45 protein-coding genes and 3 pseudogenes (2 of these 48 running past the window's edge) are annotated in these 57,671 nt (G+C 69.3%); 26 read left to right on the forward strand and 22 right to left on the reverse strand.

Going from position 1 to position 57,671, the window contains the following annotated elements; translation table 11 throughout:
• From ULB03_RS20590 to ULB03_RS20610, 5 genes are all read left to right on the forward strand, one after another.
• Nucleotides 1–690 carry the end of a sensor histidine kinase gene (locus tag ULB03_RS20590; protein ID WP_322484946.1) on the forward strand. 693 nt of this gene lie to the left of the window's left edge, so 690 of the gene's 1,383 nt are visible here — the last part of the coding sequence; the start codon falls outside the window, past its left edge; the stop codon is at nt 688–690.
• A gap of 282 nt (nt 691–972) precedes the next feature.
• A complete protein-coding gene (locus ULB03_RS20595; protein WP_322484947.1) occupies nt 973–2,922 on the forward strand; it encodes a methyl-accepting chemotaxis protein in 1,950 nt (649 codons plus the stop codon).
• A 136-nt stretch (nt 2,923–3,058) separates the two neighbouring features.
• Entirely contained in the window at nt 3,059–5,170 is a 2,112-nt protein-coding gene (locus tag ULB03_RS20600) for a methyl-accepting chemotaxis protein (RefSeq protein ID WP_322484948.1), read from the forward strand.
• Between the two features lie 111 nt (nt 5,171–5,281).
• The gene (locus ULB03_RS20605) at nt 5,282–6,550 is read left to right on the forward strand and encodes a TolB family protein (protein WP_322484949.1); all 1,269 of its coding nucleotides are present in this window, start codon (nt 5,282–5,284) and stop codon (nt 6,548–6,550) included.
• Nucleotides 6,551–6,609: 59 nt separating this feature from the next.
• Nucleotides 6,610–7,383, forward strand: coding sequence for an alpha/beta hydrolase family protein (locus ULB03_RS20610; protein ID WP_322484950.1), 774 nt, complete (start codon nt 6,610–6,612; stop codon nt 7,381–7,383).
• 66 nt (nt 7,384–7,449) lie between these two features.
• Here ULB03_RS20610 and ULB03_RS20615 read toward each other — a convergent pair whose 3' ends face one another.
• The 3 genes from ULB03_RS20615 to ULB03_RS20625 form a co-directional block, all read right to left on the reverse strand.
• Entirely contained in the window at nt 7,450–10,557 is a 3,108-nt protein-coding gene (locus ULB03_RS20615) for an efflux RND transporter permease subunit (RefSeq protein ID WP_322484951.1), read from the reverse strand.
• Nucleotides 10,554–11,690 carry an efflux RND transporter periplasmic adaptor subunit gene (locus tag ULB03_RS20620; protein ID WP_322484952.1) on the reverse strand — a complete coding sequence of 379 codons (1,137 nt, stop codon included), beginning with the start codon at nt 11,688–11,690 and terminating at the stop codon, nt 10,554–10,556. Before ULB03_RS20620 ends, ULB03_RS20615 begins: the two co-directional genes overlap by 4 nt.
• Nucleotides 11,691–11,787: 97 nt before the next feature.
• On the reverse strand, nt 11,788–12,417 hold the full coding sequence (locus ULB03_RS20625) for a TetR/AcrR family transcriptional regulator (protein WP_322484953.1): 630 nt from the start codon (nt 12,415–12,417) through the stop codon (nt 11,788–11,790).
• A 293-nt stretch (nt 12,418–12,710) separates the two neighbouring features.
• Between ULB03_RS20625 and ULB03_RS20630 the strand changes: the two genes are divergently transcribed.
• Complete coding sequence (locus tag ULB03_RS20630) at nt 12,711–13,094, forward strand: VOC family protein (RefSeq protein ID WP_322484954.1); 384 nt, start codon at nt 12,711–12,713, stop codon at nt 13,092–13,094.
• Nucleotides 13,095–13,197: 103 nt separating this feature from the next.
• On the opposite strand, the gene pyk is transcribed toward ULB03_RS20630, so the two are convergent.
• The 10 genes and pseudogenes from pyk to ULB03_RS20685 all read right to left on the reverse strand — a co-directional run bounded on the left by pyk (nt 13,198) and on the right by ULB03_RS20685 (nt 26,884).
• Nucleotides 13,198–14,616, reverse strand: coding sequence for a pyruvate kinase (gene pyk, locus ULB03_RS20635; protein ID WP_322484955.1), 1,419 nt, complete (start codon nt 14,614–14,616; stop codon nt 13,198–13,200).
• Nucleotides 14,617–14,821: 205 nt separating this feature from the next.
• A complete protein-coding gene (fabI, locus tag ULB03_RS20640; RefSeq protein ID WP_322484956.1) occupies nt 14,822–15,616 on the reverse strand; it encodes an enoyl-ACP reductase FabI in 795 nt (264 codons plus the stop codon).
• Entirely contained in the window at nt 15,613–16,830 is a 1,218-nt protein-coding gene (locus ULB03_RS20645; protein ID WP_322484957.1) for an acetate/propionate family kinase, read from the reverse strand. Before ULB03_RS20645 ends, fabI begins: the two co-directional genes overlap by 4 nt.
• Before the next feature lie 4 nt (nt 16,831–16,834).
• Entirely contained in the window at nt 16,835–17,818 is a 984-nt protein-coding gene (locus ULB03_RS20650) for a phosphate acetyltransferase (protein WP_416211165.1), read from the reverse strand.
• Nucleotides 17,819–17,850: 32 nt separating this feature from the next.
• Nucleotides 17,851–20,090 (reverse strand): annotated as a pseudogene (locus ULB03_RS20655) (DUF3141 domain-containing protein).
• Nucleotides 20,091–20,418: 328 nt separating this feature from the next.
• Complete coding sequence (locus ULB03_RS20665; RefSeq protein WP_322484960.1) at nt 20,419–21,789, reverse strand: efflux transporter outer membrane subunit; 1,371 nt, start codon at nt 21,787–21,789, stop codon at nt 20,419–20,421.
• A complete protein-coding gene (locus ULB03_RS20670; RefSeq protein WP_322484961.1) occupies nt 21,786–22,880 on the reverse strand; it encodes an HlyD family secretion protein in 1,095 nt (364 codons plus the stop codon). The genes ULB03_RS20665 and ULB03_RS20670 overlap by 4 nt, the downstream gene beginning before the upstream one ends.
• Nucleotides 22,877–24,493 (reverse strand): MFS transporter, encoded by a 1,617-nt coding sequence (locus tag ULB03_RS20675; RefSeq protein ID WP_322484962.1) that lies wholly within the window; start codon nt 24,491–24,493, stop codon nt 22,877–22,879. Before ULB03_RS20675 ends, ULB03_RS20670 begins: the two co-directional genes overlap by 4 nt.
• Nucleotides 24,490–24,984, reverse strand: a complete 495-nt coding sequence (locus ULB03_RS20680) for an ester cyclase (RefSeq protein ID WP_322484963.1) — start codon at nt 24,982–24,984, stop codon at nt 24,490–24,492. Before ULB03_RS20680 ends, ULB03_RS20675 begins: the two co-directional genes overlap by 4 nt.
• Nucleotides 24,985–25,090: 106 nt before the next feature.
• Complete coding sequence (locus tag ULB03_RS20685) at nt 25,091–26,884, reverse strand: hypothetical protein (RefSeq protein ID WP_322484964.1); 1,794 nt, start codon at nt 26,882–26,884, stop codon at nt 25,091–25,093.
• Nucleotides 26,885–27,092: 208 nt separating this feature from the next.
• On the opposite strand from ULB03_RS20685, the gene ULB03_RS20690 reads away from it, so the two are divergent.
• The 15 genes and pseudogenes from ULB03_RS20690 to ULB03_RS20760 all read left to right on the forward strand — a co-directional run bounded on the left by ULB03_RS20690 (nt 27,093) and on the right by ULB03_RS20760 (nt 40,282).
• Nucleotides 27,093–27,608: a hypothetical protein gene (locus ULB03_RS20690; RefSeq protein ID WP_322484965.1), complete on the forward strand. Its 516-nt coding sequence runs from the start codon at nt 27,093–27,095 to the stop codon at nt 27,606–27,608.
• Nucleotides 27,609–28,123: 515 nt separating this feature from the next.
• The gene (locus ULB03_RS20695) at nt 28,124–29,833 is read left to right on the forward strand and encodes a GspE/PulE family protein (protein WP_322484966.1); all 1,710 of its coding nucleotides are present in this window, start codon (nt 28,124–28,126) and stop codon (nt 29,831–29,833) included.
• Nucleotides 29,834–29,847: 14 nt separating this feature from the next.
• Entirely contained in the window at nt 29,848–30,258 is a 411-nt protein-coding gene (locus ULB03_RS20700; RefSeq protein WP_322484967.1) for a type II secretion system F family protein, read from the forward strand.
• Nucleotides 30,213–31,069 (forward strand): annotated as a pseudogene (locus ULB03_RS20705) (type II secretion system F family protein). Before ULB03_RS20700 ends, ULB03_RS20705 begins: the two are co-directional and overlap by 46 nt.
• Nucleotides 31,053–31,514: a type II secretion system major pseudopilin GspG gene (gene gspG / locus ULB03_RS20710; protein WP_322484968.1), complete on the forward strand. Its 462-nt coding sequence runs from the start codon at nt 31,053–31,055 to the stop codon at nt 31,512–31,514. The pseudogene ULB03_RS20705 and the gene gspG overlap by 17 nt, the downstream one beginning before the upstream one ends.
• A 3-nt stretch (nt 31,515–31,517) precedes the next feature.
• A complete protein-coding gene (locus tag ULB03_RS20715; protein WP_322484969.1) occupies nt 31,518–31,961 on the forward strand; it encodes a prepilin-type N-terminal cleavage/methylation domain-containing protein in 444 nt (147 codons plus the stop codon).
• A gap of 13 nt (nt 31,962–31,974) precedes the next feature.
• The gene (locus ULB03_RS20720; protein WP_322484970.1) at nt 31,975–32,409 is read left to right on the forward strand and encodes a type II secretion system protein; all 435 of its coding nucleotides are present in this window, start codon (nt 31,975–31,977) and stop codon (nt 32,407–32,409) included.
• On the forward strand, nt 32,406–33,110 hold the full coding sequence (locus ULB03_RS20725; RefSeq protein WP_322484971.1) for a prepilin-type N-terminal cleavage/methylation domain-containing protein: 705 nt from the start codon (nt 32,406–32,408) through the stop codon (nt 33,108–33,110). The genes ULB03_RS20720 and ULB03_RS20725 overlap by 4 nt, the downstream gene beginning before the upstream one ends.
• Entirely contained in the window at nt 33,110–34,135 is a 1,026-nt protein-coding gene (locus tag ULB03_RS20730) for a PilN domain-containing protein (protein ID WP_322484972.1), read from the forward strand. Before ULB03_RS20725 ends, ULB03_RS20730 begins: the two co-directional genes overlap by 1 nt.
• Nucleotide 34,136: 1 nt before the next feature.
• Nucleotides 34,137–34,772, forward strand: coding sequence for a type II secretion system protein GspM (gene gspM / locus ULB03_RS20735; protein WP_322484973.1), 636 nt, complete (start codon nt 34,137–34,139; stop codon nt 34,770–34,772).
• Nucleotides 34,750–35,436, forward strand: coding sequence for a hypothetical protein (locus ULB03_RS20740; protein ID WP_322484974.1), 687 nt, complete (start codon nt 34,750–34,752; stop codon nt 35,434–35,436). Before gspM ends, ULB03_RS20740 begins: the two co-directional genes overlap by 23 nt.
• Nucleotides 35,433–37,733: a type II secretion system secretin GspD gene (gspD, locus tag ULB03_RS20745; protein WP_322484975.1), complete on the forward strand. Its 2,301-nt coding sequence runs from the start codon at nt 35,433–35,435 to the stop codon at nt 37,731–37,733. The genes ULB03_RS20740 and gspD overlap by 4 nt, the downstream gene beginning before the upstream one ends.
• The gene (locus ULB03_RS20750; protein ID WP_322484976.1) at nt 37,733–38,581 is read left to right on the forward strand and encodes a type II secretion system protein GspK; all 849 of its coding nucleotides are present in this window, start codon (nt 37,733–37,735) and stop codon (nt 38,579–38,581) included. The genes gspD and ULB03_RS20750 overlap by 1 nt, the downstream gene beginning before the upstream one ends.
• Complete coding sequence (locus ULB03_RS20755; RefSeq protein ID WP_322484977.1) at nt 38,578–39,348, forward strand: prepilin peptidase; 771 nt, start codon at nt 38,578–38,580, stop codon at nt 39,346–39,348. The genes ULB03_RS20750 and ULB03_RS20755 overlap by 4 nt, the downstream gene beginning before the upstream one ends.
• 169 nt (nt 39,349–39,517) lie before the next feature.
• The gene (locus ULB03_RS20760) at nt 39,518–40,282 is read left to right on the forward strand and encodes a DUF4253 domain-containing protein (RefSeq protein WP_322484978.1); all 765 of its coding nucleotides are present in this window, start codon (nt 39,518–39,520) and stop codon (nt 40,280–40,282) included.
• A 19-nt stretch (nt 40,283–40,301) separates the two neighbouring features.
• Here ULB03_RS20760 and ULB03_RS20765 read toward each other — a convergent pair whose 3' ends face one another.
• From ULB03_RS20765 to ULB03_RS20780, 4 genes are all read right to left on the reverse strand, one after another.
• A complete protein-coding gene (locus tag ULB03_RS20765; protein WP_322484979.1) occupies nt 40,302–40,625 on the reverse strand; it encodes a hypothetical protein in 324 nt (107 codons plus the stop codon).
• Between the two features lie 75 nt (nt 40,626–40,700).
• Nucleotides 40,701–41,462: a permease prefix domain 1-containing protein gene (locus ULB03_RS20770; RefSeq protein ID WP_322484980.1), complete on the reverse strand. Its 762-nt coding sequence runs from the start codon at nt 41,460–41,462 to the stop codon at nt 40,701–40,703.
• Nucleotides 41,455–41,808, reverse strand: a complete 354-nt coding sequence (locus tag ULB03_RS20775) for a PadR family transcriptional regulator (protein ID WP_322484981.1) — start codon at nt 41,806–41,808, stop codon at nt 41,455–41,457. Before ULB03_RS20775 ends, ULB03_RS20770 begins: the two co-directional genes overlap by 8 nt.
• 22 nt (nt 41,809–41,830) lie before the next feature.
• Nucleotides 41,831–42,634, reverse strand: a complete 804-nt coding sequence (locus ULB03_RS20780) for a hypothetical protein (protein WP_322484982.1) — start codon at nt 42,632–42,634, stop codon at nt 41,831–41,833.
• 286 nt (nt 42,635–42,920) lie between these two features.
• On the opposite strand from ULB03_RS20780, the gene ULB03_RS20785 reads away from it, so the two are divergent.
• The 5 genes and pseudogenes from ULB03_RS20785 (at nt 42,921) to ULB03_RS20805 (ending at nt 52,438) form a co-directional block, all read left to right on the forward strand.
• Nucleotides 42,921–44,498: an aldehyde dehydrogenase (NADP(+)) gene (locus ULB03_RS20785; protein WP_322484983.1), complete on the forward strand. Its 1,578-nt coding sequence runs from the start codon at nt 42,921–42,923 to the stop codon at nt 44,496–44,498.
• Nucleotides 44,499–44,582: 84 nt separating this feature from the next.
• Nucleotides 44,583–45,509 carry a Gfo/Idh/MocA family protein gene (locus tag ULB03_RS20790; protein WP_322484984.1) on the forward strand — a complete coding sequence of 309 codons (927 nt, stop codon included), beginning with the start codon at nt 44,583–44,585 and terminating at the stop codon, nt 45,507–45,509.
• A 466-nt stretch (nt 45,510–45,975) separates the two neighbouring features.
• The gene (locus tag ULB03_RS20795) at nt 45,976–49,275 is read left to right on the forward strand and encodes a TonB-dependent receptor (RefSeq protein WP_322484985.1); all 3,300 of its coding nucleotides are present in this window, start codon (nt 45,976–45,978) and stop codon (nt 49,273–49,275) included.
• 135 nt (nt 49,276–49,410) lie between these two features.
• On the forward strand, nt 49,411–50,931 hold the full coding sequence (locus tag ULB03_RS20800; RefSeq protein WP_322484986.1) for a tryptophan halogenase family protein: 1,521 nt from the start codon (nt 49,411–49,413) through the stop codon (nt 50,929–50,931).
• Between the two features lie 62 nt (nt 50,932–50,993).
• Nucleotides 50,994–52,438: pseudogene (locus tag ULB03_RS20805) on the forward strand (tryptophan halogenase family protein).
• Between the two features lie 62 nt (nt 52,439–52,500).
• Here ULB03_RS20805 and ULB03_RS20810 read toward each other — a convergent pair.
• The 5 genes in view from ULB03_RS20810 to ULB03_RS20830 are tightly spaced (at most 59 nt apart) and all read right to left on the reverse strand, a layout consistent with a single transcriptional unit that may run on beyond the window.
• Nucleotides 52,501–54,309, reverse strand: coding sequence for an IlvD/Edd family dehydratase (locus ULB03_RS20810; protein ID WP_322484987.1), 1,809 nt, complete (start codon nt 54,307–54,309; stop codon nt 52,501–52,503).
• Nucleotides 54,310–54,368: 59 nt separating this feature from the next.
• Complete coding sequence (locus ULB03_RS20815; protein ID WP_322484988.1) at nt 54,369–55,103, reverse strand: FadR/GntR family transcriptional regulator; 735 nt, start codon at nt 55,101–55,103, stop codon at nt 54,369–54,371.
• Nucleotides 55,104–55,114: 11 nt separating this feature from the next.
• Entirely contained in the window at nt 55,115–56,170 is a 1,056-nt protein-coding gene (gene yjfF, locus ULB03_RS20820; protein WP_322484989.1) for a galactofuranose ABC transporter, permease protein YjfF, read from the reverse strand.
• Nucleotides 56,167–57,177, reverse strand: a complete 1,011-nt coding sequence (locus ULB03_RS20825) for an ABC transporter permease (RefSeq protein ID WP_322484990.1) — start codon at nt 57,175–57,177, stop codon at nt 56,167–56,169. The genes yjfF and ULB03_RS20825 overlap by 4 nt, the downstream gene beginning before the upstream one ends.
• Nucleotides 57,174–57,671: the end of a sugar ABC transporter ATP-binding protein gene (locus ULB03_RS20830; RefSeq protein ID WP_322484991.1), read on the reverse strand. The gene runs 1,035 nt beyond the window's last position; only the last 498 of its 1,533 coding nucleotides appear in the window; its start codon lies beyond the right edge, outside the window; it ends in the stop codon at nt 57,174–57,176. The genes ULB03_RS20825 and ULB03_RS20830 overlap by 4 nt, the downstream gene beginning before the upstream one ends.

The raw sequence follows: 57,671 nt of genomic DNA on the forward strand, positions 1-57,671 counted from the left end.
CATCTGGTGCACGGCGTGCGCAACGTCTCCAACGCCATCGCCCACGATTTGCGCACCCCCTTGGCGGAGTTGCGCTCGCGGTTGGAGGAGGTGAGCGTCACCCGCCCCTCCGTGACCGAGACCTATGCCGAGGTGGACGGGGCGGTGGCCGACGTCGACCGCGTCATCGGCATCTTCAACGCCCTGCTGCGCCTGGCGGAGATCGACACCGGCGCCCGCCGCTCCGGCTTCGCCGAGGTCAACGTGGCGGAGGTGGCGGCCGGGGCCGTGGAGTTCTACCTGCCGGCGGCGGAGCTGAAGGGCGTTTCCCTGGCCTTCCAAGGGGACCTGGGCCAAGGGGACACGGGCATGGCGACCATCCCGGGCGACCCCGTGCTGCTGGCCCAGGCGGTGGGCAACCTGATCGACAACGCCTTGAAGTTCACGCCCGAGGGCGGCGCGATCGTGGTGCAGGTCGCCAGCGGCGCCGACGGCAAGGTTGAGATGTCGGTCAGCGACAACGGCCCCGGCATCCCCGATGAGGAAAAGCCCCGGGTGACGGAGCGCTTCTATCGCGGTGACGCCGGCCGCGGCACCCCCGGCGTGGGCCTGGGCCTCAGCCTTGTCAGCGCCGTCGCCAAGCTGCACGGCGGCGCCTTAGACCTGACGGACAACCGTCCGGGGCTCACGGCGCGGATGCGGCTGGCCTAGGGCCCCATGCGTCGGGTGTAGTCCTCCACCTCGGCCACGCGCCGCCGCAATCCATCCGCAGGTCGGCCTAGGTCCGCTCGAAGCCAAGATGTCTCCTGCTCCGGGCGAAGGCGATTGCTCTTTAAAGGTGCAGACGCGGAAAACTTCTCGCAGATGCAAAAATTTGGCGTTTAACAACCCTGGAATCTGATCTAGTCTGTTGCTTAATGGGGCTGGCCTTGACCGCCCCTATAACAGACATGACAGTGCGAGGGGGCAATGAACTCCACACAGTATGCTGGCATGCGCGCAATTGAGCAGTCGGGCAAACGAACGAAGTTTGTCTATAGGATTGTTGCTTTCACCGCAATATTTGTGGCCTTGGCGTTCAGTGTACTGGGATACGTGATTTATTCTGTATCCGGCGATACTCTAACCACACAAATCAATACACAGATCAAATCAACCGGCGAGTCGGCAGCCGATGGCATCCAGAAATGGCTGATGGGCCGCGTTTCGCTGGTGCGGAACCTGGCCGACGACGTGGCGGCCGGTGACGGCGCCCCGGTCATGAGCCTGCTGCGGGGGCCGACGCTGAGCGGCACCTTCAGCCCCGTCTATTACGGCGACGCCGCCGGCGTCTTCACCATGGTCCCGGCGCTGGATTTGCCGCCCGGCTATGATCCGCGCCAGCGCGGCTGGTACAAGGCGGCCGATGGCGCGCGGCAGACCATCATGACGCAGCCTTATGTCAGCGCGTCGGGTGGCAACCTGGTGCTGACCATCGCCAGCCCGGTCATGAAGAATGGCGCCTTGGCGGGCGTGGCCGCCGGCGACCTTGACCTGGACATGGTCAAGACCTTCCTCAAGTCCTTCGACCTGGGCGGCAACGGCCAGGTGTTCCTGATCGACGGCGACGGCACGGTGCTGGTCCACCCCGACAAGGACCGGGTGATGAAGAAGCTGGCCGACGGCTTCGACATCCAGAAGCACCTGGGCCGCACGCCGGAGCAAGAGGGCGACACCCTGATCTCCTTCTACCCCATCAAGGACCTGCCCTCGGCCCGTTGGTACGTGGGCGTGACCATGGACGCGGCCAAGGCCTTCGGGCCCCTGCGCTCCCTGGGCATGCTGATCCTGGTGGCCACGGGCGGCACGGTGGCGGTGCTGGTGTTGCTGCTGGGCTTCGTGACTTATCGCCTGGTGGCGCGGCCCATCGATGAGATCACCGGCACCATGATCGCGCTCAGCGAGGGCGCCATCGACGTGCCCACGCCGGCGGTGGAGCGGCGGGACGAGATCGGTGCCATGGCCCGCGCGCTGGAGGTGTTCAAGCGCAACGCGACCGAGGTGGCCAAGCTGCACCAGGAACGAACCCAGATGCAGGAGGAGGCGGAGCGCAAGCGCCGCGCCCTGGCGGAACGGCTGGCCAGCGATTTCGAGGCCAACGTCTCCTCCGTCCTGAAGCTGGTGTCCCAGGCCAGCGGCCAGGTCGATGCGCAGAGCAATCACCTGGCGGCGGGACTGGCCGACGCGCGGCGCAGCAGCGACGCCGTGCGTGCGGCCACGGATGAGACGTCCACCAGCGTGGAGACGGTGGCGGTGGCGGCGGAGCAGCTGTCCGCCTCCATCGGGGAAATCGCCACGCGCGTGACCCAAAGCGCCGAGATCGCCACCGACACAGCCACCCGCGCCGAAACCGCCCGCCGCACCATCGAGCATCTGGCTGGCCAGATGGAAAAGATCACGGAGATCGTGAACCTGATCACCCAGATCGCCAGCCAGACCAACCTGCTGGCCCTCAACGCCACCATCGAGGCGGCGCGGGCCGGGGAGGCGGGCAAGGGCTTCGCGGTCGTGGCCTCGGAGGTCAAGAGCCTGGCCAACCAGACGGCCAAGGCGACGGAGGACATCACGGCCCAGATCGAGGCGACGCAGCAGGCCAGCAGCCGGGCGGTGGCCGAGGTCCGTTCCATCGCCGAGGTGTCGGCCCGCGCGCAGGAAGTGGCGGCCAACATCGCCTCCGCCGTGGAGCAGCAGGGGGCGGCGACGCGGGAAATCTCCCAGAACGCCAGTATCGTCGCCCGCGGCACCCGGGCCGTCACCACCAACATCCATGCCGTCAGCGATGTGGTGGTGGACAGCGCCGACCGCGCCAGCCACGTGCTGGGCACCGCCGGCGAACTGGCGCAGCAGTTGAAGGCCCTGGACGAACAGGTCAGCCGCTTCGTCACCGCGGTGCGGGCGGCGTGATGCCGCGGGCGCCATATGACGGGGATGTGACAAGCGCTTGTTTTTAAAAAGTTAACTTGGGTACGGCTGGCGATAGGGCACACTTTCTCCCCACCATTGGGACCACCGTCGGGTCAGGATGTAGGGGGCGCCAGCCGTGCCGGTCTTCAAGAACCTTTCCCTGCGGCTGCGCATCATGCTGCCGCTGCTGGCCGTCACAGCGCTGGGGATCGCCAGCCTGATCGCCTATGCCGTGCAGGTGCAGGTCGGCGCCAGTGAAGAGGCCGCCCGCCGCCTGATGACGGAGATGGCGGCCAGCCAGTCCCGCCAGATCGTGGGCGTGATCGACGACGCCCTGGCCGCCGCCCGCACCGATGCCGCCTGGACGGCCTCCCTCATCCAGGACGGGGGCCTGGACCGGGCCGCCTATGGCCGCGCGTTGAACCGGGTGCTGGATGCCAACCCCGACATCACCGGCATCTATGCCGGGCTGGAACCCAACGCCGATGGCGGCGATGGCCGCTACAGGGGCACGCCCCAGGGGGACGCCGACGGGCGGCTGATGCTGTACGCTTACCGCCACGCCGATGGCGGCACGGGGGTGGAAACCACACCCATGACCGGCGATCCGGCGGAGGAAAACTGGTACCACCGCCCCCTGCGGGAGCGGCGGGAGGCGGTGACGCCGCCCTATTTTTATGAGGTGGGCCAGACCCGGGTGCTGATGACCACGGTGGTGGCGCCCATCCTGGTGGATGGCAAGGCGCTGGGCGTGGCCACCGCCGATCTCAGCCTGAAGCGCATCCAGGCCGACGTCGGGGCCCTGCGTCCCTGGGGGGACGGCTACGCCCTGCTGGTGTCCAGCGCGCCCGCCCGGAAGGATGGGACGCAGGATAGCGGCCAATGGGTCGCCAACCCGGATGCCGCCCGGCTGGGCCAGCCCGTCCAGGAGGCATGGGCGCGCGACCTGCTGGCCGCCGTGGCGGATGGCAGGCCGCATGAGGGCGTCTTCCGCGATCCGAAGACCCAGGCGGAGATGGCGGTGGTCATGGTGCCGGTGCGCTTCGGCCGGGCCGGGGAGGTGTGGGGCTTCGCCGTCGCCGCGCCGCGCGCCACCCTGCTGGCCGGCGTCTGGGCCACGCGGGACCGGCTGATGGGTGTGGGCGGGTTGGTTCTGGCCATCGTCTGCGGCCTAGCGGCCGTGATCGGCACCAACCTGTCGCGGCCCTTGCAGGTCATGACGGCCGTCATGGGGCGGCTGGCCGGCGGTGACACCGACGTGGCCGTGCCCGCCCGCGAGCGGGGGGACGAGATCGGCGCCATGTCGCGGGCGGTGCAGGTGTTCAAGGAACAGGCCCTGCACGTGGCGGAGCTGCGGGCGCGGCAGCAGGCGCTGGAGGACCAGGCGGCGGCGGAACGGCACCAGGCCCTGATGGGCGTGGCCACTGACTTCGAGAGCGAGGTCGCCACCCTGGTCAGGGCCTTGGGCCAGGCGGTGGACACCATGACCGGCGTGGCCGACGGTCTGAACCACACGGCGGCCCGCGTGGTGCGCGAAGCCGATGAGATGCAGGGCGAGGCGCGGCAGGCGTTGGCCAACGTGCAGACCATCGCGGCCGCGACGGAGCAGCTTTCCGCCGCCAGCGACGAGATCGCCGCGCAAGCGGTGCGGGCGGCGCAAATCGCGGCCGACGCCGTGGGCCAAGCCGAGCGCAACGGCGACCGCATGCGCCAGTTGGACCAAGCGGCCCAGCGCATCGGTGAAATCGTGGACCTGATCAGCGCCGTGGCCGGCCAAACCAACCTGCTGGCCCTCAACGCCACCATCGAGGCCGCCCGCGCCGGTGCGGCGGGCAAGGGTTTCGCCGTCGTGGCCGGTGAGGTCAAGGCGCTGGCCACCCAGACATCCCGGGCCACCGTCGACATCGCGGAACAGGTGGGTGGGGTGCAGACCGCGACGCTGGAGGCCGTGGCCGCCATCGACGCCGTCATCGCCACTGTCCGCACCATCGCCGAGATCGCCGGCCGCATCGCCGGGGCGGTACAGCAGCAGGGCGCCGCCACGCTGGAGATCAGCCGCAACATCCAACAGGTGTCCATGGGCACGGCGGCGGTCAGCCAGCGCATCACCACCGTCAGTGGTGCCATGGCCGAGGCGGGCGACGGCGCCGGACAGGTGTTGCGCGCCGCCCAGGATCTGTCGCGCGACGCGCGGGGCCTGGACCGCCAGGTCGACCGCTTCCTGGCCGTCCTGCGCGCCAACGGCTAGCGTCCTGTCGCTTAAGCTCCTTGCTGGCGGCGGGGCGGCAAACGTGACAGGCTGGCGCCTGTTCCGGGAGCGGGGCCCGGACGTCAGAAAAACCAGGCACATGGGACCCATATGACCTCACGTTTGCACCGGGCGGCGTTCGCGCTGGCCCTGACGCTCGGCGTCGCACCTTGCGCCCTGGCGCACGCCGCTTCCCCCGCCTCGACAACGCCGGAGGCCGTGGCCCCGGCCCATACCCTGACGCCGCGCGACGCCTTCGCCCTGTCGCAGGCCAAGGACGTGCAGATCAGCCCGGATGGCAAGCGCATCGCCTACACCCGCTCGTCCGAGGATATCCTGACCGACAACGCCCGCAGCGAGGTCTGGCTGGTGGATGTGGCCAGCGGCCAGCAGGTGCCGCTGGGCGTGCCGGGCAGCAGCCGGGCACGCTGGTCGCCGGACGGCACCCGCCTGGCCTATGTCGCCAAGGGGCCGGGTGACAAGCCGCAGATCTGGGTGCGTTGGCTGTCCGGCGGAGGTAGCGGTACCGGTGCCGCCATCACCGCCCTGCCCGAAGGCCCGTCGGACATCGCCTGGTCGCCGGATGGCAAGCAGATCGGCTTCACCATGTTCGTGCCGGAGGAGGGGACCAGCTTAGGCTCCCCCCTCGCGGCGCCGGAGGGGGCGAAGTGGGCCGACCCCATCAAGGTCATCACCCAGATCAACTATCGTGAGGATGGCGAGGGCTATGTCCGCCCCGGCTTCAACCACATTTTCGTGGTGCCGGCCGATGGCGGCGCGCCGCGCCAACTGACCAGCGGCGCGTATGACGATGGCGGCGCCCTGTCGTGGATGCCGGACGGCCGCCACATCGTGTTCAGCACCAACCACGACAAGGATTGGGAACGCGATCCCCTGAATTCCGATATCTTTTCCGTCGACACCACCACCGGCGGCCTGACCCAGCTGACCACCCGCCATGGGCCGGACCAGGAGCCCGTGGTGTCGCCGGACGGCAAGCGCATCGCCTTCGTCGGCTTCGATGACAAGGAACTGGGCTACCAGAACAGCGTGCTGTCGGTCATGAACGCCGACGGCACCGACGTGCGCGCGCTCACCGCCGGCTTTGATCGCGACCTGGGCAGCCCGCGCTGGGCGGCGGATGGCCGCAGCCTTTACGCCACCTACACCGACCAGGGCGTCACCAAGGTCGCCCGCGTCACCCTGGACGGCAAGATCACGACGGTGGCCGAGGGCCTGGCGGGCAGCGAGCTGGACCGCCCCTATTCCGGCGGCGGCTTCAGCGTGTCCAAGGACGGCGCGGTCGCCTTCCCCTGGGGTGATCCCACCCACCCGGCCGATGTCGGCCTCAGCACCGGCCCGGGGAGCAGAAGCGCCTGACCACCCTGAACGCCAGCCTGTTCGCCGGCAAGACCCTGGCCCAGGTGCGGCCGCTGCCCGTGACCTCCAGCGCTGGCGGCCTGCCCATCGGCGCCTGGATGGTGACGCCGCCGGACTTCAACCCGGCCAAGAAGTACCCGCTGATCCTGGAAATCCACGGCGGCCCCTTCGCCAGCTATGGCCCCGTCTGGTCGACGCAGGATCAGCTCTACGCCGCCGCCGGCTACGTCGTCGTCTACGCCAACCCGCGTGGCTCGACGTCCTACGGCGAAAGCTTCGCCAACCAGATCCACCACAACTATCCGTCCCAGGATTATGACGACCTGATGAGCGTGGTGGATGCCGCCATCGCCAAGGGCTCGGTCGATCCCAACAACCTGTTCGTCACCGGCGGGTCCGGCGGCGGCGTGCTGACAGCCTGGATCGTGGGCAAGACCGACCGCTTCAAGGCGGCGGTGACGCAAAAGCCGGTGATCAACTGGGCCAGCGAGGTGCTGACCGTGGACGGCTTCACCTTCATGGCCAAGTACTGGTTCGGCAAGATGCCGTGGGAGGATCCGGAGCAGTACTGGCGCCGCTCACCGCTGAGTTTGGTGGGCAACGTCAAGACACCCACCGCCGTCATGGTGGGCGAGGAAGACCACCGCACGCCCCCCAGCGAGGCGGAGCAGTACTACGCCGCCCTGCAACTGCGCAGCATCCCCACCGCCCTGATCCGCGTGCCCGGCGCCAGCCACGGCGGCCTGGCCGAACGCCCGTCGCAACTGGTGGGCGAAACCAACGCCATCCTGGCCTGGTTCAAGAAGTACCGGACGGACGGTGAGGCCAAGTAGGCGACGTCTGTTAACAAAAGCCCCGGCCGGGTCACCCTGGCCGGGGCTTTTTTCACGCCGCCATCGTCACTCCGCCGGCACCGCCCTGGGATAGTGAGGCACGTCCGCGTGCGTCGCCGCCGCCCCGTCCGCCTTCACCTTGAACCACAGGGCGTAGAGGGCGGGCAGGAAGACCAGGATCAGCACCGTGCCCACGGCCGTGCCGCCGATCAGCACATAGGCCATGGACCCCCAGAACACCGACTGGGTCAGGGGGATGAAGGCCAACACGGCGGCCAGCGCCGTCAGGATGACGGGGCGGGCGCGCTGCACCGTGGCCTCGATCACCGCGTGATAGGGCGACAGCCCTTCCTCCTGGTTGGTGTGGATCTGGCCGATCAGGATCAGGGTGTTGCGCATCAGGATGCCTGACAGGCCGATCAAGCCCAGGATGGCGTTGAAGCCGAAGGGCTGGTGGAAGATCAGCAGCACCGGCACGGCGCCCACCAGGCCCAGGGGGCCCGTCAGGAACACCATGGCCATGGCCGACAGGGACCTGGTCTGCAGCACCAGCACCAGCAGGATCAGCGCCGCCATCACGGGGAAGATGGGGGCCAGCGCCGCGTTGGCCTTGCCCGCTTCCTCGATATTGCCGCCCATCTCGATACGATAGCCGGCGGGCAGCGTGGTGATGATGGGCGCCAGGGCCTTTTCGATGGCCATGGACACCTGGGGCGGCTGCAACGCGTCGTCGATGTCGGCCTGCACGGTGATGGTGGGCACCCGGTCGCGGCGGCGCAGGATGGGCTCCTCCGCCCGCACCTCGACATGGCCGATCTGGCTCAGCGGCACCAGCCGGCCGTCGGCGCTGGTCAGGGTCATGTCGCCCAGGCGGGCGGGGTCCAGGCGGTCGGGCCCGGCGCTGCGCGCCGTCACCTGCACCACGCGGATGTCCTCGCGCACCTCGGTCACCGGGGCGCCGGTCAGCAGGAACTGCAACTGCTGTGCTGCGTCGCTGGGGTTCAGGCCGATCAGGCGCAGGCGGTCCTGGTCCAGGACGAAGTGCAGGGTGGGCGTGCGCTCGCCCCAGTCCTGGTTCACCAGACGGGTGTCCGGGTTGGCCCGCATGACGGCCTGCACCTGATCCGCGATGCCGCGCAGCACGCCCAAGTCCGGGCCGGAAACCCGGAACATGACGGGGAAGCGCGAGGGCGGGCCGAACACCAGCTGCGTCACCCGCACCCGGGCCTCCGGCGCCAGGCCATCGGCGATGGCCTGGCGCAGCTTTTCCTTCAGCCGGTCGCGCGCCTTGTCGTCCGGGGTCAGGACGATCATCTTGGCGAAGGACGGGTCGGGCAGCTCGGGATTGTAGGACAGGAAGAAGCGCGGGGCGCCCTGGCCGACATAGCTGGAGACGATCTTGGCCTCGGGCTGCCGGCGCAGCCAATCCTCCACCTTCCTCGCCGCCGCCGCCGTGGCCTCGATGCTGGTGCCCTCGGGCATCTGCACCTCCGCCATGATCTCCGGCCGGTCGGAGGTGGGAAAGAACTGCTGCTTGACGAAGCCCATGCCCGCGCCGGCCAGCAGGAAGGCGCCGACCACGGCCAGGGCCACCCGGCCGCGATGGTCCACCGCCCAAGTGATCAGGCGGCGCAGCCGCTGATAGCGGGGGGTGGCATAGATGGCGGCATGCCCGCCGGGTATGGGCCGGATGTTGGGCAGCAGCTTCACGCCCAGATAGGGGGTGAACACCACCGCCACCACCCAGGAGGTGATCAGGGCGAAACCCACGATCCAGAAGATGTTGCCGGCGTATTCCCCCGCCGTCGAATGGGCGAAGCCCACGGGCGTGAAGCCGATGATGGTGACCAGGGTGCCGGACAGCATGGGGGCGGCCGTGTGGCTCCAGGCGTAGGCGGCGGCCTTGATGCGGTCGTACCCTTCCTCCAGCTTCACCACCATGATCTCGATGGCGATGATGGCGTCATCCACCAGCAGGCCCAGGGAGATGATCAGGGCGCCCAGGGTGATGCGGTCGAAGGCGCGGCCGGTCAGCTGCATGATGACGAAGACGGCGGCCAGGGTCAGGGGCACGGCGGCGGCCACGACAATGCCCACGCGCCACCCCAGGCTGGCCAGGCTGACGAACATCACCACCGCCAGGGCCACGAAGAACTTCAGCATGAACTCACCCACCGCCTCGTGGATGTTCACCGCCTGGTCGCTGACCTTGGACAGCGTCAGGCCCACCGGCAGCTCGGCGGCGATCTTCCTCTCTTCCGCGTCCAGCGCCTTGCCCAGTTCCAGCCCGTTCCAGCCATCCTGCATGACCACACCCAGGGCCAGGGCCGGGTCGCCGTCATGGCGGATCAGGTAGGTGGGCGGGTCCTCATACCCGCGCTTCACCTCAGCCACGTCGGCCAGGCGGAAGGTGCGGCCGCCGGCGACGATGGGGGTGTCGCGAATTTTCTCCAGGTCGTCATAGGCGCCGTCCAGGCGGATGAAGACCTGGGGGCCATCGGTGTCGATGGACCCGGCGGGCGTCACCGTGTTCTGCCGCGCCAGCGCGTCGAAGATGTCGCGGGCGCTGATGCCCAGGGTGGCCAGGCGGGCGTAGGTGAAGTCGACGAAGATGCGCTCCGGCCGTTCGCCCAGGATGTCCACCTTCTTCACGCCCGGCACATGCAGCAGCCGCTGGCGCAGGGTTTCCGCCTCGCGGGCCAGTTGGCGGGCGGGCATGCCCGGCGCCTTCACGGCGTAGACGGCGAAGTCGGTGTCGGCATACTCATCGTTCACGAAGGGGCCCAGGGCGCCCGACGGCAGGGTGCGGGCCTGGTCCCCCAGCTTCTTGCGCGCCTGGTAGAACTGCTCGGGCACGGCCGACGGCGGGGTCTTGTCCTGCAGGGACAGGGTCATCAGCACCATGCCCGGCCGGGTGAAGGTTTCCACCCGGTCGTACCAGCGCAGCTCCTGCAGGCGCTTCTCCAACGGTTCCGCCACCAGGTCCTGCATCTCCTGCGCCGTGGCGCCGGGCCAGACGGCGCTGACCGTCAGGACCTTGATGGTGAAGGGTGGATCCTCGGCACGGCCCAGCTTCAGGAAGGCGTAGACGCCGGACAGGGTGATGGCCACCAGCAGGAACAGGGTTATGGCCCGCTCGCGCACCGCCAGGGCGGACAGGTTGAAGCCGCTCATTTGCCGCTCTCCTTCGCCACGGCCACCGCCTGGGCGATGCGCACACGCTCGCCCGCGTGCAGGAAATGGCCGCCCAGGGCCACCACCCGCTCGCCGGCCGCCAGCCCGCCCAGCAGGATGGCATCCTCGGCGCCCAACTGCCCGACCTTGACCGGGCGGAAGGCGATGGTGGCCCGATCGCCATTGATGGGGTCGCCGGCGGCTTCCGCCGTCAGTACCCAGACGCCGGGGCCCTTGCCCTCGTCGACCAGGGCGCCCAGCGGGATGGAGACGGGCGGCGCGTCGTCGTTCCCCTGGGCCAGCCGCACCGTCACCGTGGCCCCCAGGGGCGCCTGCGCGGCGGGACCGTCCAGGACGTAGCGGGCCTCATAGGTCCGGGTCTGGGCGTCGGCCGCGTCCGACAGCTGGCGCAGGGTCGCCGTGACCCGCGCCGTGCCACCGTACAGAGTGGCGCTGGCGGTGGAGCCCACGGCTGGGCGCATGGTTTCCGGCAGGTTCACCGCCGCCTCGCGCGGGCCGGCATGGGCCAGCCGCACCACGATCTGGCCGGCGGTGACCACCTGCCCGGGCTCGGCCGCCGTGTCCATGACCGTGCCGTCGGCATCCGCCACCAGGGTGGTGTAGGCGCTGTCGTCCTGCGCCACGCGCAACTGCGCCTGGGCGGCGTCCAGTTGGGCCTGGGCGCTGTCGGCGGCGGCCTTCTTCTGGTCGTAGGCGGAGGGGGAGACGGCGCCGCTGCCCACCAGGGCGCGATAGCGCACCTCGTCCGCGCGGGCCTGGGTCAGCGTGGCCTTGGCCATGGCCACCTGGCCCTGCTGGGTGGTGATGGCGTGCAGGTAATCGGTGTTGTCCATCCGCATCAGCGGCTGGCCGGCCTTCACCGTCTGGCCCGGGTCCACCAGGCGCTGCGTGACCTTGCCGGCCACGCGGAAGCCCAGGCCGCTCTGCACCTTGGCGGTGATGACGCCGACGAAGGCCCGCTCCTCACGGGCGGCCGGCTGGGCCGTGGCCACACGCACCAGACGCTCCGCCGTGCGCGGGTCGGGGGCAGGCTTGTCACAGGCGGAAAGCGAGGTGCCGGCCAGGGCCAGGGCGGCCAGGGTCAGCAGACGGGCAGATACGGACAAGCGCATGGCGAAGCTCCAACCCTGAGGAAGCCTCGACCATACTTACGAGTGACGATTTAGTCAATCCGTCACTCGTAGAACATCATCCGTTGATTATCACATGTCAGGGCCGCAGGCCGCGCAGCACCAACCCGGCCAGCGCCGCCGTGGCGGCTTCCATTTTGTCCAGCTTGTCTTCCAGCATCAGGGGGTGCGCGAACGGCCATAGCGTCTCCTCGATCGCCAGGCAGACCTCGTCCAGCGGGGTTTCACGCTCGAACTCCCCGGCCTCGCGCCCCTCGACCACCAGGGTGCGCACCATCTCGCGCAATTCCTCCTCATACGTCGTGCCGGCGTGCCAGTTCTCGGTCACGGCGGTGACGACGATGTCGTGCAGCCGGCGTTCCTCAAAGAACAGGGCGGCGCCAGCGCGTGCCAGGGTGGGGTGGAAACGGCGCAGCCGGTCGGCGGCGGGGACGGGCTCCCTCACGATGGCGCGCAACTGGGCGGTGATCTCGCTCAGGCAGCGGGCGCAGATGGCCTCGCCGATGGCTTGCTTGCTGTTGAAGAACTTGTAGATATAGGCCGTCGACAGGCCGATGGCCTTTGCCAGGTCCGCCACCGTCGTCTTGTGATAACCGTAATGACGGAAATGCTGGTCGGCGGCCTCGACGATCTGCGCGCGCCGTTCGTGGTCGATGGGGCCGCGTTGCCCTGCGGCGGCGGCGGTGGCGCGGGCGGACGGGGTGGTCATCAGGAGGCTGCCTTTATGGAAAGATGTCGAACGGCCCCTCGTTGGGCGTCCGGTGGGAAGCCATCGCGCGGGCGCATGCCGTCTCTATGTAAGTGACAAATAACGATTTTGCAATGTCGTCACTCCTTCCGGCCCGGCACCCCCTGCCTCTCGTTCTTAAGGACAACGCGGCGTAAGCCCTTGAATTGATTTCAAAGGCAAAAAGTCAATCCTCACATGGCATCATTGTTGGGGCTGGCCGCCTGTCTATAGTCATCCTACCCATTCCGCGAAGAATTAAGGGGAGGAAGACTATGGCAATCTACACCCACGTTTCCGTCGGGACCAATGACCTGGCCAAGGCCCGAGGCTTCTATGACTCCGTCCTGGCCAAGCTGGGCCTGAAGCGCGTGGCCGATCTCGGCGACAACGGCTCCATCTGGGGTGAGGACAAGCCGTCCTTCTTCGTCCTGAAGCCGGCCAACGGCCAGCCCGCCACCGTCGGCAACGGCGTGACCGTGAGCTTTGAGGCGCCGAACCGCGCCGCCGTCGACGCCTTCCATGCCGAGGCCCTGGCCCAGGGCGGCGTGTGCGAGGGCAAGCCGGGCCCGCGCGGCTGGGCCCCCAACGCCTACGCGGCCTATGCCCGCGACCTGGACGGCAACAAGCTGGCCGCCTATTGCTTCAAGCCCGAATAACCGTCTTCCCGCACACATGAAAACGGCGCCGCAGCGATGCGGCGCCGTTTGTCTTTGGGCGCATGCCGCCGGACGCGATGGCGTCCGGCACCCCAGGAAGCGCTTACCCCCCGATCTGCAGCATGCGCAGGTTGTTGGTGGTGCCGGCCTGGGCGAAGGGGATGCCGGCCACGACGATGATCTGGTCGTGCAACTTGGCGAACTCGGCACTCTGTGACACGGCGGTGGCGACATCCACCATCTGTTCGTAGGAATGGATGTCCTCCGACAGGGCGCTGTGCGTGCCCCAGAGCAGGCACAGGCGGCGCGACACGGCCTGGTCGGCGGTGATGGCCAGGATGGCCACTTCCGGACGCTTGCGGGCGATACGGGCGGCGGTGGTGCCGCTGGAGGTGAAGGCAACGATGACCGGGGCGCGCACGGCCTCCGCCAGGTCGGCGGCAGCGGAGGCGACGGCGTGCGGCGGGGTCTGCTCCACCCCCGGCTCCGACGCGCGGATGAGGGAGTGGTACAGCTTGTGCCGCTCGGTGGTGGCGATGATGCGGTCCATCATGGACACCGCTTCCAGCGGATAGGAGCCGCTGGCCGATTCCGCCGACAGCATGACGGCGTCGGCGCCGTCATAGATGGCGGTGGCCACGTCCGACGCCTCGGCGCGGGTGGGGGTGGGGGCGGCCACCATGCTGTCCAGCATCTGGGTGGCGACGATCACCGGCTTCACCGCCAGGCGGCAGGCGCGCACCAGTTCCTTCTGACGGCCGGGCACCTCTTCCTGCGGGATTTCCACGCCCAGGTCGCCACGGGCCACCATGATGGCGTCCGACAGGCGGATGATGTCGTCGATCTGCTCCAGCGCCTGCGGCTTCTCGATCTTGGCCATCAGGCCGGCGCGGTCGCCGATCAGGCCGCGCGCCTCGATCATGTCGCTGGGCTTCTGCACGAAGGACAGGGCCACCCAGTCCACGCCCAGGTTCAGGCCGAATTCCAGGTCGGCGCGGTCCTTGGCGGTCAGGGGCGACAGGTTCAGCAGGGTGCCGGGCAGGTTGACGCCCTTGCGGTTGGAGATGACGCCGCCCACCACGACCTCGGCGGTCATGGTGTCGTCGCCCAGGCTGGTCACCTTCACCCGCACGCGGCCGTCGTCGATCAGCAGGTGGTGGCCCGGCAGGACGGCGGCGAAAATCTCGGGGTGCGGCAGGGGGATGGCGTCACGGTCGCCATCCTGGCCCTTCAGCACGAAGCGGATGGTGTCGCCCTTGGCCACCGTGATCTTGCCGTCCTTGATGGTGCCGACGCGGATCTTGGGGCCCTGCAGATCCTGCAGGATGCCGATGGGCCGGCCCACTTCCTTCTCCAGCGCGCGGATATGGGCGTGGACCTTGGCGTGGTCCTCATGGGTGCCGTGGCTGAAGTTCAGGCGGAAGGTGTCCACGCCCGCCAGGAACAGCGCCTTCAGCATCTCGGGTGAGTTGCTGGCGGGTCCGACGGTGGCGACGATCTTGGCACGGCGGTGGCGACGCATTGTTGTTTTCGGCCCTGGCGGGCCGCCCCAGAAGTGAATGCCGGTTGGAAACGGTTTCCGGGCGCACCATCGGCATGGCTAACGGTTGCCCGGTCCGGTTGGCGGCGATGGTACCCGCTTCGCCCGCCGACAACAACATGGGGATATGCGAAATTCCGGTTAAAGGCGGTAATTTTACTACATGACACGCCCCGGCGGGCGCGTCTCAGATCACGATGTTCGCGCCGCCGTCGATATAAAGGGTGCTGCCCGTCAGCCGTCGCGCGAAGGGGCTGGCCAGGTAGGCGCAGGTGTAGCCCACGTCCATGATGTCTACCAATTCCCCAACCGGCGCGCGGCTTATGGCGTCGTTCAGCAGGCGGTCGAAGTCCTTCAGGCCCGACGCCGCCCGGGTCATCAGTGGGCCGGGCGACAGGGCGTGCACCCGGATGTGCTGCGGTCCCAACTCATGCGCCAGGTAGCGGCAGGACGCCTCCAGCGCCGCCTTGACCGGGCCCATGACGTTGTAATTGGGCACCACGCGGTCGGCGCCCAGGTAGCTCATGGCGAACATGGCGCCGCCCTGCGTCATCAAGGGCGCCGCCAGCTTGGCCATGCGGATGAAGGAGTGGCAGGAGATGTCCATGGCGCGGGCGAAGCCCTCGGCGGAGCAGTCCAGGAGACCGCCCTTCAGGTCCTCCTTGGGGGCGTAGGCGATGGAATGGACCAGGATGTCCAGCCCGCCCCAGGTATCGCGCACCGCGTCGAACACCGCCTCCAACTGGCCGGGCGCCGTCACGTCTAGCGGCAGGAACAGGCGGGCGCCCAGTTCCTGCGCCAAGGGTTCCACATGCGGCTTGGCCTTGTCGTTCAGGTAGGTCAGCGCCAGTTCCGCCCCCACCTCATGAAAGGCCTTGGCGCAGCCATAGGCGATGGATTGGTCGTTGGCGATGCCCACCACCAGGGCGCGCTTGCCGGCCAGGATGCGGTGGGGCGTGGGCAGGTGGATGTCCGTGGTCATGGGGTCCCGTCCGTCAGCAGGCGCCGCGTGTGGCGGGCGATCATCAATTCCTCATCCGTCGGCACGATCCAGGCGGCCACGCGGCTGCCGGGCGCGCTGATGCGGGCGGTGTCGCCTTCGGGCCGGGCGTTGGCCGCGGCATCCAGGGTCACGCCCAACCAGGCGGCGTGTTGGCAGACGGCGGCCCGAACGCCGGCGCTGTGCTCCCCGATGCCGGCGGTGAAGACCAGGGCGTCCAGGCCGCCCAGCGCTGCTGCCAGCGACCCGATCTCCCGCCCGATGCGATAGGTGAACAGGTCCACCGCCAGCTTGGCCCGGGGCTCGGGCGAGGTTTCCAGTGTGCGCATGTCGCTGGAAAGGCCGGACACCCCCAGCAGGCCGGATTGCTGGTACAGCAGCTTTTCCAGGTCGCGCGGCCCCATGCGCATCTCGTCCATCAGGTACAGCAACACGCCGGGGTCCAGCGTGCCGCAGCGGGTGCCCATGGGCAGGCCCTCCACCGCCGTGAAGCCCATGGTGCTGGCGACGCTGCGGCCGTCGTCCATGGCGCACAGGCTGGCGCCGTTGCCCAGGTGGGCCACGATGACCTTGGCGCCGCCCAAGCCCAGCTCGCCCAGGTGGGAGGCGATGTACTCGTAGGACAGGCCGTGGAAGCCATAGCGGCGCACGCCCCGGTCCGTGATCGCCGCCGGCAGGGCGAAGGCCTGGGCCAAGGGCGGCTGGGCGGCGTGGAAGGCGGTGTCGAAGCAGCCCACCTGGAACAGGCCGGGCGTGCTGGCCAGGATGCTGCGCGCCGGCGCCAGGTTGTGCCGTTGATGCAGCGGGGCCAGGGGCACCAGGGTCGCCAGCCGGTCCAGCACGGCGGTGTTCAGCGCCGCGGGGGCGGTGAAGTCACTGCCGCCGTGGACGATGCGATGGCCCACAGCCTCCACCTTGTGGCCTTCCAGATGGGTGTTGATGAACCCCATCAGGAAGCGCGTGGCGGCGTCATGGTCGAAGGCGCCGGCCTCCGCGCCGGTCCAGCGCTGCTCCCCCACCACGTCGCCGGCGGGGTGCCGGGCGATGAAGTGGGCGTTGTCGGTGTGCAACCCCTCGATCTGCCCCTTCAGGAACAGTTCCAGGTGCCGCGTCTCATCCGCGAACAGCGAGAACTTGATGCTGGAGGAGCCGGCGTTGATGACGATGATGGCGTTGCTGATCTTCCTGCGGCGCATGGGCTCACCCCACCGCCAGGGCCGAGACGGTGCGGCGGTGCCGGGCGATCAGGGCCGCCACGGCGCAGGAGGCGAGGCGGGCCGGCACACTGTCGGCCCGGCTGGTCAGGATGATGGGCACGCGGGCGCCCAGCACGATGCCGGCGGCGTCCGCCCCCGCCAGGAAGGTCAGGCTCTTGGCCAGCATGTTGCCGGCCTCCAGGTCCGGCACCAGGATGACGTTGGCGTGCCCGGCGACGGGGGAGGTCAGGTGCTTGATGGTGGCGGCTTCGGGGCTGATGGCGTTGTCCAGGGCCAGGGGGCCGTCCAGGATGGCGCCGGTGATCTGCCCACGCTCCGCCATCTTGCACAGGGCGGCCGCCTCGATGGTGGAGGGGATCTTGGGGTTCACCGTCTCCACCGCCGACAGGATGGCCACGCGCACCTCGCCGAAGCCCAGGATCAGGGCCAGGTCGATGGCGTTCTGCACGATGTCCACCTTCTCCGCCAGGGTGGGGGCGATGTTGACGGCCGCGTCGGTGATGATCAGCGGATCGTCATGGCCGGGAATGTCCATGACGAAGCAGTGGCTGAGCCGCCGCGCGGTGCGCAGGCCGGTCTCCGTCCGGACCACGGCGCCCATCAGCTCATCGGTGTGCAGGCTGCCTTTCATCAGCGCCTCGGCCTTGCCCTCGCGCACCAGTTCCACCGCCCGCTGGGCGGAGGCCACGCTGTGCGGCGTGTCGATGATGGGCAGGGACGCGATGTCCAGGCCCGCCTGTTCGGCCACGGCCCGGATGCGCGCCTCCGGCCCCACCAGGATGGGGGCGATCAGGCCCAGGCGGGCGCCGTCCACCGCGCCCTCCAGCGCGCTCTGGTCGCAGGGATGGGCCACGGCCGTGGGCGGCGGGCCGGCCTGGTGCGCGGCGGCGATCAGGCGCTGGTACTTCTTGTGGCGGGCGATGTCGGCCTGCACCCGGGGGGTGGTCGCGGCGGTGGGGCTGTCCATGGCGGTCTCCAATACGGGCGGGTCGAAAGCGGTCAGGCGGCGGTGCTGGCGTTCCCGCGCCTCGGTTTGGCGGGCGCTGCGCTGGGCGCAGGTGTGTCGGCGGATTGGAACAGGGCGATCACCTGCTCCAGCCGCGCCGCCACGGCGGCGCCGGGCGGATCGCCGGCCTCCACCAGGCGGCGCAGGGCCGTGGCGGCGGTGGCCCGCGCGTCCGCGTCGGGTGGCAGCAGGGTGGGTAGGGCCGCGATGGCCGCCGCCTCGTCCCGGTGCAGCAGCGCCGACTGCTCCCGCACCAGGGCCTTGAACTGGGCCAGGCTCAGCCGCTGGTCCGCCGGAGTCTGGTGGCGCAAGGCCCGCAGCACGGCGAAGCGCCGCTCATCGGCGCCGGGGTGAGCGTCCGCCTGCATGACGTACAACAGGGCTCGGGTGACGGCGGTCGCCAGGCCATCGTGGTTGGTATCCGTCGCCGTATCCGCGTCCGCTGGCGGTGGGATATCCATCGGCTGCCGCGGCGGGGGCTCCACCCCGATGGCGGTTTGCAGCAAGGCGGAGCCGTAAACCGTCATGAAAAAGGTTTCCGTGGCCCGGTCGCGCAGTTCGCGCCAGGTGTCCAGCGCCTGGACGACGCTGTCCGACACGGCCTCCTGCACCTTCAGGAAGGGATTGTCGGGCGCCACGGGCCGACGGTGGGCGCGGGCGGTTTCCGCCAGGGCGGCGATGGGCCGCATCAGGGGGTTCTTGTCTGAGAACACCTCGAACCGCAGCCGGTTGGGATGCAGGCGGCGCAACAGCTCCGCGCTTTCATCCGTCGCCAACTGCCGCACCACCGGGCGCAGGGTATGGGCGTACAGGTCGCCGTTGAGGGCGGAGACGCGGGCCACGGTGGCGAACCGGCGGTCGTCACGCACATCGTTGCCGCCCAGCGCCCGGATGTCGTCCAGGCCGCGCCGCTCGAACCGGGTCAGATACCGGCCGGACACCAGTTCGGCGTGCGCCACGCCGGTCTTTTCCGTGAACACGGCCTGGTAAAGGCCTGGCGGCAACATGTCGATCAGGTCCATGGTCCGGGCGAATTCGTCATGTTCCTTGGTCGCCACGGTGGCGGAGACGAAGATGCCCAGGTGGCCGATGCTGGGGTGCAGGGAATAGATGATGGTCTGGCCGCCGGCCTCCAGCTCCGCGTCGCTGTCGTACAGGTCCAGAATCCAGTCCAGCGCCTGCTGCGGCGGGGTGATGTCGTCACCCCAGGAGCAGAAGACGATGATGGGCGACTTGATGGCCCGCAGGTCGACCTTGCTGCCGTCCGACAGGGCGATGCCGCCCCGGGTCAGGCGGTTGCCCAGGAACAACTCATCGGCGATGTACTGCATCTCCCCGGCGTTCAGCAGGATGGGGCTGCCCCACCAGCGTTCGAACTCCAGGAAGCGCGGCCCTTCGGTGTCCACCTTGGAATAGACGGCGTAGTTCTTTTTCCACAGGGTGTTGGCCGGGTTCATGTTCTCGAAGTTGGCGATCAGCGCCGCGCCGTCGAAGATGCCGTGCCCCAGGTCGCCGCTCAGCGTCGTCAGCCAGGTGCCGCCCAGCAGGCCGCCCAGGTAGCGCAGCGGATTCTTCTCATGCACCCCCGCCCAGTAGGAGAGGGGGAGCCCGCGAGCACGATGGGGCCCGTCAGATCCGGCCGCGTCGCCGCCATCATCATGACCTGCCAGCCGGCTTGGCAATTGCCGATCAGGCAGGGCTTGCCATCCGCCTGCGGATGCAGGGCGGCTACCTTTTCCACGAAGGCGGCCTCCGCCCGGCAGACATCCTCCACCGTCTGGCTCGGCACCGGCTTGGGCAGGAAACCGACGAAATAACAGGGATGCCGCTCGGCGAGGGCCACGCCGATCTCGCTGTCATGCTTCATGCCGCCGATGCCGGGGCCGTGGCCGGCCCGGGGGTCGAAGACGACGAAGGGCCGCAGGCTGGGGTTCGTCGGCTTGTCCGGCAGTGGCAGGATGCGCACCAGGCAATAGTTCACGGGCCGGTCCAGCGTCCGGCCGTCCATGACCAGTTCGTAAGGGAAGCTCAGGACGTTGGGCCAGGCATCGTCCATATGCTGGAAATGGTCGTTGCCCCGCTGGCGCAGCACATCCAGGAACAGCAGGGAGCGTTGGCCCGCGTCCACCCAATAATCCACGGCCTGCTGGGCAAGGCTGGCCCAGGGCGCCGCAAAAGGGGACGGTTCCGTTCGCGTGGGGGTCATCGTGCTCGCCATCCGTGCCGTGTCCATGAAGTTCCTCGTTCGGAAAGAATGCTGCACTGCGGCAATTGTAAGCGAGAAATATGAAGGATGGGAGAAACTATCCCGTAGATTTATGTTAGTTCGGAGTCGGAACTAATAGGAGCTGTTAGCTCTATGATTCTAGTGATTATGTTTCATTTATTAATGAATGTTAGCTGGATTGTTCACCAATAATACTCAAAGCCATCTCACATGCCGTCACGCTCCAGGATAAAGCTTTCGGTTGGTGTATATTTATGATCCATGTCAACGGTCTGTCGGGAAAATGGACGGTATGGGTGGGCATAGCGCCGCACCGCCCGCCCCGCCGGCATGGTCAGGGCGCGGTGGCTGGCGGCCGCCAGCCACCGCCCAGCGCCTGCGCCAGGGTGATGGCGGCGGCCAGGCGGTCGGCCCGCGATTGCACCAGGGCCAGCTCCGCCGACAGCAGGCCGCGCTCGGCATCCAGCTGTTCCAGATAAGGGGAATAGCCGGCGCGATAGCGGCCGGTGGCGATGGCCAGGGTGCGGGCCAGGGCGTCGCGCTGGCGCAGCAGCGCCGCCTCCTGCTCGGCGGTGCGCTGCACCATGGCCAGCCCATCCTCCACCTCGCGGAAGGCCGTCAGGGCGGCCTTGCGATAGCCGAAGGCCGCCGCGTCCCGCCGGGCGGCGGCGCCGTCGGCCTGGGCTTTCAGGCGCCCGCTGTCGAACAGGGGGGCCAGGATGCTGCCGCCCAGGGTGAAGACGTTGACCGGATCGATCAGGCTGCTGGCCACGGTGCCGCCCGCGGCACTCAGCTGCACATCGGGCAGGAAGGCCGCGCGCGCGGCGTCCAGCCCATGGTCGGCGGCCACCAATTGCTGTTCCGCCTGCGCGATGTCCGGCCGGCGGCGCAACAGGTCCGAGGGCAGGCCCGCCGGCACCGTCGGTGTGGTCAGACCCTCCAGGCTCTCGCCCCGCTCGATGCCGCTGGGGCTTTCGCCCATCAGCAGGCTCAGGCCGTCCTCCTGCCGGGTGATGGCCAGATCGATCCCCGGGAGCAGTTGCGCCGTGGCCTCGTATTCGGCCTGGGCCTGCGCCAGATCCAACTGGGCGGCGTAGCCCGCCTCCGCCCGCCGGCGGGCCAGGTGCAGCGAGGCCTCGCGGGCCGCCAGGGTGCGTTTGACCACATCCCGCCGGGCGTCCAGGGCCCTCAGGCCGACATAGCCGGTGGCGGCCGAGGCCGCGACCGCCAGGCGCACGGCGTCGCGGGCCGCTTCGGTCGCCAGCAGGGTGGCGCGGGCGGCCTCGCTGGCGTCCGCCAACCGGCCGAACAGGTCCAGGTCATAGGAGGCGGTGGCCTGCCATTGCCCGGCCGTCTGCTGGCGCGGCTGACCGAAGGGGCTGACATCGCGTTGCCGGCCCCCGCCGGCGGCCAGGACGACATTGGGCAGGCGCTGATCTTCCGCCAGGCGGTATTGGGCGCGGGCCTCGGCCACGCGGGCGGCGGCCACCATCACGTCGGTGTTGTTGGCCAGGGCCCGGTCGACGACGCGGGTCAGCACCGGATCGCCAAAGGACCGCCACCAGGCGGCCTCGACCGTGCCGTCGGCGACCCGGTCGGACCGCCAGGCGGGCGGCGGCTCCACGGCGGCGGTCAGCGGCGCCTCCGGCCGGGGGCCGGCGCAGGCGGCCACCAGCAGGGCGAGGGGATAGGCCAGGCGCCTCATGGCTTGGCCCCTTTGGGCGCTCCCGCGGCGGCCGTATCCACCCGCGTTTCCACCGACATACCGGGACGCAGGCGGTCGACCAGGGGCTGGCCGGGGGTGATGGCGATGCGCACGCCGATGCGCTGCGGCACCTTGATGAAGTTGCCGGTGGCGTTGTCGGGCTTCAGCACGGCGAATTCAGAGCCGGCGGCCGGCGACAGCGTTTCCACCGTGCCCGTCAGTTCCGCCCCGTCCAGGGCGTCGACGGTGAAGCGTGCCGGCTGGCCCGCGGCCATGTGGGCGGTCTGCGCCTCCTTGTAATTGGCGATGATCCAGCGGTCGTCCGGCACCAGGGACAGGAACTGGGTGCCGTTGGTGACGTACTGGCCCAGGCGCACGCCCACCTCGCCCACCTGGCCATCCTCGGGGGCGTAGATGACCGTATGCTCCAAGTCGATCTCGGCCAGGGCCAGCTGGGCCAGCGCCGCTTCCACCTGGGCCTGCAACCCGTCACGGCCCACGTCCACCGTGCGCACGTCCTGGCGCGCGATCTCCCCACCCGCCTCCGCCTGGCGCACCTGCGCCTCGGCCTGGGCCAGTGCGGCCTGGGTCTGGTCGCGCTCGCGGATGGAGACGGAGCCGTCGCGCACCAGGTCGGTCACGCGGGCCATGTCGGCGTGCGCGCGGGCCAGCTGGGCGCGGGCGTTGGCCAGGTTGGCCACCTGGCCCGCCAGGGCGGCGTCGCGGGCGGCGTGGGCCTGTTCGCTGTTGGCCAGGGCGGCGCGCTGGGCGGCCAGCGTTGCCCGGGCCTGGTCCACCCGGGCGCGGTAGATGCGATCATCGATGCGGGCCAGCACCTGGCCGGCCTTGACGTGGGCGTAATCGCCCACGGCGACATCCACGACATAACCGCTGACCTGGGGCGCGATCACCGTGGTGCGGCCGCGGATATAGGCGTTTTCCGTCGCCTCCACCGTGCCGGCGAAGGGCGGCAGGCGCCAGGCGGCCAGCAGGGCCAGGATGGCGAGGGCGGCCACCGCCAGGATGGCCACGGCGGCCAGCCAGCCGCGCCGGGGCGGATGCCAATAATGGGGGGTATCGGGGGCGCTCATGATCCGCGTCTCCGGCGCAGGGTGTTGAACAGGATGAGGTAGCCGACATACAGGGCGTTCAGCAGCGCCAGGCCGGCCACGAACAGGAAGACATCGTTGAAGGCCAGCACGGCGGCCTCACGGCCCATGGCTTGGCCCAACAGGCCCCCGCCCTGGGCGGCCCGCAGCGCCGCGTCCGGCAGCGCGCCGGCCAGGGGGGCCGCCCCTGCCGCCAGGCGCGCCACCACCTGCGGATCGGATGTCAGAAGGTGTTCCGACAAGGTTTGGGCGTGCCAGTGGGTGGCCGCCACCTGCAGGCTGCCCAGCAGGGCGGACCCGGCCAGCCCGCCCACGTTCTGGGTGATGCTGAACAGCACCATGAAGGTGACCAGGTGGTCCGGCCCCTTGGACACCATGCGCAGGAAGCCCAGCACCAGGGCCGGCCCGATGAACAGCGTGGTGCCGAAGGCGATCAGCCCCTGGCTGAGATACAGCTGCGGCGGGCGCACAAGGCTGGTGGCGTCGCTGTCGAGCCAGGCGCCGGCGGCGATGAGCAGCGACGCCGCGATCACCTGATAGGGCAGGCGCCGTTCTGACAGGGTCAAGGCGGACGCCAGGGTGCCGCCCAGCATGGCCAGGACCACGATGGCGAACAGGGGCCGCAATTGGTCGTTGATCAGGCCACCCGATGTAAGAAGGCCGACGGCGCCATAGGTCTGTTCCGCCAGCGATACCCGCACCATCACGGCGGCGGCGGCGAAGCGCACCATGTCCAGCGTGGTCAGCCAGCGGACCTGGATCAGCGGTTCTTTCCGCTGCCGCTCGATCAGCCAGGCCAGGGTGAACAGGGGCACGGCCGCCGCCAGCGCCCAGCCCAGCCAGGGCGTGTCCACCCACCACAGCAGGCGCCCCTGGCCCAGCACGCCGCAGACCAGCACCAGGCAGGGCAGCATCAGGCCGATGACGGCGAAGTCCAGCGGCTGGAAGACGGGCGCGCGGTCGCTGGGCGGCAAGGGCAGGGCGGTGATGGCGGCCAGCGCGGCCAGCGCGATGCCGATTTCCATCAGGTGCAGGCCCTGCCACTGGTGCAGCGCCAGCATCTCCACCGTCACCAGGCGGGCCAGCGGCGTGCCCAGCTGCGTCAGGCCGATGCCGATGACCAGCGCCAGGGGGCGCAGGCGGCCAGGGAAGACCTGCAGCAGGTTGTAGACGGTCATGGTGATCAGGCCCGCCGCCGTCATGCCGCTGACGGCCCGGATGATGGCGGCGGCGGCGAAGCCGGGAATGACGAACTGCAATAGGCCAGCCAGGGCGTAGGCGATCAGCAGGGTGCCGGTCACCGCCGGAATGCCGAACTGCGCCCGCGCCTTCACCAGCATCAGGTTGGCGCCGGCGTTGAAGGCGACGTAGAGGGCGGGCAGCCAGCTGGCCTGGTCGATATAGACGCCCAGGGCGCCCGACAGGCTGGCCAGGTTCACGTTCACCAGCGCATTGCCCAGGGTGGATGCCACCCCCACCAGGACCGCCACGGCGGCATAGCCCAGGCGGCGGCCCAAGGGATGCGCCGGCACGGCGGGAGAGCCGACGAAGGTCGGCCGCTCCTCCGGCTTGAACAGGTAGGTGTCGCCCGTCATGGCCCCGCCCCCGGGTCCCGCAGCTGATACAGCATCAGCGCCGTGTCGAGATGAACGCGATAATCGACGATCCAGCCGCGTGCCCAACGGCAGACGACCAGGCGCGGCACGTCGAAAGCGCGTTTGAGCGGTGCGGCGTCCGGGCCGCCCGGCAGGTCGGCGGGCAGGGTCAGGCCGCCGGTGGCGGTGCCGGTCAGGCGGGTGACGGCGCAGCTTTGGTGGCCGTCATGGCTGCTGAACAGCGCCAGGTAGGGATCGGCATGAATATGGGCGTCCGGGAAGGCGGCGCAGAAGCGGATGGCCTGCTCGATATGGGCCTGCTTGCCCAAGGGGGGCATGGCGCCGTCGCCATGGGCCATGACATCCTCCCCCAGGAACTCCGCATAGTCGCCCCAGCGCCGGTCGTTCCAGGCGCGGTCCAGGGCGCGCATCCTGTCCAGCGTGCGGCGCATCGCCATGTCAGGCCCGCTGCTGCCGCTGTGGTGTCCCAAGGTCCAGCCCCATCCCCATGTCCCCCGCCCATCGGGTTGTAATCTCAGGCGCCGATCCTAGGGGCGGCGGCAGGCGGGAATGGAGTGAGCGGTCCCGCGCTCACGGTTAGCCCGCCCGGGCTGCCGCCTTGGATGGCCGCAGCCGGTCCATCACCGCCTGGAAGGCCGGCCGGTCGCGCCAGGCGTCAAAGCGCGTGTCGGTGCGCAACCACACGGTCGACAGCTCCCGCCGGTCGATGGCGCGGTTCAGGGCCGCCAGGCCCCGCGCCTCGTCGTTCAGGGCGGCGGCCAGGGTGGCGTGGGCGAAGGCGGTGGCCGGCATCGTCTCGGTGGCGGCCAGCAGGCGCCAGCCCCGTTCCGGCTCCCCCAGCCAGGCCTCGATCTCCGCGCGGGCGTAGATCAGGCCGGGATATTTGGCGCTGGCCCGCTCAATGGCCTCGGCCAGCGCACGGGCGCCATCGGGCTCGCCCCCGAAAACATGGGCCAGGGCGCGGTACATCAGCACCTCCGCCGACGCGCCCGGCTGCGGGACGCTTCCTTGCGACGCGCCCGCCGCGATCAGCTCGGCGTAACGCCGGGCCTGGTAGTGGCTGGTGGCCTCCGCGATGTCCTGCTGCACGGAGAAAGGCTCGATGGCGCGGGCGTCGCGGAACAGGTGCTCCGCCTCGTCATGCCGGCCGAGGATGGTGAGGAGAACGCCGTGGAGGCGGGCGGCGCGGGCATGGTCGCCCAGGCGCAAGGCACGGGTGAAGTCCGCCTCCGCCGCCGGGGCGTCGCGGTCCAGCCAGGCGGCGACGGTGGCCCGTGCCGTCAGCGCTTCCACCGAGTGCGGGTCGATCTCCAGCGCGCGCCGAACGGCGGCCTCCGCCGCGGCCTTGGCTTCGGCATGATCGACCAGGCCCAGGCGGAACAGGTCGCATTGGCAGTCGGCCACACCCGAATGGCCCCGGGCGAAGTCGGCCGCCCCCTCCGCCACCCGCTGGAATATCTCCAGCGCCTCATAGAGGGCGGCGGGCGTCTGCTGGTCCAGCAACTGCCGGGCGCGATAGATGCGGGCGTGCCCCTCCAGCGCCACGGGGCCGGGGCTGACGCGGGCGGCGCGTATGGCGCTGTTGTCCAGGCGCACCCGGCTCAGCACCGTGGCAGCGATGCGTTCCTGCAGGCGCAGGTGCTCATGGTCCGGGGCGTCGAAGCGATCGGACAAGATGACGAAGCCCTTGGTGTTCGACACCTCCACCGTCACCCGCAGCATGCCATCCTGCCGACGCACCGTGCCCTGCAACACGGCGTCCACGCCCAGTTCGCGCGCCAGTGTCGGCACGGACCAACCCTGGTCGTGCGCCTGGAAGACGACCGCGCGCGAGGCGACGCGCAGGCCCTGCGCACGCCCCAGGGCGTAGATCAGTTCATCCGTCAGGCCGTCGGCGAAACGGTCATCCTCCGCCGTGCGGCTCAGCGCGCGCAATGGCATGACGGCCACGGCGGCGCCGAATCCGGGTGTGTAGGTCGGCCCCTCGGCCAAGGGGGCGGGCGCATTCAATGCCACCGCCGGCGCTGGGGTCAGGGCGAACAGGGGGACATAGCCGCCCGTGGGCAGGGTGATCACCACCGGGTCGCTCTGGCCGGGACCGGCATAATGATCCTGCAGCTTGCGCCGCAGGCGCCGCGCTTCCACCCGCACGGTGCTGTCGATGCGGGGATCATAGGGTGGTTCGCGGCCATAGACGGCGTTGCCGATCACCGCCTCCTTCAAGGAGGTGCCGCGACCTTCGAGCGTTTCCTCGACAATGAAATGCAGGAAGGCCAGCAGCCGGTCCGACCCTGCGAACTGGGGGCTGGCCCGCAGCCGGTCGACCTGTTCACGTACGGCCCAGGGCGATGGCGTCTTGCTGGAATCCACGGGGGCCCTGTCCTTTTAAAAATTCAGATGCGCGCTCGGGTATGCTGCAATTTATGCGGGTGGCGGCCGGGGCTGGTCAAGGTTTGCCCGGTTCACAGGTTGCCATAACGGTTAGCGCGCGCGGGCTAACGGTTCTTGGGCCTTATGAACCGTTATCATCCGACAGTTTATTGTCCGGCGGGGCGGGCGCACATGGGGGATGGATGCAATGGTCGAATTGCCGTGGCTGCAGATATCAGGCGCTGTCGCCGGTGGTGTCGTCGGCGGGTTCTCGGGCTTTATCGCCAATACCTTCCATGAGCGTCGCGTGCGCCTGCGGGCCAAGCGGAACATCGCCTGCGCCTTGATCGGCGAGATCGGCGCCCTGTCGCAGCATATCGAGGAGAACTACCTGTCCATGCTGCGCGCCGATCTGCAGGCCTGCGGTGAGGCGCCCTCGGTCGTGCATCACGCCTTCCGGGGCGACCGCGACTACATGCCCGTGTTCCGTGCCCTGGGCAGCACGGTGGGTTACCTGCCCACGCCGCTGCCGCGTGACCTGGTCTACTGGTACACCAGCCTGGCGGCGGGGCTGGAGCGGGCGCGGGCCCTACATGAGTTGTCCGGTCAACGCGACCCGGAAGCCGTGGCCTTCGCCGTGCGGCTGGCCAAGATTCAGGATGCGGCCTTCATCGACCTGCTGGCCCGATCGCGCCAGCTGCTGGATAGCCTGGACCGCATTTAGGGTACGGTTTTACGAAATACGTCCAGCAATGCGCCCATTTCAAGGGGGGGCTTCCTCAAGGGGATGGCGCCAAGGGCATCGTCTAATAGAGGCTGCGTAAAGCGCGGCAAAAGCCGCTCCACGTGCTCTCATTCTGACATTAAAAAATTAGTGGATTCAGGTAATTATCCAGGATCGGAGGTATTTCTACCAGGCTTAAAAATATAAAATTTTACGAATATTCTTACTTGTTTCAGGGTGATTTTCTGCCTGGGCATAGGCCAGTGGTGCGAGAGGGTAGGCTGTCTGGGACGGGATGTTAACTTCCTGACCCCGGTTCACGTGCCGTTATCTTTTGAATAACGTAATTTTATCAGCATATTATGAATGGTATCTCAATTAAGTATAATCACCTACCTCTTAAGAGCTAGACAGTGCGCTATAGGATCTTGGCGATATATTAACCTTTACGACCTAGAACTATTCCCAGGCAACGCACCCCGTACATCCAATATCCGATTTAAAGGGTTTATTACGTGACGCCCCATCAACATTCAGCCGCCCACGCTGTTAGCGATATCAGCGGCCCGGATGGCGACGCGCTGGACCGTGTCCTGTCCGCCCTGGCGGCGCAGGGGCACCTGTCCCCGGGCGCGCTGGGGCGGGCCCAGGCGGCCGGCGGCCGGGTGGACCGGCGGCTGGTGGATCTGGGCCTGGTGTCGGAGGAGCATATGGCGGCAGCGTATGCCCAGGCCCTGGGCCTGGCGCTGTGGCCGGCCGACCAGTTGCCCCAGGCGCCGGTGATGACGGACGTGGCCAACCTGGCCTTCCTCAAGTCCAAGCTGATGCTGCCCCTGGCCGATGAGGACGCCGAGGTGGTGTTCGCCGTGGCCGATCCGCTGGATGGCCAGGCGCTGGGGGCGGCCGCCTTTCTGGCCAGCCGGCCGGTGCGCCCCGTGGTCATGACCGGCACGGCCATCGCCGCCGCCCTGGACCGGCTGTATGAGCCGGCGCAGCCGACCGCCAACCAGGATGCGATGCCCGACCTGCTGGAGGGCGACGCCGAGCGCCTGCGCGATCTCGCCAGCGAGGGGCCGGTGGTGCGCCTGGTGGGCAACGCCATCCAGGCGGCGCTGGCCGCCGGCGCCACCGACATCCATGTCGAACCCATGGCCGACCGCCTGGTTGTTCGTCATCGCGTCGACGGCATCCTGCGCGAGGCGGAGGTGCTGCCCCGCCGCATGGCCGCCGGCTTCATCACCCGCGTCAAGGTCATGGCCGGCCTGGACATCGGGGAGCGCCGCCTGCCCCAGGACGGGCGCATCCGCCAAACCCTGCAAGGCCGCGAGATCGACTTCCGCGTGTCTACCACCCCCACCGTGCATGGCGAGGACGTGGTGCTGCGCATCCTGGACCAGCAGACGGCGGGCGGCCGGCTGGACAGCCTGGGCCTGCCCGCGTGGGTGGCGGAGCCGCTGGCCGCCCAACTGGACCGGCCGCATGGCATCGTGCTGGTGACGGGCCCCACCGGCAGCGGCAAGACCACCACCCTTTATGCCGGCCTGCGCGGCATGGACGCCGCCCGGCGCAAGATCCTCACGGTCGAGGACCCGGTGGAATACCTGCTGGACGGCATTAACCAGACCCAGGTCAAGCCCGGCATCGGCCTCACCTTCGCCCATGCCCTGCGCAGCTTCCTGCGCCAGGACCCCGACGTCATCCTGGTGGGCGAGATGCGCGACGGCGAAACCACCAAGGTGGCGGTGCAGGCGGCCCTGACCGGCCACCTGGTGCTGTCCACCCTGCACACCAATGACGCCGCCGGCGCCGTGCCGCGCCTGATGGACATGGGCGTGGACCCCTATCTGCTGGCCTCCACCCTCAACGGGGTGCTGGCCCAGCGCCTGGTGCGCACCCTGTGCCCCACCTGTCGCCAGCCCTATGCCTTGTCGGCCGATGCGGCGGCGGCCCTGGGGCTGCCGGCGCGGCAGACCACCGTCCACCGTGCCGCGGGTTGCCCCGCCTGCAACGGCACCGGCTATCGCGGCCGCTCGGCCATCGCCGAATGGCTGCCCATCACCGAGACGGTTCGGGCGCTGATCCGCCAGGGGGCGTCATCGGCGGAGATCGAGGCGGCGGCGGTTCAGACGGGCGGCATGGTGCCCCTGTACCAGGACGGCCTGCAGCGGGTGTTGGACGGTGTGACCACGCCTGAAGAAATTTTGCGCGTGACCAAGGCGGATTAGGACGGATTAAGACGATGACGACAATGGCCATGACCCGCTTTTCCTACCGCTCCGTCGATGCCAGCGGTCGCGCCAGCCGAGGCACGATCCAGGCCGCCGACCGCCGCGCCGCCGTGGACCAGTTGCTGCAGCGGGGCCTGACGCCGCTGTCGGTGAAGGAGGAAGGGGCCAAGCGTGCCCTGGGCGCCGGCCGCGCGGGCGGCCTCAAGCGGGCGGAGCGCCTATCCTTCGTGCGCGACCTGGCCAACCTGGTCGCCGCCGGCTTCGCGCTGGAGCCGGCCCTGGGCCTGGTGGGGGACCAGATGCAGCGTCCAGCGGCCGCGACTCTCGTGGGCAGATTCGCGCCCGGGTGCGGGCCGGTGACAGCCTGGCGGCCGCCGTGGCCGCGCAAGGGTCCGCGTTCCCGGCGGAATTCGTTGGCCTGATCGCGGCGGGTGAGCAGGGCGGGGCCCTGGCGGCCGCCCTCGGCCATCTGGCGGCCCTGGAAGAGGACCGCGCCCAGTTCCGCCAGCGCCTGGTCAGCGCCATGGTCTATCCCGCGCTGATCGCCCTTTTGACCCTGGCCGCCCTGGCCTTGATGGCCGGCTATGTCCTGCCGCAGTTCCAGGACCTGTTCGCCGGCAGCAAGGCCAAGCTGCCCGCCGCCACGTCCGCCGTGCTGGCCATCGGGGACTTCCTGGGCCGCTTCGGCCCCGGCATCCTGGCCGGCGCCGCGCTGGCCGTCCTGGCCCTGGTCCGCGCCTATCGCCAGCCCGATGTGCGGCTGCGCCTGGATCGCGCGCTGCTGGTGGCCACGGGGCCCCTGGGCCGGCTGGTCGGCGATGCCCAGCTGGCGCTGTACACCCGCACGCTGGCCAGCCTGCTCAGCGGCGGGGTGCCCTTGGCCGCCGCCCTGGCCACCGCCGGTGGCTGCCTGGCCAACCGGGCGCTGGCGGGCGCGGCCGAGCGGGTGAGGGTCGCCGTGCGCGGCGGGTCGGGTCTCAGCCGCGCCGTGCAGGCCGAACCCCTGTTCCCCGCCGCCTGTCGCGCATGCTGGCCCTGGCGGAACAGACCGCCAGCCTGCCCCAAGGCCTGCTGGATCTATCGAAAGTGTTGGAGCGCGAAAGGGGCGTAGCCCTGGATAGGGCCTTGTCTTTGGTGACGCCCATCCTAACCCTCGTTCTCGGCGGCATGGTCGGTGGCATCTTCGCCGCCCTCATCGCGGGGATCCTCAGCCTGAATGACATCGCCCTCTAATATCCTGGAACAACACCCACCCCTTCGTGGCCGCCGTGGCGGGCAGCAGGGGTTCACCCTGGTCGAGGTTCTGGTCGTCCTGGTGATCATCGGCCTGCTGGGCCTGCTGGTCGCCCCCAACCTCGTGGCGCGCCTGGGCAAGGCGAAGGGGGAGGCGGCCCAGGCCCAGATCAACACCCTGGTGTCGGCCGTCGACCTGTTCTACGTCGACGTTGGCCGCTATCCCACCACGCAAGAGGGGCTGGAGGCGCTGGTGACCGCGCCGGCCGGCGACGCCAACTGGCGGGGCCCCTACCTGCGCAAGCGCCAGGCCCTGGTCGACCCCTGGGGCAACCCCTACCGCTACAAGGTGCCGGGCGACCACGGCGCCTACGACATCTTCTCCCTTGGCAGCGACAACGCCCCGGGCGGCGAGGGCGACGCCCGCGATGTCACCAGTTGGTAGGCCATGATGGCGACCGAGGTCCCATCACGGCATGCGGCCGGCTTCACGCTGGTCGAAGTGCTGGTGGTGCTGGTCATCATCGGCATCCTGGGGGCGGCGTTGGCCCTGGGCATCCAGGACCGCTTGCCCGGCCTGCGCTTCACCGCCGCCGTTTCCGCGCTGGAGGATGAACTGCGCAACCGCCAGGTCGAGGCCATGGTGACGGGACACCCCATCCTGTTCACCCTGGATGATGTCAAGCGCCCCGCCGGCGGGGCGGCCGGCCGCCGCCTGCGGCGCATCGCGGCGGTGGACGTGACCATCGCCGGGGCCGATGGCGCGCGCCCGGGCGCGGTCGTGTTCCTGCCCGGCGGCTGGTCTCCCGGCGCCCAAATCCGCCTGCGGGAGGGTGACCGCGCCGCCACCGTGCGCGTGGATTGGCCTCTCGGCACCGTGCATCAGGAGTAGGGAGAGGGACCCCATGCGCCGGGCGGACGGTTTCACCCTGCTGGAAATGCTGATCGCCCTGGCCATCTTCGGCCTCGGCACGGCCTTGCTGATGCAGTCGGCCTGGTCCGGGGCCTGGTCCGCCCGCCAGGCCTGGGGGGAGACGGCGGCCCTGCGTCTGGCCCAGTCCGTGGCGGCGGAGGTGGGTGTCGCCCTGCCGCTGGATGACCGGCCCCGGGATGTGGGGCTGGACGGGCCGGGCGCGGGCTTGCCCTACCGTGTCAAAATTGTGCCAGGGCGCCTTTCGGCGACGGGTGACCGTGACTATCGGGTAGAAGTCCGGGAAATGAAACCAGACGTGACGCGAGAGAAGGGAACCGACGCCGCCCCGCCCGGGCTGGCGACGCGCGCTGAGGGGCCCGTGCTGGCGACCGTCACCAATCGCCTGCTGATGGACGGGACGCAATGATGGCACCCGCCCTCGCGACCCCCGATGCCGCGCCCGACGCCCCTCCCCATGCCGCCCCCCATGCCACTGGGGGCCATCGCGGCATGACCCTGGTGGAGGCCTTGGTCGCCCTGGCGCTGCTGGGCATGCTGGCGGTCGCCGCCGTTGGGCTGCTGCCCCTGATGAACCGCATGGCCGACCGCAGCGGCGCCCTACAGCGGGCCGCCGCCGACCTGGGCCGGGTCCACGACTTCACCCAATTCCTGGTGGTCAACGCCTTGACGCTTGGCGACCTGGGGCGCGCGGGTGCGGACCTGCCGCCCCTGCGACGGGATGCGCGCCATTTCGATGTGCTGGCGCCGCTGCCGGCGGGCCTGGGGCGTGGCGGGCTTTACCGCCTGGCCCTGACGGTGGAGGGGGCGCCCGGCCATGAGGCCCTGCGCCTGCGGGTGGCGCCCCTGCGCCCTGATGGTCCGCCGCCGGGTGATGGCCTGTTGATCGACGGCGCCGCCCGCATCGCCTGGTCCTATTTCGATGGCCAGGCCCACGCCTGGACCGACCATTGGGCGGACCCCGCCACGTCTCCGGCCCTGGTGCGCCTTGATGTCGCCCCCGCCGGCGGGGAGGCGTGGCCGCCCATGATCGCCGCCCCGGTGGTGCGCGGCGGGGTGCTCTGCGCCTATGATCCGGTGCGGGGCGCGTGCCGACCCGGGGGTAGCTGATGCCCACGCTGCCCCACCGCCTGAAACGCCTGGCCGTGCTGGCCATGGATGCGCTGGCCGATGGCGCCGCCGCCGCCTTGCCGCCGTGGGCACGCCGGGTCCTGGGGCTGGACGTGCCTGTCCTGTTCCTGTCACCGGGCGGCGCCGGCCTGACGGCGCCCTCGATCCGGGCGCCGGTTCGCCTGGTGCTGCACCCGACGGACGTGCATGCGGTGGATGTGCCCTTGCCCAAGGGGCGGCTGCTCGGTGGCATGGTCGATGCCCGGGGGTTCGTCGAGATCCAGGCCCACCGTTTCATGCCCCTGCGGCCGGATCTGCTGGCCTGGGACGTGGTGACCTTACCGCCCGCTGGGCCACCCACTGGGCCACCCACTGGGCCACCCGCGGGCGGGGCGGGCACCGCCCGGGTTCACATGGTGCGGCGAAGCGTGCTGGTGGCGGCACTGGCCTGGGCCGTGGCGGCGGGGCTGACGCCGGCCGGCATCACCGCGGCGGCGACGGGGCCGGCGCCGGAATTCCTGCGCTTCGATCCCGCACGGGTGCGCCGGCAATTCCTGGGCCTGGCCGCCGCCGCCGGCCTGTTCTGGCTGTCACTGCCCATCCCCTTCGCCGTCGCCCTTTGGATCCTGGACCGGCAGACGGCCATGGTGGAACAAAAGTTGGCCGTGGTGGCCAAGGACGCGCGGGCGGTGCGGGACATGCGTGATCGCATCCTGTTCTTCAGCCCCGATGCCGCCGCCACCGCCCTGCTGCTGGCGCAGCCGGGACGGGGTCAGGTGCTGGATGAACTGGCGCTCGCCCTGCCTGACAGCGTCTGGCTGAAGGATGTCGCGCTGACGCCGGAGGCGGTGACCATCCAGGGCCGGGCCCTGGACCTGGCGGATGTGCTGGCCCGGGTGCGCGCGGCTGGCCCCTTCGTCGATCCCCGCTTCACCGATCCGCCGGACGCCCCTGTCGCGGGCCAGGCCGGCGGTACGCCGCGTGACTTCACCATGACGACATCGCTCGCCGTCGGAAGGCCGTGAGATGCCGACGCCGCTGCCTCCCCGCCGTCCCATCCCGCCACGTGGCTTGCGTCCCGGCTTCGTGCTGGCCATCGCGCTGTGCCTGCTCGCGTTGCCACCCTATTTCTACCTGGCCCCCCTGGTGGATGGCGTGGAGGCGGCCGCCGCGCGCCGCGCCGCGCGTCTGGCGCAGTTGGCCGCCACCCGCGCGCTGCTGGCCCAGCAGGACGACCTTGCCCGCCGCGCCGCCCAGGTCGACCAGGCGCTGGGCGTCCACACCCTGTTGCGCACCGGGGCGGACGCGGCGGCGGTGCAGGCCGACGCGGAGGGCGACGTGCGCGGCGCCCTGCGGCAGGCCGGCGTCACCATCAACGCCCTGACGGCTCGGCCGGATGCGGGCCAGGGGGCCTACCGGCGCATCCACTTGGCGGTATCCGCGCAGGGCGACGCCGTGACGGTGGCCAACGCCCTGGCGGCCCTGGACGGTGTGCGCCCCCGCCTGCTGGTGCGTTTCGTGCGCCTGCACACGGACGCGTCGGAACCGGCGGCGCCGGGCCCTGGTTTCGGCAGGGCCGCACGCGGCTCCGCCGCTGGGGAGGCCAATTCCGTGACCCTAGACATTGAGATCGACGCCTATGCCGACCTGGCCGGCCCCTAGGGGGGCCCTTGACCGGACCGCCCTGCTGTTGGCGGGTGTCGGCCTGGTGGTCGGCACCGGACTGGCGCTTGCCGTGGCGGTCGACGCGTCGGGGCCGCCGGTGCGGGCGCAGGCTCCGCTGCCGGTACTGCCTCCATTGGCCGGGCCCACACCCATGGGCCTGTCCGCCGAGCCGGGGGAGGCGGCGCGACGCCCCCTGTTCACGCCCGACCGCCGGCCGCCGCTGAAGGCGACCACGCCGGTGGCTTCCGACGGGCCGGATCTGCTCGTGACCGGCGTGGTCACCGGTCCTAGCGGCGGGGCCGCCACGGGCGTGGACCGCAAGTCGCAGAAGCCGTTCAGCGTACGCCTGGGCGACGACCTGCAAGGCTGGACCGTGGACGCCATCGGACGGTCCTACCTGCGCCTGCGCCGGGGGGCGGCCGTCCGCGACTATCCCCTGGCCGTGCCGCCGCCCCCGACCATGGGCGACCCCCTGGTGTCGTCCCCACCCCCGGCGGGGCCGTCGTCAAGGGGTGCGGCGCCGGTGGGTGCGCCACCAGCGGCTGCCCCGCCATCGGGCATGCCGCCGTCAGGGCAGCCCGATCCGCGTCAGATGGATGCCCAGCCCAGCCATCCGCCATCCCGACCGCCCCCCGACCAGCCCCCCAGACGGCAGCCATGACGCACCCCAGCCCTACGCCCCGCCTGCTGCTTGCGTGCCTCATCCTGGCCGGCTGTGCGGACAGCGCGGTGACCCGGGGGCCGGGCACGCCCTTGCCTGCGTCGCCGCCCGCCTCCACGGCACCGGCCAGCGGCGTCATCGGGCCCAGCACCCCGCCTCCCCGCGTGCCGCCACAGACCCTGGCCGGCACAGGCCAGCTGGTGCGCCAGACCCGGCCGATGTCGGGCGTGGCCCCTGCAGCCCCGGGCGAGGGGGAGCCGGTGGAGATGAACTTCGTCAATGCCGACGTCCGCTCCGTCCTCGATGCCGTTCTGGGCGGCATGCTGGGCCTGAACTACACCATCGACCCCAAGGTGCAGGGGCAGGTAACCATCCGGACCACCAGGCCACTGGCGCGCGGGCAGGCGTTGGCGGCGGTGGACGCGGCCTTGCGCACCCAGGGCTTCGCCATTGTCGGGGGCGACGGCTTCTACCAGGTGGTGCCGGCGGCGGACGCGGCCGGCCAGGCCCCGGTGCAGGCGCCCTCGGCGGCGGAGCGCGCGGCCGGCTTCAGCACCGCCATCGTGCCCATCCACCATGTCTCCGTCGCGGAACTGGACAGGATCGTCCGCCCCCTGACCCGCCAGGGCTTCATCCTGCTGGCGGATGCCGGTCGCAACATCTTCATCGTCAACGGCACGGCCCATGAGATCGAGTCCTTCACCCAGTTGATCGCCAGCTTCGATGTCGATTGGCTGGCCGGGCTGTCCTTTTCCCTCCATACGCTGCAGGCGGTGGAGCCCGCCCGGCTGGAGGCGGAGCTGCGCCGCGTGCTGCAACTGGACAACGGCCCCTTGCAGGGCATGGTGGATTTCGTGCCCATCAACCGCTTGAACGCCCTGCTGGTGGTGGCCAAGCGGCCCGACCTGCTGCCCACCGTCAGCGCCTGGGTGGAGCGGCTGGACCGGCCGGGCCCCGATGGCGGCAAGGTCGTGCATTTCTATGAGGTGCAGAACGGGTCCGCCGTGGAACTGGCCAACGCCCTCAATCGCCTGGTGGGCCGCGCCGGCACGCAACAGCAGCCGGTGGCGGAGCAGGGGCAGGGGCGGGGCCGCACCGGGGCCCGTTCCATGGGCGCCGGCACCTCATCGTCGGCTCGCGGCGGCCTGTCCACCGCCATGGGCGGCAGCTCCTCCAGCGGCCCCCCCAGCGGCAGTACCGCGACCGGCGCCTCCGGCTCCGCCGCCGGCGCGCCGCCCAGCCCGGTCGACAGCGGGGCGACGCTGCCGGCCGGCGGTGGCGGCGGGGAGGGCGCGGGGGATGAGGACGGGCTTTCGGAACTGAAAGGCGTGCGCGTCGTGGCGGATGAGCGGCGCAACGCCCTGCTGATCTTCGGTTCCGGCGCGCAGTACGCGCTGCTGGAACAGGTGCTGACCCGCCTGGACGCCCCGCGTGAGCAGGTGTTGATCGAGGCGACCATCGCCGAGGTGACGCTGAACGACCAGTTGAACTTCGGGGTGCAATGGTTCCTGGACCGGGGCAGCAGCACCGTGGGCTTTTCCAACACCACCGGCTCCACCGTCGGCGCCAGCTACCCCAACTTCAACTACACCTTCCTGACGCCCAATACCCGGGTGGTCCTGAACGCGCTGTCCAGCGTCACCGATGTCCAGGTGCTGTCCGCCCCGCGCCTGATGGTGCTGAACAATGAGACGGCCCGGTTGCAGGTGGGGGACGAGGTGCCGGTGGTGGTGCAGTCGGCCACCAGCACCCTGACCAGCGACAGCGCCGTGGTGAATTCCGTCGAATATCACGACACCGGCGTGATCCTGGAGGTGACGCCCCGCATCAACCGCAGCGGCGCCGTGGTGCTGGACGTGAACCAGGAGGTCAGCACCGTGACCAACACCACCACGTCCGGCATCGACAGCCCCACCATCCAGCAGCGCAAGATCACCAGCGTGGTGAACGTTCAGGATGGCGAGACGGTGGCCCTGGGCGGGCTGATCAGTGATACCTCCAGCCGTACCGGCGCCGGCATCCCCTACCTGCGCGACATCCCGGTGCTGGGCAAGCTGTTCGGCACCGATGGCCATACCAAGGGCCGGACGGAATTGCTGGTGTTCCTGCGTCCGGTCATCGTGCGCGACGCCACCCGGGCGCGGGAGGTGACGGACGCGCTGCGCGCCAGCATGAGCCGCCTGGAAATCTTCGCTGGCGCCACCGGCATGCCCGCAGGCATGCCCACGCCCCCTGCGGCCGTGACGCCACCGCCGGTCCAGACCGTGCCCCTGCCGGCCACGCCCACGGGTCGGTGATGGCGGGGGCCGGCCAGGAACGGACGGGCCAGCGGGGCTATGCCCTGTTGCTGGTCCTGTTCCTGCTGGCCATGGCCACGGCGGTGGGGCTGGTGGTCATGGGCAACGGCCTTTCGGCGCGCAAGCTGGCCCGCGCCGCATCCCTCACGGTGGGACAGGACCAGCGCGCGGCGGCGGCCACCTGGATCGCGCTGGATGATGTGCTGGCGCGCGGCGGCACGGATATCCCGCCCCCTCGGCGCCTGGTGCTGGACGGCCAGTCCTTGACCGTCACGGTGGCGCCGGAAACCGGCCGCATCGACCTCAATGGCCTGTCGCGCAAGGCCTTGGCCCAGGCCATCCATGGCCTGGGCTTCACCGAAGGCCGGGCGCGCCAGGCCGCGGACGCCATCGCCGCCTGGCGGGGCATGGACGCCCCCGGGGCGGCGGATGGCCTGGACCTGACCATCGATCCCGTGCGCGCCCTTTGGTCGCTGGAGGATTTGGATGTCATCCCGGGCCTGGACGCCGATGTCGCCGCCTGCCTGCGCCGCTGGGGCACCGTTTATGCGCGGGGGCCTTTCCATGGCCTGGCGCCGTTGATGCCCCGGCAGGATAGGGGGGGCGCGGCGGACGACCGGGGGGAGGGGCCGCTGGGCCTGGTGGCCGGCGGCCTGCTGCGGGTGACGGTGGCGGAGGAGGGACGGGCCCAGGTCCGGCGCAGCGTGCTGCTGTACCGGGGGGTTGGACGCCAGGCGGCGGGTGCCGGGACCGGCGCCGAATCCCCGTGGCTGACGCTGGAATGGCAGCGGCCCGTCCTGGCGGGCCGTGACGGTTGCGTCATGACCGACCGTGGCGGGGTGCCATGATGGACGCGCCGGACGACAGCCTGTGGACGGCCGTTTCCCTCATGCTCGCCGCCCTGCTGGGCCTGGTGGGCGGCAGCTTCGCCATGGCGCTGGCCTGGCGCCTGCCGCGCGGTGAACCCTGGGTGGCCGGCCGCTCGCGCTGTCCCAGATGCGGGACGCCCCTGGCGCCCTCGACCCTGGTGCCGGTCTTTTCCTGGCTGGCGCTGGGGGGCCGGGCGCGCTGCTGCGGCGCCCCCATACCGGCAGCCTATCCGCTGGGTGAGGCGCTGGCCGCGCTCGCGTACATGGCGGCGGTGGCCCGCCTGGATTGGGCGCCAGAGACGGCGGCGCTGTGCCTGCTGGCCACGCTGCTGCTGGCCAGCGCCGTCATCGACCTGCGCCACCGCTATCTGCCGGATGGCCTGACCCTGGCGGTGGCCCTGTTGGGCTTGGGATGCAGCCTGGCGGGGTGGACGGTGCCGCCGGCCCAGGGTTTGGTGGCGGCCCTGGCCGTCGCCGCCCTGCTGGGGGCCGTGCGCTGGGCTCTCAGCCGGCGACTGCGCCGTGTCGCTTTGGGCTTGGGGGACGTGAAGCTGTTCGCCGCCGCGGGCTGGTGGATCGGGCTGGCCGGCATGCCCTGGCTGGTGCTGGCCGCCGCCTGCCTCGGGCTGGCCGCCTATCCCCTGTGGTGGCTGGTGCGGCGGCGTCAGGGGCGGGAATGGGCGGAAATGCCCTTCGGTCCCGCCATCGCCTTGGCCTTCTATGCCCTGGCCTTGGGCGCCCTGTGATGGATTGTGGCATTCCACGGCAACGGTGGCGATACTGAGCCGATGCCATACCCGGTGCGATGGAGGGAACCCCGCGATGGTCATTCAATGGGTGCGCCGCGTTCTCGCGGGACTGGGGTCCACATCAACCTCACCAAGCGCCTCCGTAATCCAACCGGACTTGGGCAGGGTGCCTGCCGACAGCAGGGCGGAGGTGATCGCCATGCATGCCAGGATGATGGCGGCGTTGCCTTATGAGCGTATCACCGTGCCAGGGTCCCAGGCCTGGGACCATTGGCTGCGCCTACGCGCGGCGGGGCGCGGCTGGCCCGTCATCATCGGCGACGATGAAGCGATGGAACGACTGGCCGAGCATTACAGCCTGGGCGATCCCACGGTATTTCCTGGCACGCCTCCCGGTATGGTGCCGATGCTGGCGCCCTCCGAAATTCTGGAGAAGTCCAAGGACATCCGCTTTCCCCAGATCGTTGAGGATTGGCCGGACAGCCCGGATGAGGACCAGATCGGGGTGATGGGCGAGGATTGGGTGGATTTTCCACCGATGCCGGACGGGCCACCCACGTTGAGTGTGGTGCGCGACCATAATCATAAGCCCCACGCCCGCGTGCACATTCTGCTGATCCCCACGGATCAAGGCTGGCAAGTGCCGGCTTTTCTGCGCTGGGGCGGCTGGAACGCATGTCCGCCGCCGGAAGCCCATGTCGCCGCACTCCGCTTCTGGCACGAGAAATATGGGGCCGAACTGATCGTCATCAGTAACGACACCATGGAATTACGTGTTGATCGTCTACCGGCGGACAAGGCCGAGGCTTGGGACCTGGCGCGGGACCAATATCGCTATTGCCCTGATATCGTCGACCAGGGCGTCGGGACTGTCGGTGCGCTGGCTGGTGGTCTGATGCAAATGCGCTACTGGTTCTTTTGGTGGGACTGACTGGTGGACTGGCAGGTCTTCACTTGTCGGCGCTATAGACTGATCGGCATTCGCCCACATTGGCGCAGTTGACGGATCGGGCGCCGGCGACGGTGCCCGTGTTCTGTGTGTTGTTGCGGGTCAGGCTGTCGCCCCGGCTGACGGGCCTCGCCTCCGGCGCGAACATACCCTTCAGCCGGGCGTACTCTTCATCGTGGAAGGCCTTCACCTCTTCCGGCGTGGGCAGGAAGCTGGGGGTGACGATGATGTCCTGGCCCAGCATGGGCTCTTCGCTCGTCTGCGGCGGGGCAGAGGCCAGCGGGGCCATGGGTGCCGGCGCCCCGCTTTGCGCCAGCGCGGTCATCGGGAATAAGCCCGCCAGGCCAAACACGAGAAGCCCGGCCCCCGTCATCGATCGCCCCATCTCGGTCGTCCCCTGTCAGGTCAGTTGGGAACCACTGCCCAGGGGGGCGTCCCCCTCCGGGCCGGAACACTCGTTCAAGGCCTTGCGCCAGACATGCCAGGCGATGTAGGGCGCCAGGGTCAGCAGCAGGTTGATGGCGATGTGCCGCAGACAATTGTTCAGCCCCGGCCAGGGAGAGCTGAGGGCGAAACGGATCTCCAATTCCATCAGGGCGTTGGGATCGACGGGACGGATGAAGTCCAGGGTGATGGCGCCGCCGACGATGCCGATGATCAGCAGGGCGATGCTGGGCCACAGCAGCGCCATGCGCTGACGCGTGGCCATGATGGCGTACGCCGCCGCCAGGACCAGGGGCAGGGCCAGGCCGTGGATATAGGTGATGGTGGCGAAGGCGCTGTCGAACCAGTCGGGCAGGATGGGCCGCGCCGTGGGGGATGCACGATGCGTCTCCACAATGGCGGCGACGGCGGCGATGGCCAACCCATAGGTCATGACCAGGCCCAGCATCGATCCCAGGCCGTAAACCGCCCACGGCGCCCTGGCGCCCCAGGAGCGGAAGTCGCCCCGCGCCACCATGGCGCGCACCAGGGCATCCGGCGTGCCCAGGCGCTGCAGGGCGCGGGTCCTGGCCTGCGCTTCCGCCAGCCCGGCGGCCCGCTCCTCCTCCGCCAGGTCGGCGGCATGGTCCCGCAGTTCCGCGACGTAGCGGCGGGCGTGGCGGGGGGCGACGCCCGCCGCCAGCAGTTGCTCACGCAAGGGGGTGAAAACATCAGGCATGGCTGACCCCTCCGATGGCAGGGCCACCCAGCACCGACTGGATGGCCTCGGTCAGGCGCGACCAGTTGCCGGCCAGATCGTCCAGGCGGCGGACCCCCGTCGCGGTCAGGGTGTAGTAGACGCGGCTGCGGCCATTGACCGTCTTGCGGCTGGATGACAGGGCGCCATCCCGTTCCAGCGCGTGCAGGACCGGGTAGATGACGCCTTCGCCCAGGGCGATGGCGTCGTTGCTGCGCTCGCGGATGGCCTGCACCAGCTCATACCCGTACATCTCCTTTTCCCGCACCAGGCGCAGGATCAGCAGCTCGGGCACGCCGCTCATGAAGTTGGAGTTGTTCTCTGCCATGGAAGGCCTCACGCGGACGGTTTCAGGTTTTGATCAGGGGGATGGAGTCCAGATCGACGCTCTGGCCTGCGACGGTCGTGTCCCCGGCGGGCGGCACGGCTGTGCGCCAGATGTGATGGGTCCAGATATGATGGGCCCACCTGTGATGGGTAAGATAGGGCACCAGGGTCAACAGCAGGATCACCACCGCGTGGCGCACCGCCATGTCCAGGTTCACGTAGGGGCAGATGAAGGACCAGCCGACCACCAGATCGATGAAGCCGCCCGGTTCCTGGGGCATCCGAACCTCCGACACGCCAGCCCCCCCGATGATGGCGATGATCAGCAGGGCCACGCAGGGCCACAACGCGGGCATGCGCTGCCGGGCCGCCATCCAGGCGACGCGGCCACCGATCAGCAGCGGCAGGACCAGGCTGTGCAGATAGCCCAGGGTGGCCGCCGCCGACCCGAACCAAGGGGGCAAGATGGGGTGCGCGCCGGGGTAGGGGCGGTGCGACACCAGGATGCCGATCAGGGCGGCCAGGGCCAGTCCATAGCAGGCCGCAACGGCCACCAGGGGGGCGATGCCATAAACCGCCCAGGGGGCCTTGGCACTCCAGGACCGGAAGTCGCCCCGCCGGATCATGGCCTGGGCCAGATCGTCCGGCGTGCCCAGCCGGGTGGCGGCCTGGGTCGCCGCCTCCGGCTGCGTCAGGCCGGCCGCCACGCCATCGGCGGTCAGATCGGCCGCGTGTTCCCGCAGTTCCGCGACATAGCGGCCGACATGGCGGGGGGCGATACCCGCCGCCAGCAGGCGCTCACGCAGGGTGTCGAACATCTCGGCCATGGGGCCCCCAATCACGGACAATGGTACGGCGGGACTATGCCTTGTAGCGCTAGGCATCATGCCTAGCCGCGAAAGGTATGGCAAGGGCTTTGGCGATGGCTGCCCCACCATTGCATGTTACCGGTATCAAGCCTACATTCCGGGCGTGATCCGTGGACCCCACCTCTCCTCGCCGGCCGGCCGCCGGGGGAAGGGTGGATTTATCGTACAAATTTGGCTAACAAGGGACGGCGCCCCGACACCAGGCCGCCCGGTCAGGGGCCACCCAAAGGGATAGGAACACCAGATGTCTTTGCACGGTAAGCTGCTGATCGGCAGCGCCCGCGTCGCCACCGACGCCACCTTCACCGCCATCGATCCCGCCACCAATGCGGCTCTGGACACCGCCTTCGCCCAGGGTGGCGCCGATCATGTGGCCCAGGCCTGCGCCCTGGCCGCCGCCGCCTTCGACACCTTCCGCGAGACCAGCCTGGAGCTGCGCGCCAGCCTGCTGGAAAAGATCGCCGACAACATCCTGGCCCTGGGGGACGCCCTGCTGGACCGTGTCGGCCAGGAAAGCGGCCTGCCGCGCGCCCGGCTGGAGGGGGAGCGTGGCCGCACCATGGGCCAGCTGCGCCTGTTCGCCAGCGTCGTCCGCCAGGGCGACTGGCTGGGCGTGCGCGTCGACCCGGCCCTGCCGGAGCGCAAGCCCCTGCCGCGGGCCGATCTGCGCCTGCGCCACATCGCCGTGGGGCCTGTCGCCGTGTTCGGCGCCAGCAACTTCCCGCTGGCCTTCTCCGTCGCCGGTGGCGACACCGCCTCGGCCCTGGCCGCCGGCTGCCCGGTGGTGGTGAAGGGCCATCCCGCACACCCCGGCGCCAGTGAGATGGTGGGTGAGGCCATCGCCGCCGCCGTCAAGGAACTGGGCCTGCCCGAGGGCGTATTCAGCCTGTTGAGCGGCACCACCAACGAGCTGGGCGGCGCCCTGGTCGCCGACCCGCGCATCAAGGCCGTGGGCTTCACCGGCTCCCGCGCCGGCGGCCTGGCCCTGGTGCGCATCGCCCAGAGCCGTCCCGAGCCCATTCCCGTCTATGCGGAGATGAGCAGCATCAACCCCGTGGTGCTGTTGCCCGCCGCCCTCTCGGCGCGGGCCGAGGCCCTGGGCCAGGCTTTCGTCGGTTCACTCACCATGGGTGCCGGCCAGTTCTGCACCAATCCGGGCCTGGTGATCGCCCAGGACGGCCCGGACCTGGAGCGCTTCATCGCCGCCGCCACCGAGGCCATCGGCCGGACCACGCCGCTGGTCATGCTGACCCCCGGCATCGCCAAGGCCTACAAGCAGGGTGTGAAGGCCCTGGCCGACAGCTCCAGCACCACCATCCTGGCCCAGGCGGCCGAAGGTGAGGGCAACACCTGCTCCGGCGTGCTGTTCAGCGTGACGGCGGCCGACTTCCTGGCCGACCCGGCCCTGGCGCATGAGGTCTTCGGTTCCTCCTCCGTCATCGTCCGCTGCCCGGATCTGGCGGCGGTGAAGGCGGTGCTGGAAGGCCTGGAAGGCCAGCTGACCGCCACCCTGCACCTGGACGAGGCGGACTATGACGCCGCCGCCACCCTGCTGCCGACGCTGGAGCGCCGCGTGGGCCGCATCCTGGCCAACGCCTGGCCCACGGGCGTGGAGGTCTGCCACGCCATGGTGCATGGCGGTCCGTACCCGTCCACCTCCGACGGGCGCACCACCTCGGTCGGCACCCTGGCCATCGACCGCTTCCTGCGCCCGGTCTGCTACCAGGACCTGCCGGACGCGCTGTTGCCGGCGGCGGTGAAGCACGCCAATCCGCTGGGGCTGAACCGCCGTGTCGACGGCGTGGTGCAGCCCGGCAAGTAAGTCGCCATGGGGCGGGCCGGAAACACGGCCCGCCCTTTTTTCATAAAAACAGGGGAGCCCAGAGAGCGGATGTCACCAGAGCGCATGTCACCGATCAAGATCGGCCTGGTGGGCGTGGGCAAGATCGCCCGCGACCAGCACCTGCCCGTCATCGCCGCCAATCCGGACTATGAACTGGTGGCCGTGGCCAGCCGCAACGCCACGCTGGACGGTGTCGACAGCTATGGCAGCCTGGACGCCATGCTGGACGCCCGTCCCGAGATCGAGGCCGTCGCCCTCTGCACCCCGCCGCAGGGCCGCCACGCCCTGGCCCGGCATGCGCTGGACCGGGGCGTCCATGTCCTGCTGGAAAAGCCGCCGGGGGCCACCCTGGCCGAGGTGCATGACCTGGTCGGTTTCGCCAAGGAAAAGGGCCTGGCCCTGCTGGCGACCTGGCATTCCCGCTACGCCCCGGCGGTGGAACCCGCCCGCGCCTGGCTGGCGGGCCGCACCCTGAAATCGGTGTCGGTGTCGTGGAAGGAAGACGTGCGCCATTGGCACCCGGGCCAGGAATGGATCTGGCAGCCGGGCGGCCTGGGCGTGTTCGATCCCGGCATCAACGCCCTGTCCATCATCACCCACATCCTGCCGCGCGCCCTGGTGCTGAAGGCCGCGACGCTGGAGTTCCCGGCCAATCGCCAGGCCCCCATCGCCGCCCAGCTGGACTTCCAGGATCTGGCCGGCGTGCCGGTGCGGGCGGAGTTCGATTGGCGGCAGACGGGCCCGCAAAGCTGGGACATCGTGGTGGAAACCACCGATGGCACCCTGACCCTGAACCGCGGGGGCGCGGCCATGAGCATCGACGGCACGCCGCATCTGGAAGAGCCGGAGGCCGAGTACGCCAACCTCTACGCCCTGTTCAGCCGCCTGGTGCGGGAGCGTCAGGTCGATGTGGACTTGGCGCCCCTCAGCCACGTGGCCGACGCCTTCCTCTGCGGCCACCGTGTGCTGGTCGAGGACTTCCACGACTGAGCCAGACGCCGTTTCGGCGGTTGACGTTGAAAAAGCCGGCGGTGCTTCCGCCGGCTTTTTTCATGGGGGTGAAAGCGCTTGCAAGAGACGCTCGGGCCAAAGGCATAGGCCTATGCGCGTCCTCGCCACCGTAACAATGTTTGCAAAAACGCCCGACCCCAACCCAAATTTTTTATTTGGCACTGTGACTTAGCGGCAAGGCCCTGATTAGTCATATATTTTTGCCAATGATTCGGCCTATGTCCTCCGGCCCCGTTGCAAAATCGTGAACACGGCCTTGACAACGTTGCCACACCCTTTCAAAGATGCCGGGCCAGCTGACCCAGCAATCGGTCGCGGCAACAAAAAAGCGGGGGGGACTATGAGCATTCCAAACATCACAAGACCGACTCCTGCGCCCGGGCTTTAAGGCCGCCGGGCGTTTTTGCGTGCCCACAAATAAATAAATCAAATTGGGAGAGAGATGATGCGCCCGACCTCTAAGGCCATCGCATTGCTATCCGTCTCGGCACTGGCATTCACCTGGGCCAGCTTGGCCCACGGGCAAACCGCGTCCGATACCGCGAAAGACGATTCCCTGGATGAAATCGTCATCGTGGGTATGCGCAAGGCCCTGAACAACGCGCAGGAATTCAAACGCAACTCCGAGGAGATCGTGGACTCGATCTCCGCCGTCGACATCGGCGCCTTGCCGGACCGCTCGGTGACCGAAGCGCTGCAGCGCGTTCCCGGCATCAGCATCGGCCGCACGGATGAGCCGCGCGACATCGACCGCCTGAACGTCGAAGGATCGGGCGTACAGATCCGCGGCTTGACCTGGGTGCGCTCCGAAATCAACGGACGCGACAGCTTCGGCGCCAAGAACGGCCGTGCGCTGGGGTGGGAAGACGTCACGCCTGAATTGGCGGCTGGCGTCGACGTCTACAAGAACCCTTCGGCGGACATCGTCGAAGGCGGCCTGGGCGGCACCATCAACCTGCGCACCCGCATGCCGTTCGACAGCGACGGCCAGGTGATCGGCCTGTCGGCAGACGCCACCAACGGCGACCTGCGGCACAAGTGGACGCCCTCGGTGTCGGGCCTCTACTCCAACCGCTGGGACACCAAGATCGGTGAGATCGGCATCCTGGTGGACGTGGCCCACTCCGAACTCAGCAGCCGCCTGAACGCGCTGGAGGTCGATCCGTACAACGCCCATTCCACCAAGACCCAGTCGTCCTACGACGGCGGCACGACCTTCAACTTCAACGGGGACAATTCCATCAGCGGCCAGCCGAAGTCGGTGGTCATGGTCCCCAGCGGCGTCGAATACCGTCTGGAAGACCGGGACCGTACCCGTGACGGCCAGTACGGCGCCCTGCAGTGGAAGCCGACGGACGAGCTGGAGATTTACGGCACCTACTTCCGCTCAACCTCGAAGCTGGTCAGCACCGACCACTTCGCCCAGACATCGGCCTGCTGCTCCGCGACCAACAACCAGAGCTTCCTGAACCAGCCCGCGGCCGGCTCCGGCTTCTCCTTCGATGGCGACGGCAATTTCCTGACCGGCACCATCGTCGATGGCGGCGGCGGCGGCAATGGCGTCGCCAACAGCTTCCTGTTGAATCTGGGTACCCGGTATGGCGAGGAGAATGACGAGACCTGGGACGCCTCGGGCGGCGTGAAGTGGAACCACGACCGCTGGCACGTCAACGCGGACTTCCAGCGCATCTTCTCCCGCCGCGACGACTATGACATGACCGTCTACAACACGGTCACGGCCACGGGCGGCGTGGGTTTGGACCTGCGGGGCGACCTGCCGGTCATCAAGATGCAGAACCTGACGGCCACGCCCAATGTGTTCAATCTCTATGCGGCCATGGATCATAATGAGATCGACAAGGCCGATGAAACCGCGGGCAAGTTTGATACCGTCTACGACGTCGACGGCGATTTCCTGAAATCGTTGAAGTTCGGTTTCCGCAGCACCGACCGCCATTCCATCCAGCGCGATGGCGGGTATAACTGGGCATTGATTTCAGCGCCTTGGGCGTTCACTGGCCAAACGGCGACGGTGGGCCAGTTCCCCGAGCACCAGGAAATCGTCAACTTCAACAGCTTCCTGGGCGGCAGCATGCCGTCGCTGTGGATGCCCAGCGTGGATCTGGCCAAGAACAAGACCCTGTTGGCCAGCTACATGCAAAAGCTGCTGTATACGCCGAACCTGGGCAGCAACCTGGCGGCCTATACCGACGGCACCTACGGCTATTACTGCGCCACCTGCGGCCATGGCACCATCCCGTCCTGGGCGGCCAACGGCGGCAAGTACAGCCCGTTCCCCAATGGCAGCCTAGCCGGTTACCTGCCCATCTGGGCCGGCGCCCCGGTGGACGCCAACAACAAGCTGGTCAGCACGACCCAGCCGGTGGGCAGCAACATCACCTTCTGGCAGCCGTTCAACGGCAACTACAACTATGCCCCGACCTCCACGTCGGGCCTGGGCACCAATGATCAATCCGAATGGACCAATGCCGTCTACGCCCAGGTGCGCTTCGGCCACGATGACCTGTTCGGCTGGAATCTGCCCTGGGACGGCAACATCGGTGTTCGCGCGGTGCGTACCGACAGCCATTCCATCGGTTTCGGCCATGTGGCGTCGTTGACCCAGAATGGCGATACCTCGTCGTATTCACCCGCGGCGTTGCAGGCGCTGTTGTTCGCCAATGGCGCCAACAACATCACCTCGTTCAGCAACCACTACACCGACTTCCTTCCCAGCCTGAACCTGCGGTTCAAACCCCAGGATGACATGGCCATCCGCTTCGCGGCGGCCACGTCCATCGTGCGGCCGGACTTCTACCAGCTGTCGCCGTCCTTCACCATGACGGGCACGTATCAGAACCGCGCGGCCACGGTGGCGGACAAGGTCATCAACACCGTCACCAACCAGCCTTATACCCAGGCCGAGTTGGACAAGGCGGCGGCGTCGGGCAGCCCGGTCATGTACAACACCGGCGTCTCCTTCGCCTTCAACACGGGCAACCCGAACCTGAAGCCCATGCGGGCCCAGTCCTTCGACCTGTCCTACGAATGGTATCTGAAGCCGGGTTCCATGGTGTCCTTCGGCGTGTTCGACAAGGAAATCTACGACTACATCCAGAGCGACCAGACGGTCGTCCAGGTGACCAACAACGGCATCACCCAGACGGTCGTCGGCAACGTGCCGCAGAACCATGGCCATGGCCGCATCATGGGCCTGGAAGGCCAGGTCACCTACTTCTACGACTTCCTGCCGGGCGTCCTCAGCGGCCTGGGCACGGACGTCAACTTCACCATCCTGGACAGCAGCGGTACGCAGAACACCTCCGGCAGCGTGTTCGACGGCAGCCAGATCGGGGCCAGCAAGCTGAAGCTGCCCCTGGAACAGCTGTCGACCTACACCCTGAACGCGGCGCTGTTGTACACCAAGTACGACTTCGACTTCCGCCTGGCCTACAATTGGCGGTCGCGCTACCTGATGGCGGCCTCGGCCTCCAACGTCCAGGCGCCGGCCTACATGGAAGACTACGGCCAGTTGGATGCCTCGCTGGTCTATTCGATCAACGAGCATTTCAAGGTCGGCGTCCAGGCGGCCAACCTGCTGGCGACCAAGAACATCATCTCGATCGACGAGCGTGACAATTGGTACTACGGCACCCAGGGCAACATGAGCAACAGCCTGATCTACAAGCACAACTACACGGTCGCGGACCGTCGCTACTCCCTGGTCTTCCGCGCCGTTTACTAAGGGTGCGGTAAGTCTTGGACGGGCGGCGCCGGTGGGATCATCGGCGCCGCCCGAATTGCGATAGAGTAAGGGAACCAGGCCGTCGACCAGTACCGCGCGGCCTGGTTCCATAAGTTCGGTCCCGGGGGAAATCCCATGCCCGCCTCAACGGTCTCGCGTCTGGTCATCGTCGGTGGCGGCACCGCCGGATGGATGTCCGCCGCCTTCCTGTCCAGCCTGTTCCCGAGCCGCCAGTTGTCCTTGACCGTCGTGGAATCGGCGGAGATCGGCACCATCGGCGTGGGGGAGGCGACCATTCCCCCCATCCAGGTCTTCAACAGGGCGGCGGGCATCGACGAGGCCGCGTTCCTGCGCGCCACCGAGGGCACCTACAAGCTGGGTATCGAGTTCGTGGACTGGCTGCGGCCGGGCCACCGCTATATGCACCCCTTCGGCCAGCCGGGCCAGGCCATCAACGGCGCCTCCTTCCACGCCTGGTGGCTGCGGCTGCGGGCGGCCGGATACCCCCATCCCCTGTCCGATTTCTGGATGAGTGAGGTCCTGGCCCGAAAGAACCGCTTCGATTTCCCGTCCACCGACCCGCGGACGCCCAAATCCGGCCTGGCCTACGCCTACCATTTCGACGCCGGACTCTATGCCCAGTTCCTGCGCCAGATCGCGGAATCGCGCGGGGTGCGGCGGATCGAGGCGACGGTGGCCAACGTCGCCCTGGATGGCGCCGACGGCACCGTCAGCCATCTGGACCTGGCCGACGGCCGCCGGGTGGAGGGTGATTTCTTCATCGACTGCACCGGCTTCCGCGCCCTGCTCATCGGCCAGGCGCTGGGGCAGGGGTATGAGGACTGGTCGCACTACCTGCCGGCCAACCGGGCCGTGGCCGTGCCGTCGCAGCGGGTCGCGCCGCCGGTGCCCTACACCAGCGCCACGGCGCGGACGGCCGGATGGCAGTGGCGCATCAACCTGCGCCACCGCACCGGCAACGGCTATGTCTATGTCAGCGACCTGATCAGCGATGATGAGGCGGCGGCCACCCTTCTTGCCAACCTGGACGCGCCGGTGCTGGACGACCCGCGCTTCCTGCGCTTCACCACCGGCCGTCGGCGGTCGCGGCATAAGAACGTGCTGGCGGTGGGGCTCAGCTCCGGCTTCCTGGAGCCCCTGGAATCCACCAGCATCCATTTCATCCAGCATGCGCTGATCAAGTTCGCCGCCACCTTCCCCTTGGCCAAGGACGACCCTGTCTCCGCCGGCATTTTCAACCGCATCATGGCGGAGGAGTTGGAGCAGGTGCGCGACTTCCTGGTGTTCCATTATCACGCCAACCAGCGGGTGGGCGAACCGCTGTGGGACCGGGCGCGGGCCATGCCCATCCCCGACAGCCTGGCGGAGAAGATGGCGCTGTTCCGCGCCCGCGGCTTCGCCATCTTCCCCAACCAGACCCTGTTCCAGGAGCCCAACTGGCTGGCCGTCATGCTGGGCCAGGGGCTGGAGCCGCAGGCTTACGACCCCCTGACGGATGGCGCCCCGCTGGAAGAGGTGCGCAGCGGCTTCGACGCCATGCGCCGCACCATCGCGCAGGTGGCGGACGGCTGCCGCCCCCATGAGGCCTTCCTGGACGATGGCGCCGCCGCGGTGATGGCCAGGGCCCGCGCATGACCGCCCCCGGTCCAGGCCCCCTGCGCCGCATCCTCATCGTCGGTGGCGGCACCGCCGGCTGGATGGCGGCCTGCGCCCTGAACCAGGCCGTGCGCGCGGCCGGGACCCGGGTCGACCTGGTGGAATCCGATGCCATCGGCACCGTCGGGGTGGGGGAGGCGACGGTCCCCCCATCCGCCAGTTCAACCAGGACATTGGCCTGGACGAGGCCACCTTCATCAAGGCGACCCAGGGCACGTTCAAGCTGGGCATCGAATTCCAGGACTGGCGCACGGCCGGCACCCGCTTCTTCCATGGCTTTGGCGACTACATCGTCAACGCCGGGCCGTTTTCCACCCTGAACCACTGGCTGGTGGCGCGCGATCTGGTGGGGGAGGCGGCGGGCGATTTCGACGCCTATCACATGGCGGCCGTCATGGCCCGCGCCGGGCGGTTCGCCGCCCCTGACAACGACCCCCGCTCACCCTATTACTACTTCAACTACGCCTTCCATTTCGACGCCGGCCTCTATGCCCGCCTGTTGCGGACCAAGTCGGAGGCGGAGGGTGTGACGCGGCATGAGGGGCGCATCGTCGCCACCGACCTGCACCCCGAAACCGGGCACATCCGCTCCGTCCGGCTGGAGGATGGCCGGGTTCTGTCGGCGGACCTTTTCATCGACTGCTCCGGCTTCATCGCCCTGCTGGCGGACAAGGCGCTGGGGGAGCGGTTCATCGACTACGGCCATTGGCTGCCGGTGGACCGCGCCTGGGCCGTGCCCAGCGCCAGCATGGGGCCGCCACCGCCCTACACCCGCGCTACCGCGCTGGAGGCCGGATGGCAGTGGCGCATCCCGCTGCAGCACCGCACCGGCAACGGTTATGTCTTCTCCACCGCCCATGTCACGGAAGAGGCCGCGCGCGCCCGCCTCCTGGCCAATCTGGAAGGCGCGCCGCTGGATGAGCCACGATTGTTACGGTTCCGAACCGGTCGGCGGGAGCGGTTCTGGGCGCGCAATTGCGTCGCCATCGGTTTGTCCTCCGGCTTTGTCGAGCCGTTGGAATCAACCTCCATCTCCTTGATCCAGGGCGGCATCACCCGCTTGATCAGCCTGCTGCCGGATTTGTCGTTCAATCCGGGGCTGGCGGCGGAATACAACCGTGTCCAGGCGCTGGAATTCGACCGTATCCGCGACTTCATCATCCTGCACTACGCCCTGACGCAGCGGGACGACACCGCCTTTTGGCGGGAGCGGCGTGGTATGGCCCTGCCCGACACCCTGGCCTATCGCATCGACACCTTCCGCGAGACGGGCCATGTGGTGCTGCTGAACGAGGAAACCTTCGTCGGCCCCAGTTGGCAGGCCCTGTTCATCGGCCTGGGCCTGATCCCCAAACGCCGCGACCCCCTGATGGCGGCGCAACGGCGCGACGAGATCATCGAAACCCTGCGCCTGCGCCGCACCAGCCTGGCGACGGCCGCCCAGCGCCTGCCCACCCATGCGGAGTTCCTGGCCCGGCTGGGATGATCGGGAGCCCATAAGAAAAGGCGGCGGCGCTGGAAAGCGCCGCCGCCTTGTTCCTGCGCGCCTCAGTGGTTGTCGCGCGGGATGCCGTGGGTCTGGGCCACGCGCTGGTACTTCACCGCCGGTTCCAGCACGGCGCCGTCGCCCAACTGGCCGACCATGCCGCGCTGGATTTCCTGCCACGGCGTCTGGCTGGCTGGATACTGGTAGCCGCCGGCGGCCTCCAGGGCTTGGCGGCGGGCGGCCAACTCGGCGTCGCTGATCAGGATGTTGGCGGTGCCGGCCTTCAGGTCGATGCGCACCCGGTCGCCCGTCCGCAGCAGGGCGATGGCCCCGCCGGCCGCCGCCTCGGGCGAGGCGTTCAGGATGGAGGGGGAGCCGGAGGTGCCGGACTGCCGCCCGTCGCCGATGCAGGGCAGGGCGGTGATGCCCTGCTTGATCAGGTAGGCCGGCGGCCGCATGTTCACGACCTCGGCCGCACCCGGATAGCCCACCGGGCCGGCGCCGCGCATGAACAGCAGGGTGTGGGCGTCGATGCCCAGGGTGGGGTCGTCGATGCGGTGGTGATAGTCCTCCGGCCCGTCGAACACCACGGCCTTGCCCTCGAAGGCGTCGGGGTCGTCGGGGTTGGATAGGTAGCGGTCGCGGAACTCGTCCGAGATCACGCTGGTCTTCATGATGGCGTTGTCGAACAGGTTGCCGCGCAGCACCAGGAAGCCGGCATCCTTCTTCAGGGGCTGGTCGAAGGGGCGGATGACGTCGGGCAGCTTGATCTCGGCGTCGCGGCAGTTGTCGCCGATGGACTTGCCGTTGGCGGTCAGGGCCTGCTCATGGATCAGGCCCTGCTTCATCAGCTCATTCACCACGGCGGGCACGCCGCCGGCGTGGTGATAGTCCTCACCCAGGTATTCGCCGGCCGGCTGCAGGTTCACCAGCAGCGGCACCTTGTGGCCATGGGTCTGCCAGTCCTGCAGTTCCAGATCCACGCCGATGTGGCGGGCGATGGCCGCCAGGTGGATGGGCGCGTTGGTGGACCCGCCGATGGCCGAATTCACCACGATGGCGTTCAGGAAGGCCTCGCGCGTCAGGATGTCCGAGGGCTTCAGGTCCTCGTTCACCATCTCCACGATGCGCTTGCCCGTCTCATAGGCCACCTGCTGGCGCTCGCGGTAGGGGGCGGGGATGGCGGCGGAGCCCGGCAACTGCATGCCCAGCACCTCGGCCAGGCTGTTCATGGTCGTGGCCGTGCCCATGGTGTTGCAATAGCCGGTGGATGGGGCGGAGCTGGCCACCAGCTCGATGAACTTGCGCTGGTCGATCTCACCCGCTGCCAGCATCTGGCGCGCCTTCCACACGATGGTGCCGGAGCCCGTGCGCTCCCCATTGTGCCAGCCGTTCAGCATGGGGCCGACGGACAGGGCGATGGCGGGGATGTTGACCGTGGCCGCGGCCATCAGGCAGGCCGGCGTGGTCTTGTCGCAGCCGATGGTCAGCACCACGCCGTCGATGGGGTAGCCGTGCAGCAGTTCCACCAGGCCCAGATAGGCCAGGTTGCGGTCCAGCCCGGCGGTGGGGCGCTTGCCCGTTTCCTGGATCGGATGCACGGGGAATTCGATGGCGATGCCGCCGGCCTGGCGGATGCCCTCGCGCAGGCGCTGGGCCAGCACCAGGTGATGGCGGTTGCAGGGCGACAGGTCCGACCCCGTCTGGGCGATGCCGATGATGGGCATGCCGGATTGCAGCTCATCCAGCGTCAGGCCGTAATTCAGATAGCGCTCCAGGTACAGCGCCGTCATGTCCGGGTTGTCCGGGTTGTCGAACCAGGCGCGGGACCGCAGTTTGGGCTTGCCGTTGGAAGAGTCGGACGCAGTCATTGGGGTGGGCTTTCTTCAGGAATGCGGTCAAGACGGGTAGGGGAGGAAACTCAAGGGGCTCAAGGGGCGTCCGGGTCGGGCAGGTCCAGCCGGTCGAACCCGGAATCGATGACGGCCAGCATGGCGCGGGCGGCACGCTCGGCGTCGCCCGCCTCGATGGCGTCGGCGATGGCGGCGTGGCTGTCCACCACGTCCTGCTGCAACGCTGTCTCATCCACGGGCGAGGAAAGCGAGAAGGAGGCCAGCAGCGCCGCCTCGATCACCGCGGCCAGCGACCGCATCATGGGGTTGCCGGACGCGGCGCTGACCGCGACGTGGAAGGCCAGGTCCGCCTCGGCGAAGCTGCGGCGGTTGTGTCCCGGCTGCGCCATGCGGGCGACGGCGCGGCGCATCTCGGCCAACTGTTCCGGCGTGCGCCGCTTGGCGGCCAGGGCGGCGGCCCGCGGCTCCACGGCGCTGCGCATCTCATACAGATGCCGGCGCATGGTGTCATCCAGGCCCAGGCTGACCCGCCAGGACAAGAGATCGGCGTCGAAGAAGTTCCAGTGCGTCGGGTCCTGCACCTTGGTGCCCACCCGCGTCTTGGATACGACCAAGCCCTTGGCCGCCAGGGTCTTCATCACCTCGCGCAGCACGGTGCGCGAGATCTGGAAGCGGACCAGCAGGTCCGGCTCCGGTGGCAGGTTCACGCCCACGGGCATGGCGCCGCTGAGGATCTCCATGCCCAGGGTGCGCACGATCTGCTCATGGTGCGACAGGGGACGTTCGGGCGATGACCAGGTCGACAGGGTCATGGGGGGATGGCTCACGGGGCGGATGGCGCGGTGGCGCCGGGGGAGGGGCGGGGACGGGTGGAGGGACTGGGTGCGGCGGGGCCGGTGCCCGAACGGCCATAGCGGGCCGACACGGTCAAAATCAAGCGCTGCACGGCGATGAAGACAAAGAGCAGCGCGCCGATGGCGATTTTGGTCCACCAACTGGACAGCGTGCCGTCGAAGGTGATCCAGGTCAGGATCAGGCCCTGGATCAGCACGCCGATGAAGGACCCGGCCACCCCGCCCACGCCGCCGGTCAGCAGCGTGCCGCCGATGACCACGGCGGCGATGGCGTCCAGTTCCACCCCCGTCCCGGTCAGGGCGTAGCCGGACCGGGTGTAGAGGGAAAAGACGATGCCGGCCAGCGCCGCCATCAGGCTGCAGAAGGCATGCACCAGGATGGTGGTGCGTCCGGTGTCGATGCCCATGAGCTGGGCGAAATGGGCGTTGCCGCCCAGCGCGAAGACCCGGGCACCGAAGCGTGTGCCATGCAGCAGGATGCCGCCGGCCAGGAAGGTCAGCAGCATGATGACGGCCACGAGCGTCAGCCGTCCGCCCCCGGGGAGGGACAGCGCCGCACCGGCCAAGGTGTCGTAGGCGGCGTTGTGGATGGGAATGGAATCGGTGCTGATCAGCAGGGCGCAACCGCGGGCCAGGAACATGGCCGTCAGGGTGACGATGAAGGCCGGCGCCTTCAGGTAATGCACGGCGGCACCAATGCCGGCGCCGAACAGGCCGCCGCCCCCCAGCACCAGGGCGAACGCCAGAGCCGGCGGCACCCCGGCCCCCTCGATCAGACGGGCCAGCGCCACGGTGGTCAGGCCCATGACCGCCCCCACCGACAGGTCGATGCCCCCGGCCACCACCACCACGGTCATGCCCACCGCCAGGATGCCCAGGAAGGCGTTGTCGGTCAGCAAATTGCCCATCACCCGCAGGCCCAGCATGGTGGGATACTGCACGGCGCACGCGGCATAGATCAGGACGAAGACGACCACCGTCGCCAACAGGGGCAAGGTGCGCGTATTCACGAAGCGGCCCATCATGCCCGGGCCTCCTTGTTCTTGAGGCGGGCCATGAGGCGGGTGGCCAAGGGCTGGAAGGCGGGCGACTGCTGGGTCAGCACGGCGGCCACCACCAGCGCCATCAGCACCAGGTTCAGTTCCGGCGGCAGGCCCGCCCGCAGGATGGCGGTGCGCATGGCCTGCAGCACCAGGGCGCCCAGGACGGACCGGCCGATGCTGAACCGGCCGCCGTACAGGCTGGTACCGCCGATGACCACCGCCAGGATGGCGTCCAACTCCAGCCACAGGCCGGCGTTGTTGGCATCGGCCCCCTTGATGTCGGCCGTGGCGACCAGGCCGGCCAGCGCCGCCATCAGCCCGGACCAGACATAGACGGCCCCCAGCACCAGGCCGGTATGGACGCCGGCCAGGCGGCTGGAGCGCGGGTTGGTGCCCACCGCCTCGACGAACAAGCCCAGCGCCGTCGCCCGCACCAGCAGGCCGGTCAGCCCGGCCGCCAGCAGGGCCAGTACCACCGGCAGGGGCAGGGCCGCCAGCGTGCCGCCGGCCACGGCGATCAGGTGCGGCTCGGTGAAGGTCAGGATGCGGCCTTCGGTGATCAATTGGGCGACGCCGCGCCCGGCCACCATCAGGATCAGGGTGGCGACGATGGGCTGCAGGCGGAACACCGCGACCAGCAGCCCGTTCCACAGGCCGCAGACCAGGCCTGTGGCCAGCGCCGCCAGGGTGGCCAGGGGCCAGGCCAGGCCGGCGTTGACCCCGGCCGCCGCGACGGCGCCGGATATCGCCATGATGACGCCCACCGACAAGTCGATGCCGCGCGTGGCGATGACCGAGGCCATGCCCACGGCCAGCAGCATGACCGGGGCGCCCCGATTCAGGATGTCGACCAGGCCGCCGAACAGCCGTCCATCCTGCATCCGCAGATCCAGGAAGCCCGGCGCCACGAAGACATTGACCAGCAGCGCCAGCGCCAGCAGGGCCAGTTGCGGTCGCGCCGCCTTCAGGCGTTGTATCACGGCGTTCATGCCGCACCCCTGGTGTGATGATCCGCCGCGATGGCGTTGACGATGGCGGCGGGGGTGATGGCGTCGCCCTCCAGCAGGCCGGCGGGGGCGCGGTCGCGCATGACCAGCACCCGGTCGGAATAGGCGGCCACCTCCTCGATTTCCGAGGAGATGACATAGAGCGCCATGCCCCGGTCCCGCAGATCCTCCAGCAGGCGCACGATCTCGGCATGGGCGCCGACGTCGATGCCGCGCGTGGGTTCATCCAGGATCAGCAGGCGGGGGTCGGTCGCCAGCCAGCGGGCCAGCAAGGCCTTCTGCTGGTTGCCGCCCGACAGCAACTGGATGGGCTTCTCGGCGTCCGGGGTGCGGATGTCCAGCAGCTTGATATAGCGGTCGGCCAGCTCGTGCTGCTGCGCCGTGGACAGGCGCCGCCACCAGCCGCGCTTGGCCTGCAGGGCCAGCACGATGTTCTCCCGGATGCTGAGGCCGGCGACGATGCCGTCCAGCTTGCG

This window comes from Nitrospirillum goiasense (assembly GCF_034427435.1).
Taxonomy (GTDB): Bacteria; Pseudomonadota; Alphaproteobacteria; order Azospirillales; family Azospirillaceae; genus Nitrospirillum.

Excerpts from the sequence above, each read along its gene's own strand:
- ULB03_RS20700 (WP_322484967.1), top strand. The coding sequence starts at position 29,848 with ATGACGACAATGGCCATGACCCGCTTTTCCTACCGCTCCGTCGATGCC.
- gspD (WP_322484975.1), top strand. The coding sequence starts at position 35,433 with ATGACGCACCCCAGCCCTACGCCCCGCCTGCTGCTTGCGTGCCTCATC.
- ULB03_RS20595 (WP_322484947.1), top strand. The coding sequence starts at position 973 with ATGCGCGCAATTGAGCAGTCGGGCAAACGAACGAAGTTTGTCTATAGG.
- ULB03_RS20750 (WP_322484976.1), top strand. The coding sequence starts at position 37,733 with ATGGCGGGGGCCGGCCAGGAACGGACGGGCCAGCGGGGCTATGCCCTG.
- ULB03_RS20690 (WP_322484965.1), top strand. The coding sequence starts at position 27,093 with ATGGTCGAATTGCCGTGGCTGCAGATATCAGGCGCTGTCGCCGGTGGT.
- ULB03_RS20795 (WP_322484985.1), top strand. The coding sequence starts at position 45,976 with ATGCGCCCGACCTCTAAGGCCATCGCATTGCTATCCGTCTCGGCACTG.
- ULB03_RS20730 (WP_322484972.1), top strand. The coding sequence starts at position 33,110 with ATGCCCACGCTGCCCCACCGCCTGAAACGCCTGGCCGTGCTGGCCATG.
- ULB03_RS20785 (WP_322484983.1), top strand. The coding sequence starts at position 42,921 with ATGTCTTTGCACGGTAAGCTGCTGATCGGCAGCGCCCGCGTCGCCACC.
- pyk (WP_322484955.1), bottom strand. The coding sequence starts at position 14,616 with ATGCGTCGCCACCGCCGTGCCAAGATCGTCGCCACCGTCGGACCCGCC.
- ULB03_RS20740 (WP_322484974.1), top strand. The coding sequence starts at position 34,750 with ATGCCGACCTGGCCGGCCCCTAGGGGGGCCCTTGACCGGACCGCCCTG.
- ULB03_RS20825 (WP_322484990.1), bottom strand. The coding sequence starts at position 57,177 with ATGAACGCCGTGATACAACGCCTGAAGGCGGCGCGACCGCAACTGGCC.
- ULB03_RS20715 (WP_322484969.1), top strand. The coding sequence starts at position 31,518 with ATGATGGCGACCGAGGTCCCATCACGGCATGCGGCCGGCTTCACGCTG.
- fabI (WP_322484956.1), bottom strand. The coding sequence starts at position 15,616 with ATGACCACGGACATCCACCTGCCCACGCCCCACCGCATCCTGGCCGGC.
- ULB03_RS20790 (WP_322484984.1), top strand. The coding sequence starts at position 44,583 with ATGTCACCGATCAAGATCGGCCTGGTGGGCGTGGGCAAGATCGCCCGC.
- gspM (WP_322484973.1), top strand. The coding sequence starts at position 34,137 with ATGCCGACGCCGCTGCCTCCCCGCCGTCCCATCCCGCCACGTGGCTTG.
- ULB03_RS20625 (WP_322484953.1), bottom strand. The coding sequence starts at position 12,417 with ATGACCACCCCGTCCGCCCGCGCCACCGCCGCCGCCGCAGGGCAACGC.
- ULB03_RS20725 (WP_322484971.1), top strand. The coding sequence starts at position 32,406 with ATGATGGCACCCGCCCTCGCGACCCCCGATGCCGCGCCCGACGCCCCT.
- ULB03_RS20615 (WP_322484951.1), bottom strand. The coding sequence starts at position 10,557 with ATGAGCGGCTTCAACCTGTCCGCCCTGGCGGTGCGCGAGCGGGCCATA.
- ULB03_RS20810 (WP_322484987.1), bottom strand. The coding sequence starts at position 54,309 with ATGACTGCGTCCGACTCTTCCAACGGCAAGCCCAAACTGCGGTCCCGC.
- ULB03_RS20815 (WP_322484988.1), bottom strand. The coding sequence starts at position 55,103 with ATGACCCTGTCGACCTGGTCATCGCCCGAACGTCCCCTGTCGCACCAT.
- ULB03_RS20800 (WP_322484986.1), top strand. The coding sequence starts at position 49,411 with ATGCCCGCCTCAACGGTCTCGCGTCTGGTCATCGTCGGTGGCGGCACC.
- ULB03_RS20605 (WP_322484949.1), top strand. The coding sequence starts at position 5,282 with ATGACCTCACGTTTGCACCGGGCGGCGTTCGCGCTGGCCCTGACGCTC.
- ULB03_RS20720 (WP_322484970.1), top strand. The coding sequence starts at position 31,975 with ATGCGCCGGGCGGACGGTTTCACCCTGCTGGAAATGCTGATCGCCCTG.
- ULB03_RS20630 (WP_322484954.1), top strand. The coding sequence starts at position 12,711 with ATGGCAATCTACACCCACGTTTCCGTCGGGACCAATGACCTGGCCAAG.
- ULB03_RS20775 (WP_322484981.1), bottom strand. The coding sequence starts at position 41,808 with ATGGCAGAGAACAACTCCAACTTCATGAGCGGCGTGCCCGAGCTGCTG.
- ULB03_RS20765 (WP_322484979.1), bottom strand. The coding sequence starts at position 40,625 with ATGACCGCGCTGGCGCAAAGCGGGGCGCCGGCACCCATGGCCCCGCTG.
- ULB03_RS20675 (WP_322484962.1), bottom strand. The coding sequence starts at position 24,493 with ATGACGGGCGACACCTACCTGTTCAAGCCGGAGGAGCGGCCGACCTTC.
- ULB03_RS20650 (WP_416211165.1), bottom strand. The coding sequence starts at position 17,818 with ATGGACAGCCCCACCGCCGCGACCACCCCCCGGGTGCAGGCCGACATC.
- ULB03_RS20670 (WP_322484961.1), bottom strand. The coding sequence starts at position 22,880 with ATGAGCGCCCCCGATACCCCCCATTATTGGCATCCGCCCCGGCGCGGC.
- ULB03_RS20665 (WP_322484960.1), bottom strand. The coding sequence starts at position 21,789 with ATGAGGCGCCTGGCCTATCCCCTCGCCCTGCTGGTGGCCGCCTGCGCC.
- ULB03_RS20620 (WP_322484952.1), bottom strand. The coding sequence starts at position 11,690 with ATGCGCTTGTCCGTATCTGCCCGTCTGCTGACCCTGGCCGCCCTGGCC.
- gspG (WP_322484968.1), top strand. The coding sequence starts at position 31,053 with ATGACATCGCCCTCTAATATCCTGGAACAACACCCACCCCTTCGTGGC.
- ULB03_RS20780 (WP_322484982.1), bottom strand. The coding sequence starts at position 42,634 with ATGGCCGAGATGTTCGACACCCTGCGTGAGCGCCTGCTGGCGGCGGGT.
- yjfF (WP_322484989.1), bottom strand. The coding sequence starts at position 56,170 with ATGATGGGCCGCTTCGTGAATACGCGCACCTTGCCCCTGTTGGCGACG.
- ULB03_RS20755 (WP_322484977.1), top strand. The coding sequence starts at position 38,578 with ATGATGGACGCGCCGGACGACAGCCTGTGGACGGCCGTTTCCCTCATG.
- ULB03_RS20770 (WP_322484980.1), bottom strand. The coding sequence starts at position 41,462 with ATGCCTGATGTTTTCACCCCCTTGCGTGAGCAACTGCTGGCGGCGGGC.
- ULB03_RS20645 (WP_322484957.1), bottom strand. The coding sequence starts at position 16,830 with ATGCGCCGCAGGAAGATCAGCAACGCCATCATCGTCATCAACGCCGGC.